This is a genomic window from Boseongicola sp. (assembly GCF_057460485.1).
This window is the reverse complement of the sequence record NZ_JBVCWP010000004.1, coordinates 1-57,671: the sequence shown is the minus strand read 5'-3', so window position 1 is coordinate 57,671 and position 57,671 is coordinate 1. Positions and strand designations below refer to the sequence as shown.

At 58.3% G+C, this 57,671-nt stretch carries 51 protein-coding genes (1 of these 51 running past the window's edge); 21 read left to right on the top strand and 30 right to left on the bottom strand.

Features of this window, described 5'->3' with window-relative positions; all coding sequences use genetic code 11:
• On the top strand, nt 1–1,300 hold the 3' portion of the coding sequence (locus AC221Y_RS01660; RefSeq protein WP_299749285.1) for a GH1 family beta-glucosidase. Its footprint begins 32 nt before the window's first position; the window shows 1,300 of its 1,332 coding nt (coding positions 33–1,332); its start codon lies off the left edge, out of view; the stop codon is at nt 1,298–1,300.
• Nucleotides 1,301–1,313: 13 nt separating this feature from the next.
• Here the strand turns inward: AC221Y_RS01660 and AC221Y_RS01655 are convergent, their stop codons facing one another.
• From AC221Y_RS01655 to AC221Y_RS01645, 3 genes are all read right to left on the bottom strand, one after another.
• Nucleotides 1,314–4,451 (bottom strand): error-prone DNA polymerase, encoded by a 3,138-nt coding sequence (locus tag AC221Y_RS01655; RefSeq protein WP_486706686.1) that lies wholly within the window; start codon nt 4,449–4,451, stop codon nt 1,314–1,316.
• Between the two features lie 371 nt (nt 4,452–4,822).
• Complete coding sequence (locus AC221Y_RS01650; protein WP_299749279.1) at nt 4,823–5,296, bottom strand: hypothetical protein; 474 nt, start codon at nt 5,294–5,296, stop codon at nt 4,823–4,825.
• On the bottom strand, nt 5,293–5,772 hold the full coding sequence (locus AC221Y_RS01645; RefSeq protein WP_299749276.1) for an RNA pyrophosphohydrolase: 480 nt from the start codon (nt 5,770–5,772) through the stop codon (nt 5,293–5,295). The genes AC221Y_RS01650 and AC221Y_RS01645 overlap by 4 nt, the downstream gene beginning before the upstream one ends.
• Nucleotides 5,773–5,949: 177 nt before the next feature.
• Here AC221Y_RS01645 and AC221Y_RS01640 point away from each other — a divergent pair, with 177 nt between their 5' ends.
• The 3 genes from AC221Y_RS01640 to AC221Y_RS01630 all read left to right on the top strand — a co-directional run bounded on the left by AC221Y_RS01640 (nt 5,950) and on the right by AC221Y_RS01630 (nt 7,822).
• Nucleotides 5,950–6,972 (top strand): aspartate-semialdehyde dehydrogenase, encoded by a 1,023-nt coding sequence (locus AC221Y_RS01640; RefSeq protein ID WP_299749309.1) that lies wholly within the window; start codon nt 5,950–5,952, stop codon nt 6,970–6,972.
• Nucleotides 6,973–7,305: 333 nt separating this feature from the next.
• Nucleotides 7,306–7,590, top strand: coding sequence for a hypothetical protein (locus AC221Y_RS01635; protein ID WP_299750717.1), 285 nt, complete (start codon nt 7,306–7,308; stop codon nt 7,588–7,590).
• 70 nt (nt 7,591–7,660) lie between these two features.
• The gene (locus AC221Y_RS01630; protein ID WP_299750714.1) at nt 7,661–7,822 is read left to right on the top strand and encodes a hypothetical protein; all 162 of its coding nucleotides are present in this window, start codon (nt 7,661–7,663) and stop codon (nt 7,820–7,822) included.
• Between the two features lie 9 nt (nt 7,823–7,831).
• On the opposite strand, the gene AC221Y_RS01625 is transcribed toward AC221Y_RS01630, so the two are convergent.
• From AC221Y_RS01625 to AC221Y_RS01615, 3 genes are read right to left on the bottom strand one after another with little or no spacing between them, the layout of a single operon-like run.
• Nucleotides 7,832–8,143 (bottom strand): P-II family nitrogen regulator, encoded by a 312-nt coding sequence (locus AC221Y_RS01625; protein ID WP_299750712.1) that lies wholly within the window; start codon nt 8,141–8,143, stop codon nt 7,832–7,834.
• A gap of 3 nt (nt 8,144–8,146) precedes the next feature.
• Nucleotides 8,147–9,124, bottom strand: a complete 978-nt coding sequence (locus AC221Y_RS01620) for a sodium-dependent bicarbonate transport family permease (RefSeq protein ID WP_299750709.1) — start codon at nt 9,122–9,124, stop codon at nt 8,147–8,149.
• A 46-nt stretch (nt 9,125–9,170) separates the two neighbouring features.
• On the bottom strand, nt 9,171–9,821 hold the full coding sequence (locus tag AC221Y_RS01615; protein ID WP_299750706.1) for a carbonic anhydrase: 651 nt from the start codon (nt 9,819–9,821) through the stop codon (nt 9,171–9,173).
• Between the two features lie 276 nt (nt 9,822–10,097).
• Between AC221Y_RS01615 and AC221Y_RS01610 the strand changes: the two genes are divergently transcribed.
• From AC221Y_RS01610 to AC221Y_RS01600, 3 genes are all read left to right on the top strand, one after another.
• Nucleotides 10,098–10,340 (top strand): hypothetical protein, encoded by a 243-nt coding sequence (locus tag AC221Y_RS01610; RefSeq protein ID WP_299750703.1) that lies wholly within the window; start codon nt 10,098–10,100, stop codon nt 10,338–10,340.
• Nucleotides 10,341–10,412: 72 nt separating this feature from the next.
• Nucleotides 10,413–11,798: a leucyl aminopeptidase family protein gene (locus tag AC221Y_RS01605; RefSeq protein ID WP_486706685.1), complete on the top strand. Its 1,386-nt coding sequence runs from the start codon at nt 10,413–10,415 to the stop codon at nt 11,796–11,798.
• Nucleotides 11,795–12,649, top strand: a complete 855-nt coding sequence (locus tag AC221Y_RS01600; RefSeq protein ID WP_299750699.1) for a C40 family peptidase — start codon at nt 11,795–11,797, stop codon at nt 12,647–12,649. Before AC221Y_RS01605 ends, AC221Y_RS01600 begins: the two co-directional genes overlap by 4 nt.
• Here AC221Y_RS01600 and AC221Y_RS01595 read toward each other — a convergent pair.
• Nucleotides 12,646–12,993, bottom strand: coding sequence for a DUF2794 domain-containing protein (locus AC221Y_RS01595; protein WP_299750696.1), 348 nt, complete (start codon nt 12,991–12,993; stop codon nt 12,646–12,648). The genes AC221Y_RS01600 and AC221Y_RS01595 overlap by 4 nt on opposite strands.
• Nucleotides 12,994–13,440: 447 nt before the next feature.
• On the opposite strand from AC221Y_RS01595, the gene AC221Y_RS01590 reads away from it, so the two are divergent.
• The gene (locus tag AC221Y_RS01590; RefSeq protein WP_299750693.1) at nt 13,441–14,319 is read left to right on the top strand and encodes an S-methyl-5'-thioadenosine phosphorylase; all 879 of its coding nucleotides are present in this window, start codon (nt 13,441–13,443) and stop codon (nt 14,317–14,319) included.
• On the opposite strand, the gene AC221Y_RS01585 is transcribed toward AC221Y_RS01590, so the two are convergent.
• Nucleotides 14,316–15,080, bottom strand: coding sequence for a DsbA family protein (locus AC221Y_RS01585; RefSeq protein ID WP_299750690.1), 765 nt, complete (start codon nt 15,078–15,080; stop codon nt 14,316–14,318). The genes AC221Y_RS01590 and AC221Y_RS01585 overlap by 4 nt on opposite strands.
• A gap of 64 nt (nt 15,081–15,144) precedes the next feature.
• On the opposite strand from AC221Y_RS01585, the gene AC221Y_RS01580 reads away from it, so the two are divergent.
• A complete protein-coding gene (locus tag AC221Y_RS01580) occupies nt 15,145–15,687 on the top strand; it encodes an adenine phosphoribosyltransferase (protein ID WP_299750687.1) in 543 nt (180 codons plus the stop codon).
• A 145-nt stretch (nt 15,688–15,832) separates the two neighbouring features.
• Here AC221Y_RS01580 and AC221Y_RS01575 read toward each other — a convergent pair whose 3' ends face one another.
• The 4 genes from AC221Y_RS01575 to AC221Y_RS01560 all read right to left on the bottom strand — a co-directional run bounded on the left by AC221Y_RS01575 (nt 15,833) and on the right by AC221Y_RS01560 (nt 18,648).
• Entirely contained in the window at nt 15,833–17,248 is a 1,416-nt protein-coding gene (locus tag AC221Y_RS01575; protein WP_299750720.1) for an FAD-binding oxidoreductase, read from the bottom strand.
• Between the two features lie 32 nt (nt 17,249–17,280).
• The gene (locus AC221Y_RS01570) at nt 17,281–18,114 is read right to left on the bottom strand and encodes an MBL fold metallo-hydrolase (protein WP_486706684.1); all 834 of its coding nucleotides are present in this window, start codon (nt 18,112–18,114) and stop codon (nt 17,281–17,283) included.
• A 43-nt stretch (nt 18,115–18,157) separates the two neighbouring features.
• Nucleotides 18,158–18,358 carry a hypothetical protein gene (locus AC221Y_RS01565; RefSeq protein WP_299750681.1) on the bottom strand — a complete coding sequence of 67 codons (201 nt, stop codon included), beginning with the start codon at nt 18,356–18,358 and terminating at the stop codon, nt 18,158–18,160.
• A 164-nt stretch (nt 18,359–18,522) separates the two neighbouring features.
• Nucleotides 18,523–18,648: a hypothetical protein gene (locus AC221Y_RS01560; protein ID WP_299750678.1), complete on the bottom strand. Its 126-nt coding sequence runs from the start codon at nt 18,646–18,648 to the stop codon at nt 18,523–18,525.
• 384 nt (nt 18,649–19,032) lie between these two features.
• Here AC221Y_RS01560 and glpD point away from each other — a divergent pair, with 384 nt between their 5' ends.
• The 8 genes from glpD (at nt 19,033) to AC221Y_RS01520 (ending at nt 33,326) form a co-directional block, all read left to right on the top strand.
• A complete protein-coding gene (glpD, locus tag AC221Y_RS01555) occupies nt 19,033–20,607 on the top strand; it encodes a glycerol-3-phosphate dehydrogenase (protein ID WP_299750675.1) in 1,575 nt (524 codons plus the stop codon).
• A gap of 37 nt (nt 20,608–20,644) precedes the next feature.
• Nucleotides 20,645–22,129: a glycerol kinase GlpK gene (gene glpK / locus AC221Y_RS01550; RefSeq protein ID WP_486706683.1), complete on the top strand. Its 1,485-nt coding sequence runs from the start codon at nt 20,645–20,647 to the stop codon at nt 22,127–22,129.
• A 102-nt stretch (nt 22,130–22,231) separates the two neighbouring features.
• On the top strand, nt 22,232–24,622 hold the full coding sequence (locus AC221Y_RS01545; protein ID WP_299750668.1) for a glycogen/starch/alpha-glucan phosphorylase: 2,391 nt from the start codon (nt 22,232–22,234) through the stop codon (nt 24,620–24,622).
• Nucleotides 24,623–24,662: 40 nt separating this feature from the next.
• On the top strand, nt 24,663–26,873 hold the full coding sequence (glgB, locus tag AC221Y_RS01540; protein ID WP_486706682.1) for a 1,4-alpha-glucan branching protein GlgB: 2,211 nt from the start codon (nt 24,663–24,665) through the stop codon (nt 26,871–26,873).
• Between the two features lie 37 nt (nt 26,874–26,910).
• Nucleotides 26,911–28,179, top strand: a complete 1,269-nt coding sequence (gene glgC / locus AC221Y_RS01535; protein WP_299750663.1) for a glucose-1-phosphate adenylyltransferase — start codon at nt 26,911–26,913, stop codon at nt 28,177–28,179.
• Nucleotides 28,176–29,603, top strand: a complete 1,428-nt coding sequence (gene glgA / locus AC221Y_RS01530; protein WP_299750660.1) for a glycogen synthase GlgA — start codon at nt 28,176–28,178, stop codon at nt 29,601–29,603. The genes glgC and glgA overlap by 4 nt, the downstream gene beginning before the upstream one ends.
• Nucleotides 29,600–31,678 (top strand): glycogen debranching protein GlgX, encoded by a 2,079-nt coding sequence (gene glgX, locus AC221Y_RS01525; protein ID WP_299750657.1) that lies wholly within the window; start codon nt 29,600–29,602, stop codon nt 31,676–31,678. The genes glgA and glgX overlap by 4 nt, the downstream gene beginning before the upstream one ends.
• A gap of 16 nt (nt 31,679–31,694) precedes the next feature.
• Entirely contained in the window at nt 31,695–33,326 is a 1,632-nt protein-coding gene (locus AC221Y_RS01520) for an alpha-D-glucose phosphate-specific phosphoglucomutase (protein WP_299750654.1), read from the top strand.
• 85 nt (nt 33,327–33,411) lie between these two features.
• Here AC221Y_RS01520 and rlmH read toward each other — a convergent pair whose 3' ends face one another.
• The 6 genes from rlmH to AC221Y_RS01490 form a co-directional block, all read right to left on the bottom strand.
• On the bottom strand, nt 33,412–33,879 hold the full coding sequence (gene rlmH, locus AC221Y_RS01515; protein WP_299750651.1) for a 23S rRNA (pseudouridine(1915)-N(3))-methyltransferase RlmH: 468 nt from the start codon (nt 33,877–33,879) through the stop codon (nt 33,412–33,414).
• Between the two features lie 11 nt (nt 33,880–33,890).
• Nucleotides 33,891–34,262 (bottom strand): ribosome silencing factor, encoded by a 372-nt coding sequence (rsfS, locus tag AC221Y_RS01510; protein WP_299750648.1) that lies wholly within the window; start codon nt 34,260–34,262, stop codon nt 33,891–33,893.
• A 158-nt stretch (nt 34,263–34,420) separates the two neighbouring features.
• On the bottom strand, nt 34,421–38,722 hold the full coding sequence (locus tag AC221Y_RS01505) for a translocation/assembly module TamB domain-containing protein (RefSeq protein ID WP_486706681.1): 4,302 nt from the start codon (nt 38,720–38,722) through the stop codon (nt 34,421–34,423).
• Complete coding sequence (locus tag AC221Y_RS01500) at nt 38,722–40,518, bottom strand: autotransporter assembly complex protein TamA (RefSeq protein ID WP_486706680.1); 1,797 nt, start codon at nt 40,516–40,518, stop codon at nt 38,722–38,724. Before AC221Y_RS01500 ends, AC221Y_RS01505 begins: the two co-directional genes overlap by 1 nt.
• A gap of 60 nt (nt 40,519–40,578) precedes the next feature.
• Nucleotides 40,579–41,898, bottom strand: a complete 1,320-nt coding sequence (locus tag AC221Y_RS01495) for a mechanosensitive ion channel family protein (RefSeq protein ID WP_299751911.1) — start codon at nt 41,896–41,898, stop codon at nt 40,579–40,581.
• Nucleotides 41,899–41,944: 46 nt separating this feature from the next.
• A complete protein-coding gene (locus tag AC221Y_RS01490; protein ID WP_299751914.1) occupies nt 41,945–42,421 on the bottom strand; it encodes a DM13 domain-containing protein in 477 nt (158 codons plus the stop codon).
• A 206-nt stretch (nt 42,422–42,627) separates the two neighbouring features.
• Here AC221Y_RS01490 and AC221Y_RS01485 point away from each other — a divergent pair, with 206 nt between their 5' ends.
• The gene (locus AC221Y_RS01485; RefSeq protein WP_486706679.1) at nt 42,628–45,126 is read left to right on the top strand and encodes a GcvT family protein; all 2,499 of its coding nucleotides are present in this window, start codon (nt 42,628–42,630) and stop codon (nt 45,124–45,126) included.
• A gap of 10 nt (nt 45,127–45,136) precedes the next feature.
• Here AC221Y_RS01485 and AC221Y_RS01480 read toward each other — a convergent pair whose 3' ends face one another.
• The 3 genes from AC221Y_RS01480 to mutY are packed head-to-tail and all read right to left on the bottom strand — an operon-like array spanning nt 45,137 to nt 46,529.
• Nucleotides 45,137–45,265: a hypothetical protein gene (locus tag AC221Y_RS01480; RefSeq protein WP_299751920.1), complete on the bottom strand. Its 129-nt coding sequence runs from the start codon at nt 45,263–45,265 to the stop codon at nt 45,137–45,139.
• A 22-nt stretch (nt 45,266–45,287) separates the two neighbouring features.
• Nucleotides 45,288–45,428, bottom strand: a complete 141-nt coding sequence (locus AC221Y_RS01475; protein WP_299751923.1) for a hypothetical protein — start codon at nt 45,426–45,428, stop codon at nt 45,288–45,290.
• Between the two features lie 39 nt (nt 45,429–45,467).
• Entirely contained in the window at nt 45,468–46,529 is a 1,062-nt protein-coding gene (gene mutY / locus AC221Y_RS01470) for an A/G-specific adenine glycosylase (protein WP_299751926.1), read from the bottom strand.
• 84 nt (nt 46,530–46,613) lie between these two features.
• Here mutY and AC221Y_RS01465 point away from each other — a divergent pair, with 84 nt between their 5' ends.
• The 3 genes from AC221Y_RS01465 to AC221Y_RS01455 are packed head-to-tail and all read left to right on the top strand — an operon-like array spanning nt 46,614 to nt 48,902.
• Nucleotides 46,614–47,111, top strand: coding sequence for a DUF721 domain-containing protein (locus AC221Y_RS01465; protein WP_299751928.1), 498 nt, complete (start codon nt 46,614–46,616; stop codon nt 47,109–47,111).
• A 13-nt stretch (nt 47,112–47,124) separates the two neighbouring features.
• The gene (locus tag AC221Y_RS01460) at nt 47,125–47,766 is read left to right on the top strand and encodes a DsbA family protein (protein WP_486706678.1); all 642 of its coding nucleotides are present in this window, start codon (nt 47,125–47,127) and stop codon (nt 47,764–47,766) included.
• Nucleotides 47,766–48,902 carry a CaiB/BaiF CoA transferase family protein gene (locus AC221Y_RS01455; protein WP_299751936.1) on the top strand — a complete coding sequence of 379 codons (1,137 nt, stop codon included), beginning with the start codon at nt 47,766–47,768 and terminating at the stop codon, nt 48,900–48,902. The genes AC221Y_RS01460 and AC221Y_RS01455 overlap by 1 nt, the downstream gene beginning before the upstream one ends.
• On the opposite strand, the gene lpxK is transcribed toward AC221Y_RS01455, so the two are convergent.
• From lpxK to AC221Y_RS01410, 9 genes are all read right to left on the bottom strand, one after another.
• On the bottom strand, nt 48,880–49,869 hold the full coding sequence (gene lpxK / locus AC221Y_RS01450) for a tetraacyldisaccharide 4'-kinase (RefSeq protein WP_486706677.1): 990 nt from the start codon (nt 49,867–49,869) through the stop codon (nt 48,880–48,882). The two genes, AC221Y_RS01455 and lpxK, sit on opposite strands and share 23 nt — an antisense overlap.
• The gene (locus tag AC221Y_RS01445; RefSeq protein ID WP_486706676.1) at nt 49,869–51,023 is read right to left on the bottom strand and encodes a 3-deoxy-D-manno-octulosonic acid transferase; all 1,155 of its coding nucleotides are present in this window, start codon (nt 51,021–51,023) and stop codon (nt 49,869–49,871) included. Before AC221Y_RS01445 ends, lpxK begins: the two co-directional genes overlap by 1 nt.
• Nucleotides 51,024–51,133: 110 nt before the next feature.
• On the bottom strand, nt 51,134–51,379 hold the full coding sequence (locus tag AC221Y_RS01440; RefSeq protein ID WP_299758389.1) for a DUF4170 domain-containing protein: 246 nt from the start codon (nt 51,377–51,379) through the stop codon (nt 51,134–51,136).
• A 209-nt stretch (nt 51,380–51,588) separates the two neighbouring features.
• Nucleotides 51,589–52,629, bottom strand: coding sequence for a succinylglutamate desuccinylase/aspartoacylase family protein (locus AC221Y_RS01435; RefSeq protein ID WP_299758390.1), 1,041 nt, complete (start codon nt 52,627–52,629; stop codon nt 51,589–51,591).
• Nucleotides 52,626–53,531 carry a 30S ribosomal protein S6--L-glutamate ligase gene (rimK, locus tag AC221Y_RS01430; RefSeq protein WP_299758391.1) on the bottom strand — a complete coding sequence of 302 codons (906 nt, stop codon included), beginning with the start codon at nt 53,529–53,531 and terminating at the stop codon, nt 52,626–52,628. The genes AC221Y_RS01435 and rimK overlap by 4 nt, the downstream gene beginning before the upstream one ends.
• Nucleotides 53,528–54,004: an ATP-dependent zinc protease family protein gene (locus AC221Y_RS01425; RefSeq protein WP_299758392.1), complete on the bottom strand. Its 477-nt coding sequence runs from the start codon at nt 54,002–54,004 to the stop codon at nt 53,528–53,530. Before AC221Y_RS01425 ends, rimK begins: the two co-directional genes overlap by 4 nt.
• 106 nt (nt 54,005–54,110) lie before the next feature.
• Nucleotides 54,111–54,881 (bottom strand): 3'(2'),5'-bisphosphate nucleotidase CysQ, encoded by a 771-nt coding sequence (locus AC221Y_RS01420; RefSeq protein WP_299758393.1) that lies wholly within the window; start codon nt 54,879–54,881, stop codon nt 54,111–54,113.
• Nucleotides 54,868–56,211: a TldD/PmbA family protein gene (locus AC221Y_RS01415; RefSeq protein WP_486706675.1), complete on the bottom strand. Its 1,344-nt coding sequence runs from the start codon at nt 56,209–56,211 to the stop codon at nt 54,868–54,870. The genes AC221Y_RS01420 and AC221Y_RS01415 overlap by 14 nt, the downstream gene beginning before the upstream one ends.
• Before the next feature lie 129 nt (nt 56,212–56,340).
• Nucleotides 56,341–57,671, bottom strand: a 1,331-nt coding sequence (locus AC221Y_RS01410; RefSeq protein ID WP_486706674.1) for a DUF2125 domain-containing protein, incomplete at its 5' end; no start/stop codon positions are given.

The window sequence follows — 57,671 nt, the reverse complement described above, 5'->3', positions numbered from 1 at the left end:
GTCGGATTTTCAGTTTGGCGCGGCGACTGCGGCCTACCAGATTGAGGGCACGTCGTTTGGCCGCGTCGGATCTTCGCATTGGGATACCTTTGCGGCGGTTCCGGGCAACGTTGTGAATGCAGAAGACGGACGGGTGGCCTGCGACCACTATCATCGCTGGGGCGCGGATCTTGATCTTGTTCGCGACGGGAATTTCGATGTGTACCGGTTCTCGACGATGTGGCCGCGGGTGATGCCGGACGGGCGGACCGTGAGCGCGGAGGGGTTGGATTTCTATGACCGGCTGGCGGACGGGATTGTGGCGCGGGGGCTGTCTCCCAGCCTGACGCTGTACCACTGGGATATGCCGTCGGCTTTGGCGGATAAGGGGGGCTGGACCAATTCGGATGTGGGCAAGTGGTTTGCCGACTACACCCAAGCGGTGATCGGACGCATCGGGGATCGGATGGACGCGGTCGCGACGATTAACGAGCCTTGGTGCGTTGCGTGGTTATCGCATTTTCTTGGCGGGCATGCGCCGGGATTGCGCGATGTCCGAGCTGCTGCGCGGGCGATGCACCACGTGCTGGTGGCCCATGCGCGGTCGATGGAAGTGATGCGGGCGGCAGGACAGAAGAATCTTGGCATAGTCTTGAACTTTGAGCATTCTCAAGCTGCAAGCGATGCGCCAGAGGATGCGGTGGCGGCGCGGGTTTATGATGGGATTTACAATCGCTGGTTCGCAGGTGCGCTCGCGCATGGGGCTTATCCTGAGGATATCTTAAGCGCATTGACCCCGCATATGCCTGAGGGTTTCGAGGACGACATGGCCGCGATTTCGGGGCCGATTGATTGGCTTGGAGTGAATTATTACACACGGTCTCTGCATCAGAATGTCCCGGGTATGGCTTGGCCGTCTGAGCGTGCGGTGCCGGGCGAGTTGCCGAAGACGGCGCAGGATTGGGAGATTTATCCTGAGGGGCTTTATGGGGTCTTGATGCGCTTGCAGCGGGACTTCACGGGGGACTTGCCGATTTATGTGACCGAGAACGGGATGGCGGGGGGTGATCCCGGAGACCGCGGCGCAGTCGATGATCCGGCCCGTGTGGCGTATTTTGATGCGCATGTGGGGGCTGTTCGCCGGGCGATTGCGGATGGCGCTCCGGTGAAGGGGTATTTTGCCTGGTCGCTTTTGGACAATTACGAATGGGCGTTTGGATATGACAAGCGGTTCGGGATTGTTCATGTGGATTATGAGACCCAGGCCCGGACGCCTAAGGGGTCCTATCGTGCGTTTCAGAAGGCTTTGGCGCGGTCTTGATTTTGCGGCGCGCTTAGCTGCGTGAGGCGGTGGGTGTTTTGGGGCTCTGCCCCGCTCGTGCCGGCGACTCCCCGACGTATTTTTGCAAGGGTGACGCGCTGTCGGGGCCGGTTTCGAGGGGCTTGTATCCGGGCGTGAGTTTGTGGCGCAGGAAGGCCATGGGGTGCGCACGCAAGGTGAGGCGCATCGAGACATAGTCTTCGACGACTTCTTCTCCCAGCGACATCTTGGGCAGGTTTGCCAGCGGCTCAAGGATGCTTTCGCCGTCCATGTCCCCCGAGAACAGCGGCAGAGGTTTTTCCGACGCGATGGCGGCGGCGGCCCAGAGCGCCTTGCGCCGCGTGATGTCGAGGGAGGCAAACGTGTCCGCTTCAGCGAGGACGCGAAGCTGTCGGGGTGGGATGCCTGCGCGGCGCCAGACGTCTTCGATCGAGAGGTAGCCGTTGCCGCGCGCGGCGGCGATCCATGTGGCTTCTTCTTCGCGCATGGATTTGATCTGGCGGAAGCCCAGACGGAGCGCGAGGCCTCCGGTGCCGTCATTTTCCATGATATTGTCCCAGGTCGAGGCGTTGATATCGACGGGGAGGATTTGGACGCCGTGTTCATGTGCGTCTCGGACGATCTGAGCAGGTGCGTAAAAGCCCATGGGTTGGGAGTTTAAAAGCGCACAGGCGAAGATGCCGGGGTGATGGCATTTCAGCCATGAGGAGGCGTAGACGAGAAGGGCAAAGGAGGCGGCGTGGCTTTCGGGGAAGCCGTAGGAGCCAAAGCCTTCGATCTGGGAAAAGCATCGCTCCGCGAAGTCTTCGTCATAGCCGTTCTTGTGCATACCCTTCATGAAGAGGGTGCGGAATTCGCTGACGTTGCCGTGTTTTTTGAAGGTCGCGAGGGAGCGGCGGAGGCGGTCGGCCTGCTCTGGGGTGAAGCCTGCGCCGACGATGGCGATCTGCATGGCCTGTTCCTGAAACAGCGGTACGCCGAGTGTCTTTCCAAGCACTTTTCCAAGCTCATCTGAGGGGAATTCGACTGCCTCTTCGCCGTTGCGGCGTCGAAGGTAGGGGTGGACCATATCGCCCTGGATCGGTCCCGGGCGGATGATCGCGGTCTCAATCACGAGGTCATAGAAGGTGCGCGGCTTCATGCGCGGCAGGAAGTTCATCTGCGCGCGGCTTTCGACCTGAAAGACGCCAAGGCTATCGGCTTTGCAGAGCATGTCGTAGGTGGCAGGGTCTTCGGGCGGCAGGGTCGCCAGCGTGTAATCGGTTTGGTGGTGTCGGGTGATCAGGCCGAAGGCTTTGCGGATGCACGACAGCATGCCGAGGGCGAGGATGTCGACCTTGAGGATGCCCAAGCTGTCGATGTCGTCCTTATCCCAACAGATGACGGTGCGGTCCTCCATCGTAGCGTTCTCAACGGGCACCAGTTCGTCGAGGCGGCCTTCGGTGATGATGAAGCCGCCGACGTGTTGAGACAGGTGGCGCGGGAAGCCTTGGATCTCGAAGATCAGCTCGAGCGTCTGTGCAAGGCGGCGGTCGGTGGGGTCGAGGCCGATTTCCTTTAGTTGCTGGTCGGCCATGCCGGAGGTATCGAAGAAGCCCCAAAGTTGCGAGGAAATCGCGGAGATCGTGTCTTCGGTCAGACCCATCGCACGACCCACTTCGCGGATCGCGCGTTTGCCGCGGTAATGGACGACGGTGGCGCAAAGCCCGGCGCGGTGGCGGCCGTAGCGTTCGTAGATGTGTTGTATAACCTCTTCGCGGCGTTCGTGTTCGAAGTCGACGTCGATGTCGGGGGGCTCGTCGCGGGCCTCACTGACGAAGCGTTCAAAGACCATGGTGCCGATTTCCGGCGAGACCGAGGTGACGCCTAGGCAGTAGCAGACGACGGAATTGGCGGCGGATCCCCGACCCTGGCAAAGAATGCCGCGGGAGCGGGCAAAGGCGACGATGTCGCGCACGGTGAGGAAGTAGGGCTCGTACTCAAGTTTCGAGATCAGGGTGAGTTCATGGGCAAGGAGGGTTTTGACGTGGTCGGAGGCGCCGGCGGGATAGCGCCATTTGAGGCCCTCGTGGGCGAGGCGTGAAAGGCGTTGCGGGGCAGTTTCACCGTTGGTGACCTCGGAGGGATATTCGTAGCGGAGTTCATCGAGCGAGAAGGCGAGACTTCCGGCAAGCTTGGCGGCGCGGGTAACTGCCCCGGCGTGGGGGCCGAGAAGGCGGCAAAGGTCAGTTTCAGAGCGCAGGCGCTGTTCGGCGTTTGCAAGCGCGGCGCGCCCAAGTTCGTCGACTTTGCGGCTGGTGCGCACAGCCGTCAGCACGTCGGCAAGCTTGCGGCGCGATCCGTGGTGCATGAGGGGGGAGGCGCTGGCGACGGTGGGCAGTTTGAGGTCGTCGGCGAGGCACGCCAGGCGGTCGAAGCGTTCGGGGTCCTGACCGTCGTAACGAGGGGCGATAAGCAGGTGGCAATCGGGGCCAAAGTGGCGCGTCAGGCGTGTCGCTTCTTGTCGCCATCCGCTTGCGCCGCGCTTTGCCGTGCGCGGGTTTGGTGGGTGGATCAGAAGGGCAAGATTTGCGCCGAATTCGACCAGATCGTCGGTGCGCAGGTGACAACTGCCTTTTTCGGCCCGGAGGCGCCCGCGCGAGATCAGACGGCACAGGTTTGCCCAGCCTTGCCGGTCTTTGGGGATCGTCGTGACAGTGAAGCCGGTGTCGAGAACGATGCGTGCTGCCGGGATCAGGCGCGGCACATTCAGGATCGCAGCGGAGGCATCTAATGGGAGCGATGGGTGCACGCGGGTTTCGAACGCGGCCTTGGGGCCATCGAGGAAGTCCTCGATTTCTTCCGGCGCGAGGGTGCCATTTTTGCGCCGTTCCGATCCGCCGGGGTAGCTTTCGAGGATCTGCGGTTTCTTGGCCCAAAGCCCGACTGGTACAGGCGGGCCGATCAAGTCGCTGCTTTCACGTTCCTTCACTTGCCGGGCGATTTCGCGCACGCGGGTGTGGGCGCGCACGATGCCCGCGACCGAGTTTTCATCGGCAATTGCGAGCGCCTTTAGGCCCAAAAGGGCGGCGCGGTCGACATATTCCTCCGGGTGCGATGCGCCGGTGAGGAAGGTGAAATTCGAGGTGATATTCAACTCGGCGAAGGCCACGGGTCTGCTTTATCCTTTTAAAAATACCTCGGGGGTCCGGGGGTGGCACCCCCGGTGGGTCGTCCGGCGCGAAGCGCGGGCGTAACCAACGACTCGAGATCATAGTGTAAGATATTCACGTTTTGTTCTCATTGCCAGCATTCTTTAGCGCATGAATTCTACGCGATCCGACCGGATTTCACGCGGCCTCGGCAACTTCCACGGAGGGCGGGTGGAGGATCATTGATTGGAATGACGTCTTTTGGCATGGTTTTGGCAGATACAGGTCTTCCTGAGTGTGTTGCGAGTAAACAGTTCTGTGCCGGCTCTGCCCAATTTGCATATCAGATACAGGGTCGGCACGTTCCCCGCCAAAATGATCGCAACGTCGATTACTCTGCGGTCAGGCAGGTACCAGTCCGGTGGCAGGCAAGGAGACGTTGTTCACCGTCTTTCGACCAAGCCATCGCGGCGCCCCCGCAAGGGTCTGCGGCGAGTGTGTAGGCGGTGTCGTCACCCACTTTCAGCATAGCAAGTTGCTCGCCCTCGAACCCTTCGGCACTGCCGCACCAAGGGCCAAAACACGTGGCTTCGATTTGTATCGGGCGATTGAAGACTGCTCCGAAACCATGGCTGGTCAGGGCATAACCACTCATGACGGCATGGGTTGTGGCGGGAGTTTCCGTGTCCGGATCTGGGGCTCGGGCGGGTTCGCTCAGATCGATGCGGCCACGCACGGCGACAAAGGTGTCTTCGCTGTCGCGGGCTTGTTCGTAAAGGCGAACCGCGTCGGGGGCCATACAGGACAGCGCGAGGGCGGGGCTTGCAATGGCAAGGGATAGAAGGGCGAGGATGACGGTTTTCATACAACGGGCTCCAATCGATCGCGGAAGGCGGCGATGACCTTGGCGTAAACGTCGCGTTTGAACGGGACGATGTCGGCCAGCACCTCGTCGACTGTGGACCAGCGCCACCGGGCGAACTCAACATCGTGCGCTGTGAGATCTATATCGCTGTCGTGTCCTTGGAACCTGAGCAGGGCCCATTTCTGCTTTTGCCCGCGGTAGCGGCCTTTCCACATCTTGCCGAGCAGGTGTTCGGGCAAATCATAAGTCACCCAGTCCGGCATGATCGCTTCGACTGTTACGCACTTTGCGGGCAGGCCAGTTTCTTCGTGAAGTTCGCGCAAGGCGGCGTCTTCAAAGCTTTCACCGTCGTCGATCCCGCCTTGTGGCATTTGCCAGGCACCAGGGGTGTCGACGCGTTCGCCGGTGAAGATCAGGCCATCTTTGTTCACAAGGACGACGCCTGCGCAGGGGCGGTAGGGGAGGTCTTTTGTCATGGCTCCACAGTTTTCAGAGACAGGGGCGATATTCAATAGCGGTGCCGGGTTTGGGCGATTGATGGCGCATATCAGCAAGTTTCATAGCCGAATAAGGCCCTGTGACCCCTTTGCCCCTTTCGCATGGCCCCCAACGGGTCTATAGCCCGCGCGTTCAATGACATGATGGAGGTTACTGTGGGTTATCGGGTCGCCGTTGTCGGCGCCACGGGCAACGTGGGTCGCGAAATGCTGAATATCCTGGCCGAGCGCCAGTTCCCTGCCGATGAAGTTGTGGCTCTTGCGAGCCGCAAATCGATTGGCACTCAGGTCAGCTATGGGGACAAGACGCTTAAAACGAGAGACCTTGAAACGTTCGATTTCACCGGGTTCGACATGGCATTGTTTGCCATCGGATCGGATGCGACGAAGATTTATGCGCCGAAGGCTGCGAAAGTGGGCTGTGTCGTAATCGATAACTCATCGCTCTACCGCTATGATCCGGCTGTTCCGTTGATCGTTCCCGAGGTTAACCCAGACGCGATTGAGGGATATTCAAAGAAGAATATCATCGCCAATCCGAATTGCTCGACCGCGCAGATGGTTGTCGCTCTGAAGCCTTTGCATGATCGCGCGACGATCAAGCGGGTCGTTGTCAGCACATATCAATCTGTGTCCGGCGCCGGCAAAGGAGGGACTGATGAGCTTTGGGATCAGACCAAGAGCATCTACAATCCGACCGACGACAAGCCGCCAAAGACCTTTACTAAGCAGATCGCGTTTAACGTGATCCCGCATATTGATGTTTTCATGGATGATGGTTCCACCAAAGAAGAGTGGAAGATGGTCGCTGAGACGAAGAAGATCATCGACAAGTCCATCAAGGTCACGGCGACCTGCGTACGGGTACCGGTGTTTGTCGGTCATTCGGAATCGATTAATATCGAGACCGAAGAGTTTCTCGATGAGGACGAGGCACGGGATATCCTGCGCGAAAGTCCGGGTATCATGGTTATCGATAAGCGCGAAGACGGTGGCTATGTCACACCGATTGAATGTGTCGGTGAGTTTGCGACGTTCGTCAGCCGTATCCGTCAGGACAGCACGATCGACAACGGGCTGAACTTCTGGTGCGTCAGTGACAATCTGCGCAAGGGCGCGGCTTTGAACGCAGTGCAGATCGCTGAGCTTTTGGGGAATCGCGTTCTAAAGAAGGGCTAGGGCTGACAGAATCGGCAGTCAATTCGAGGGCGTTCCGAAAGGGGCGCCCTTTTTATTGTTTACGCTATCGGATCAGTGGTTCGTCGATACATTCACTGTCCCAAAGGGGGCAAATTGGCTATGGAAAGTTGCGTTGCTGACCGATGGGTGCCGCCTTTCCAGTTCAGGCCATATCCACAAGGTACTTTGCACGTTTTGGACGGGTCCGTTGTGCGGCTTGCAGCCTGTGGTTGCGGGTTTGCCACGATCCCACCACATTTTGGCACAAGTCCGGCCACATTCCGGGGGAAGTTGTCGTTGACTTGAAGACGCAAGGCAGCGGGGATGTGCGCCATGACGCCAATTACAGATGATCAGGTTTTGTCATTGATGACGGGACTTGAGGCGCGCGAAAAGCGGGCGATGAAACGCCTGGCTGCGGCCACTTCTGATCTGCCAGCGCAACCGGGAGATGCAACCGCGCGGGTGCTTATTTTTCACGGCGGGCCAGTGGCGCAACGCAGACGTCGATTGGTGCCTGCAGACGTGATCCCCCTAGCGGCAGAGCGCACGGCGCAGGCTGCACGAAAGACCGTCCACGGGCGCTTCATTTCAATTGTGCCAATACCGGTGGCTTAAGGTTGCATTCACCGAGAATTCAATTGCCCGCGCGATGCGATGATCTGAGGAACACAAGATGCCCCCGAATATGGATAAACCTACCGAAGCGCACGAGACGCCAGACGGACTGTCGTCCAAAGCGCGCGAAACCCTGCAAGCTCTACGGAGATTTCGGATGTCCCATGCACCGGATCCGGTGTTTCGTTCGGTTCGCAGCAGGCCCCTCGAAAGCCAGATCGTCGCTGACTAGCGTGACGGATTAGAACCGTTCGGCCCGCAAAACCTTTGCATCGGTGATCGATACGACGCCGATATGAGTTTCCACCACAGAAAATGCCGCATCCAACAATGTGTCGAGCCGGTCCGGTCGGATCAGGCAGACCACCGAGACCATGCCGGATGCGCGCGAGACCTGACCTTCACGGCTCCATGCGCCGGAGCTTCCAGACCCGCCGAGCACTGGCAAGACTGTGTACCCGGTGACGTTGGCGGCGCGAAGAGCGTCCGTCAATCGGCGCTCTAGCGGTGCTTCGATGATGATTTCCACGCGCTTGGCATCATGTGTTTCCATGGGTCAGCCTCCGACGATTTGAGTGGCGATGGCGGTATAAAACGGGATGCCGATCACCAGATTGAACGGGAATGTCACGCCAAGCGAAAGGGTGAGATAGATCGAGGGTTTTGCCTCCGGAAGGGCCACACGCATCGCAGCAGGCACGGCAATATAAGAGGCTGAGGCGGAAAGGACCATCATGAGCGCGGCACCGCCAGAAGAAAGCCCGATAAGAAGCGCAAGGAGCAGGCCGCAGGCAGCGCCGATGGGCGGCATGATCACGCCAAACGCAACAGCGCCAAGGCCAAGGTCGCCTCGGCTTTCGCGCAGGCCGCGCCCGGCGACAAGGCCCATGTCGAGCAAGAACAGGCAGAGCACGCCCTGGAAGGGGGCGACGATGAACGACGAGATGGTTGCGAGGCCGTCTTCCCCGGTGATGCCACCGATGAGGAACGCGCCGACGAGCAAGACAATCGAGCCATTGGTCAGGATCTCCCGATAGAGAGCGCTGTCGGCCTGGCCCTGCCCGCCGGCGCGCGACAAAAGCCAGAGCGCAGAGATGATGGCGGGGGCCTCCATCGCAGCGGCGACAGCGACCATATAGCCCTCGGATTCGATGCCGCGTCCGTCGAGGACAGAGGTGGCTGCGACAAAGGTCACGATAGAGATCGAGCCGTAGTGTGCGGCGACTGCTGCGCGGTTGATGGTGTCGAAATTGGTCAGGAAGCGCAAAAGTCCGAATGCAATGATCGGAAGGCCAAACGACAGGACAATGCCCGCAATCAGCGACAGGATTAGCGTTTGATCAACACCATGCGCGGCCACGCCTGCGCCGCCTTTGAAACCAATGGCGAACAGGAGGTAGATCGACATGCCCTTGGCAACAGCCTCGGGGACGGACAGATCGGACCGCACAAAGGCTGCTGCAAGTCCAAGCGCGAAGCTGAGAATGATCGGCGAGACCAGGTTGTCCGCTGCCAGCGACAGTATTTCGTTCACAAGGTCGGTGCCTTTATCGGGAATATTGGTGGTTTGGGGCCTTCGGTCAAACCGGAACAAATCCGTTCGCACGTGTGTCGTAGTTCAGGAGGCTGCCGTTGGTGATGTCCTTCCAAAGACCGTGCAAAGTGAGGTCTCCGCGCTCGACCGCATCAGCGACAAACGGGAAGGTCATAAGGTTTTCGAGCGAGATCAGGACGGCTTCCTGTTCGAGGTCGTGCAGGGCGGTCGCATCATCGGCACGCGGTTGAAGGCGTTCATATCCGGGTCGCAGGATATCCATCCATCTGCCAACAAAGCTGGTGCTGGCCTCAAGTTCAGGTGCGTTGCCCGAGCACATGCGATGACATTCCGCGACGCCTCCGCAATTTGAGTGGCCCAGGATGATAATGTGGGCGACCTTGAGACCGGTGACGGCATATTCGACAGCCGCAGATGTGCCGTGGTGGTCGCCGTCGGGCTCGCAAGGCGGAACGAGGCTTGCGATGTTGCGGTGGATGAAGAACTCGCCAGAGTCTGCGCCGAAGATTGACGTGACATGGACCCGGCTGTCGCAGCACGAGATGATCATCGCGCGCGGATGCTGGCCATCGGCGGCAAGGTGGCGATACCACGCCTGGTTGTCGTCGTAAGTCGTTGCCTTCCAGCCCTTATAGCGGCTGACAAGATATCCGGGAAGCGGACGAGCTTGGTTCATGCGAATGGTCCCCGAGGCCGTGATCTGGAAAATTCAAACAAAAGACACGGCATTTTGCAATCTATATCAATCAATTCTTTGCCGAGCGCAATTAGACCAAGCCCCAAGAGTGGTGAGAAATTGTGCGGTTGAAGAAAGATGGACAACGTAGTGCATTTTTGTCCGGTCGAGATGATTTTCGTCGATGCCGGGCATCCGGTTGATCTGGCGCGGAATTAGGGTGTTTCGCGCGCAGAATTCATAGCTTTTACGGCGCTGGAGGAAATAGACGAACGTTTGAACGCGGCAAATGCTACATGGCGCGTGGGCGCGTTTCATCGGCTGGCAAAGGGTGCACGGTCAGTGGTCGGCATGTTCGGGCAATTCGCTATGCAGACTGCTGCCGCGGTGGCTGGAAAGGTCGCGGTGATTGTCGGAGTGAGTGATCATGCGGCGATGGCGGCCTTGGTTGTGCAACTTGTCAGGGTTGGAGAACGCTCATTGGCAGCGTTTGGGGACATCGCACATTTGCAAAGGTAAGGCTTTGCTGGGACTTGTGGCGCGGATCAAAGCGGATAGGCTGGCCTTGAACAGACAAAAGGCGCCTATCAAATGACATCTCTGATTTTTGCCCCGGCTGATGCCGCGACGCGTCCGCTTCATTTGGTGTCCAAAGACGTGCTCGAGGACTGGCGTGAAGGGCTTGATGCCAGAGCACGCGCCTTCGTTGAAGCCTCGGGGTTCGCCGCCACTGCTGGGGAAGTCGCGCTTTTACCGGACGAAACGGGTGCGGTTGTTGCGGCTGCGGGCGGATTGGGAGACGCGACCACGCGGGCGCGCAAGCGGTTTGTCGTGGCGGAGTTGCGGGGGAAATTGCCAGAAGGAAGCTGGGCGTTTCGCTCGGAGCTTACCGGGGCGGACTTGAACGAGGCAGCCCTTGGATGGCTCTTGGCCGGATACGTGTTTGGTCGATATGCCACGGTGAGCGCGCTCAAAGCGATGTTGGTTGCCCCTGAGGGGGTCGACGCCGAAAGGCTGGAACGGATCGCTGCTGGCGAGGCTTTAACCCGCGATCTGATCAATACGCCCGCAAACGATATGGGGCCGGACGAGCTTGAAGTCGCTGCGCGGGTTTTGGCGGAAGCTTATGGTGCCGAGTTATCGGTGACGACTGATGCTGCTTTGAAGGCGAATTTTCCAATGATCCATGCTGTGGGGCGCGCGTCACCACGTGCGCCGCGCCTGATTGAGATGACATGGGGCAGCACGGGACCGCATCTGACCTTGGTCGGAAAGGGCGTTTGCTTTGATACGGGCGGGCTTAATTTAAAGCCGGGCGCGTCAATGGGCTTGATGAAAAAGGATATGGGCGGCGCGGCGAACGTGCTGGGCCTGGCACATATGTTGATGGCGGGCGATACGCCCATTCGATTGCGCGTGCTGATCCCGGCTGTTGAGAATTCGGTTGCTGGGAACGCGTTTCGCCCTGGCGATATATTGATATCCCGAAAGGGTCTGACGGTTGAGATCAACAATACCGACGCAGAAGGGCGTTTGGTTTTGGCGGATGCTTTGGCGCTTGCGGACGAAAGTCCGACCGATCTGATTATCTCGATGGCCACGTTGACGGGCGCGGCGCGGGTGGCGGTTGGTCCCGATCTTGCGCCATTTTACGCGAGTTTTGGCGATGACGCCGCGGCCCTTGCAGCGGCCGCCGACGCGGTTCGTGATCCTGTTTGGCGAATGCCGTTTTGGGACCCGTATGAAGCGATGATCGAGCCAGGCATTGCTGATCTGGACAATGCGCCCAAGGGTGGGTTTGCAGGGTCGGTCACCGCCGCGTTGTTCCTGCGTCGCTTCGTCACCGAGACGTCAAGGTACATGCATTTCGATGTGTTCGGATGGAATCCGTCTGCAGAGCCGGGCCGCCCAAAAGGCGGTGTTGGGCAGGGGATACGCGCGCTTTATGAGGCTCTGCCAGGGATGCTTAAGCCGTGAGCGATCGGCGATTTCTTGCATCAAACGGCCGGGTTGCACTGGCTGGTTTGGAGGCGGATGTTACGGCGCAGCGATATGTCCAGGGCGAAACTATGTCGCTTGCGGAATGTGCATTTCTAAGGCCAAAGCCTGATGGCGCCCGCGAGAGGCAGCTTTTGTTTGGGGACACGTTCCTTGTGTTGGAGACCGTTGGTGACCACGTCTTTGGCGTGTCTTCCAAGGACGGCTATGTCGGGTATTTGCCGCGTGCTGCGCTGAATTCTTATCGGGAGGCGACGCACTGGGTCTCAGCTTTGCTGACCCATGCATGGCCCTCGCCATCCATCAAAAGCGAGCCGATTTTGTTCCTGCCCATGACAGCACAGGTGCACGTCTTGGGAAGAGATGGCGATTGGCTTGAGATTGAGATCGCGGGCGGATCGGGGTTTGTCCCGAAAAGCCACTTGAACCCGATAGAAGATTGGGCGGAAAGCGTTGTGGCCGCGGCGCGAGCGTTCCTCGGTTCGCCTTATGTTTGGGCTGGGAATGAGCCAAGCGGTATTGATTGTTCGGGGCTTGTTCAGGTGGCATTTCATGCGGGTGGATTTTTATGCCCTCCGGACTGTGACGTTCAGGAAGGGATGCCGGGCCAGCAACTTGGTCCCGATGAGGTCCTTGCCGCGGGAGATTTGGTTTTCTGGAAGGGTCATACGGCCCTAGCAACCGGGTCGGGTACGATTGTTCATGCGAATGCTCATCACATGGCGGTGGTTGAAGAGCTGGTTTCCGAGGCTGTGGCGCGCATTTTGGCGACAGAAACGGGGCCGGTCACATCGCGGTTGAGGCCGGATTGGACGTTGCTTCGGCGTTAGTCGATGGCCCGGATTAATTTGCGTTCAAGCACGCGCAAAACGGCCTTCAGGTCATGGCCGCGTTTGAGAATCTGTCCGTCCATAGCGATCACCGAATACATGCCTTGTTTGCTACGAAGTTTGGGGCGTTTTTCGATACGATAGATCGGATGTTCGGCGGTCCGACGGAAAACTGAGAAAATTGCCACGTCTCTCAGGAAGGACATTCCGTAATCACGCCATTCTCCTGCGGCGACCATACGTCCGTAAACCCCGAGAATCACTGAGAGTTCTCTGCGATCAAAGGCGATTTGCTCGGCGGGCTTGCCGTTATTCGGGAAGGGCGATGTGTTTTGGATGTTCATCACACGAACCTGCCCGCGGGAAGCAGTCAAATCAAGCCTCGCCGCAACTTCGCCACAAAATTACCTCTGCGGCGGCGTGTTCGCCCCCTCATCTTGCCCCACTTCATGGGCAAACAGAAAGGGTAGCGAACTAACGCTATCCCCGATGCCGCGGATTAACAGCCCCCACCCAGCCCGCGGCATCGGGGACCTTATACTACCGGGATGACAAGCCGCTCGCCAGTTTTGGCGGGCGTTCTTCGTTTTGGGATTGGATCAGGGGCTCGCTCACACATTGTGACGCAAGGTGTTGCCGGTAGGCGATTAAGATAATTGCCGTAAGGCCCCTCCGCCCGTTCCGGGTGTCACCCCGAGGTATTTTGAAAGGGTGAATTCGGACTTTGCCTTCGAGTTGCATCTGAAGCTGTCGCGGCTAGTGTTTCCGTCAAATAGAACTGGAGGCATTTGATGAGCGGGCAGACAATGATCGGGGTGATTGGCGGCAGCGGCGTCTACGAGATTGATGGGTTGGAGGGGGCCACTTGGGTGGATGTCGACAGCCCCTGGGGCGCGCCGTCGGATCAGGTTTTGACCGGCACGCTTGGTGGGGTGGCGATGGCGTTCTTGCCGCGTCACGGTCGAGGGCATGTGCATGCGCCGTCAACGGTGCCTTATCGCGCAAATATTGATGCCTTGAAGCGCCTGGGCGTGACAGATGTGATTTCAGTATCGGCCTGTGGGTCGTTCCGCGAGGCGATGGCGCCGGGCGACTTTGTCATCGTTGATCAGTTCATTGATCGCACGATCGCGCGTGAGAAGTCATTCTTTGGGACCGGCTGTGTGGCGCATGTGAGTGTCGCGCATCCGACTTGTCCTCGGTTGCGTGATGCGTGCGAAGAGGCGGCGCGCGCGTCTGGTGTGACGGTGCATCGGGGTGGGACATATCTTGCGATGGAGGGGCCGCAGTTCTCAACCCTCGCGGAATCAAAGCTGTATCGTGAGGTTTGGGGCTGCGATGTGATTGGTATGACGAACATGCCGGAAGCGAAATTGGCGCGAGAGGCGGAGCTTTGTTACGCCTCGGTTGCGATGATTACGGACTACGATTCCTGGCATCCTGATCATGGTGAAGTGGATGTGACGCAAATCATAGCGACGTTGATGGGGAATGCGGGTAAGGCGCGGACAATGGTGGCGGGTTTGCCCGCACGTTTGGGTCCGGTGCGGAAGGCCTGCCCGCATGGATGCGACCGCGCGCTGGAGTATGCGATTTTGACCGCTCCGGAAAAACGTGACCCGGCGCTGGTGGCGAAGTTGGATGCGGTGGCGGGCCGGATGTTCGGCTAGCACGTAGCGGGCGCACCGGCTTCCAGTTCAAGCAGCTCGTCGAGGTGTTTTTCGCTGATTTCGCCTATGACGAGAGTGCGCCCGACGACCATGGCAGGCGTGCCGTAGATACCCAAAGTGCGCGCGGCACCTCGGCTGCGCGCGAGGCGGCTGGCGACGATCTGGCCTTCAATGTCGGAAACGAACTTGGCCGGGTCGAGGTTAACGGAGACGGCTGTATCGATCAGGAACCCCGGTGTGGGACGGAATGGCGAACCCATGAGGCGTGCCTGAAATTCCGGGTAGGCCGACTGCATGTCCGCGGCAATTGCGGCACGGGCCGCGATCACAGAGGAGGGGCCGAGAAGAGGCAGTTCGTGCCAGTTAATGGTTATGTTTGACCCATTCTCGGCGGCACGCTCTGCGAGGCGTTCGGTCAAGGTCCGGCAATAGGGGCAGAAAAAGTCTGAAAAGACTGCGACGGGGACAGTGTCAGGATCAGATTTTCTGAAGAGCGTACGGCACAGTTGGGCCGGCGCAATCGACTGGGCCGTGGGTTCGCCGCTTCCAATTCCCAAGAAGGCGGTCCCGCTGGAGAGACCTCCGCTTGGGGCGGTCACCCCTTCAAACACTGTCTTGCGCCATCCGGGCAGACTTGCGATGGGCTCGAATGTCATGGCGCGGGGGCGGTGAACCCAGGCCTGCCAACCGCCGCCGACGGCGGCGACGCCGGCGAGACCAAGGAGCAGATCGCGTCTGGATGTATTTGTTTTTTCACTCATTCTACTTGCCAATTCTAGGTGTGCGGGATGTGATGCCGGTTGAAGCGACCAGATAGGGCCGGACATGGATCACCGCAAAAAGACCGTCAAAGACTACATCCGCACGATTGTGGACTTCCCGCATGAAGGCATTCTGTTTCGAGATGTCACCACACTTTTTGCTGATCCACGCGGATTTCGCATGTGTATCGACCAATTGCTACACCCCTATGCGGGCGAAGAGATAGATACAGTCGTGGGTCTGGAGGCGCGCGGGTTCATAATCGGGGGTGCAATTGCGCACCAGTTGTCGGTGGGTTTCGTGCCGATCCGCAAGAAGGGCAAGTTGCCGGGAAAGACGCTGAGCCAAGAGTATCAGTTGGAGTACGGCGAGGCGATCATGGAGGTCCATGACGATGCAGTTCAGCCCGGGGAAAAGGTTCTGGTGGTGGACGATTTGTTGGCGACCGGAGGCACTGCTGAGGCCGGGATCAAGCTTTTGGAGCAGATGGGCGCGGATATTGTGGGATGCGCCTTCATCATTGATTTGCCGGAGCTTGGCGGGCGCAAGAAGTTGGAAGCGCTGGGCATGGAGGTGGAAGTGCTCTGCGAATTTGAGGGGCTTTAAGGAGTGGTGGTCTTTCCACGGCGTTCATTCAGTATAATTTAAGGCCTGCATTCTAAACCGAACGAGCAAGCCTGTATGAAACGAATAACAACCCCGCCGATCAGATCGGCGGGGTTTTGTATTGGCAGAGTGGGTTTTTTCGCGATCAGTTTGCTGCGATAACCGCGCCCGGGTTCATGATGCCATTTGGATCAAAAGCGGCCTTGATCGTGCGCATTGTCGCGAGCTTTGTGGGATCAGCATATCGTGCAAGATCAGCGGTCTTGAGGCGGCCAATGCCGTGTTCGGCGCTGAAGCTGCCGCCGCGGGCGACAACGTTGTCGTGGACCAGGTGTGAGATCTTTGCCGCGATATCAGCGTAGACTTTACGGTCTTTTCCCGCGGGTGGGTAAACGTTGTAGTGAAGGTTGCCGTCGCCAAGGTGGCCGAAGCAATTGATGCGGATGGGGGCAATCTCGTGGAGTTGTTTGTGCGTCGTGTCGATGAATTCGGCGAGGTGGGATAGCGGCAGCGAGATATCGTGGCTTGCAATCGCACCGACAATGCGATTGGCGAGTGGTATCGTTTCGCGCACCGCCCAGAAGTCGTCAGCCTGTTGGCCGCTGGACGCGATGAGACCATCTGTCACCAAGCCATTCTCGAAGGCATCGGCAAAGACGGATTCCAGAATGGCTTGGGGGTCGGTTCCCGCAGAGGTCGCGATCTCGACAAGGACGGACCAGTCGGGCGGAGTTGCAAAGGGCTGGCGCATGTCGGGAAAGACGTCTTTCAGAAACTGAAAGCCGGTACCGGAGAGGATCTCGAAGGCCGAAATGACTTCTCCGGCGGCGTCCCACGTGCGGGCCAGAAGCTCGAGCGCGGCTGTGGGGCTTGGGACTACAAGAAAGGCCGTCGCGGTGTGTGCCGGGCGCGGTGACAGTTTCAAAGCGGCCGCCGTGATGATGCCAAGCGTACCCTCTGAACCGATAAGAAGGTGACGCAGGTCGTAGCCTGTGTTGTCTTTCTTCAGCCGTTTTAGGCCGTGCAGGATATCGCCGTTGGGCAGAACGGCTTCGATGCCGAGGCAGAGGTCGCGCGCCATACCGTAGCGCAGGACGTTCAACCCGCCGGAATTAACTGCAAGGCCTGCCCCGATTTGCGCCGTGCCTTTACTGCCGTAGGTCAGAGGAAACAGGCGATTGATATCGGCGGCGGCCGCGTGAATGGTTTCAAGCGTTACGCCGGCTTCGGCGATAAGCGTGTTTTCCTGTGGGTGAATGGCGCGGATCGCCTTCATGTTTTCCAACGACAGGATCAGCGGTTCCGGACCTTTGGTGGTGAGCTGCCCGCCGACGAGGCCTGTGCCGCCGCCAAAGGGTTGAAGGCCGAAGCGATGCGTATTGGCAAAGCGCACAATGGTCGCGACATCCTCAGTATTGCGGGGGGCCGCAACGTAGGTCGGAAGACCGGTCCACTTACCACGTGGTTCCTCAAGGTAACGTGGTTCCGCCTGCTTCAGGGGCAGGTCAGGCAGCGCGCTTTGAAGGGTTGTGGCAGTGTCATGAGTGAAGGCGTTCAGCATGTTCGGACGTTGGTCTTTCAGGGGTGGCGCTGTCAATTGTCCATCGTCAGGAAGCGAGGTTCAAGAACCACGACGGTCGGGCGAACTGGCAGGGTGCGCAAGGAAACTTCGAGCGAGGTTTCTTTGGTCCTGTCAATCGCGAAGTCATCTGAGACACCGGCGAGGAACACCTCGAGGGATCCACGCGAGAACCAGTGCATTGGCAGGACGATCGATGATTTCAGGCGCTTTACGATGCGGATCATCGTCGGGGTGTCGACCGTGAGCCCGCCGTCAATTGCGGCCATAACCACGTCGAGACGGCCCAATGCTGCATATTGTTGGTCGTTTGGTTCGTGGTGGAGATGGCCGAGGTGACCAATGCAAAGACCGCCGGCCTCAAAGACGAAGATCGAGTTGCCGTCTTTCACGCGGGTGATAGCGTCGAAACGGTCCCGGATGTCCGTGGTTACGTTGCGCACGAGCATTTCACCGAGGTCCAGATTGTGGTCGGCGGGCAGTCCTTCTTGACGCCAACCTTCAAGCACATGGGGAATGTTCGTGTTGGGGACGGCGGTCCAGTGCGTGCCATGGGCGTTGTTCATCGTGACGATGTCGGGGACTTTGGTCACGGCGCCGATGAAGCCGTTGTAGTCGGTGATGGCATTGAGACCACCTGACGTTTGGAGAAGAAACATCGAATGATCAATGTAGGTCAGGCGAACGGTGAATTCGTCGGGGAGGGGGGCTTTCCAGCTTGCTCTTTGGATGAATTCGATGCCGGGGTCGGCATTCGCGATGGCGATGCAATGGCTGATGCGACGGTCCTGGGCCGACGCCGTGGTGGCGGCAAGCGTGAGCAGGCAGGCAAGGGCGAGGCGAAGCATGAGGGACTTTCCTTCGGCTATGGCTTATAAATAAGATAGCGCGCTAGGCGCGCCGGGCAAAGGGGTACGGAATTGAAAAGGGCCGCCCAATTGGACGGCCCATGCCTGCGCAAAGAAGCCGCAAGCTTGCCGGAAGCGAAATCCCTGTCAGATTTCCATCGACGTTCAGAACCGATGGATCACCGTCGCTGCGTGGCTGGCTGAGTTGCGGGCCGCCGAAGACGTCGACGAGACCTGAGATCATCCCGCCGCCGGTCTTAAGCCAGGCGAGGATCGTTGTTCCGCCTTGCGGGTGTATGGGTCGAAATCAAGCTCGCCGGTATACGCGAATTCGTTGCGCGGGTTGACCTATTCACCATCCACCTTTGCACTGTAAGCGATCTCGTCATTATCAGGCGTCGCGCGTGGTTACTCCGCCGCTAAACCCTGCGCGTTAATTGCAGTGATTTCGATCGTACCGCAGAGCGTCGCTGCGTTAACAGCGCCTGCCAGAGTGGCTGTGGCAAATGCCACCACGAGAATAGATTTGAGCATGATTACCCCCATACAAATTTAAAATCTTAACAATTTTCGAAATTTTCTCTGGGGTCAGGCAATGCAGTAAAAGTGCCATTTTGCTGTTACATGAGCACATTGTGGAAAATCTTCAGTATTAATCGGCAGATCAGCTTCAATTTGATGGCCTTGGCGCGGGGATGGAGGGCGGCGAATGCATCTCGGAGGCTTTTTCGTATCTGTACTTGCGGCGTGCTTTGATGGCGTTGTGGGATTGCTGCCGTTCTTTGGAATCATTCAAATTACGGTTTTAAGATCGTGAGAAGTACCGCGAAAATCCGCGTTGTGAGGACCTTCGGATTCTGATTGAATAAGCCTTCAAAAGATAAACCCGAGCAAAAGACAACACGAAGGATATGCGTCATGGCCGATCGCGCAGTGGATCTGTTCGTAATTGGCGGCGGCATCAATGGGACCGGCATTGCGCGGGATGCGCAGGGGCGCGGTCTTGAGGTGAAGCTGGCCGAGATGAATGACCTTGCCTCGGGGACGTCTTCGGCGTCGACGAAGCTGTTTCACGGCGGTTTGCGGTATCTGGAGTACTTCGAGGTGGAGCTTGTGAAAAAGGCTTTGATCGAACGCGAAACGCTCCTGAAGGCGATGCCGCATATTTCGTGGCCGATGCGATTTGTGCTGCCGTATCACAAGGACATGCGCTTCGAGAACACGACGCCGGTCTCGAAATTGTTGAAGCTTTTCATGCCGTGGATGCGCGGGCGACGGCCTGGATGGATGATCCGGCTTGGGTTGTTCGCCTACGACAATCTTGGCGGACGCGAGATCTTGCCGGGGACCAAGACGGTTAATCTCAAGAAGGATCCAGTGGGCGCGGCTTTGGACGACAAGTTTGAGAAGGCCTATGAGTATTCCGATTGTTGGGTCGAGGATGCGCGGTTGGTTGCGTTGAATGCGCGCGACGCTGCAGAGCGGGGCGCGACTATTTTGGTGCGCACCAAAGTGCTGACCGCCGAGCGCGACGGAGACCTTTGGCGGATTGAAACGCTTGATCTGATGACGGGCGGGCGGCACACCCATCTGGCGCATGCCATTGTGAATGCGGGGGGCCCCTGGGTTGAAGAAATTGTGCGCGGGGTTGCTCGGCTGAACACAAGCGAAGGGATCCGGCTTGTTCAGGGCTCGCATATCGTGACGAAGCGGCTTTTCGATCACGACAAGTGCTATTTCTTTCAAGGCGAAGATGGCCGGATAATTTTTGCGATCCCCTATGAGACGGATTTTACACTGATCGGAACGACGGATCAGGAATATCACGGCGATCCGTCCAAGGCTGTCTGTACCGACGCCGAGGCAGATTATCTGGTGGCGTTCGTCAACCAGTATCTGAAGGACGATATAAGCCGGGACGACATCGTGTGGACGTTTTCCGGAGTGCGGCCTTTGTACGATGACGGGGCAAAATCGGCGACGGCTGCGACACGGGACTACGTCTTGTCGCTGGATGACAATGGCCCACCGATTCTGAGTATTTTCGGCGGCAAGATCACAACCTATCGCAAGCTGGCCGAGCAAGCGATGGCGAAGCTTGAGCCGCATTTTGAAATGACGAAGGGCGATTGGACGGCGGGAGTGCCGCTGCCGGGCGGAGATTTTCCGGTTGGCGATTTCGCCGCGATGGTTGAGCGGCTGAAATCGGACTACCCCTTTTTGTCTCCGTTCTGGGCGCAGCGTTTGATGCGGGCCTATGGCACGGATGCGTGGATTCTGCTTGGGGCAGCGACGTCAGCGGCTGATCTGGGGGAGGATTTTGGCGCGACGTTAACGGATGTCGAAGTAAAGTGGCTTGTCTCTAAAGAATATGCCCGTTCAGCCGCAGACATTGTGTGGCGGCGATCCAAGCTTGGTTTGCGGATGACGACTGCTCAGATAGCGCGGCTGGATGAAACCATGCCGCAACCACTGGTGGCGGCACTTCAGTAGGACTAAAACCAATCCCGACAGCAGGGAGGACGATCTAATGCGCTATGTGATGGCAATCGACCAGGGCACGACTTCAAGTCGGGCCATTTTGTTTGATGAGTCCATGGCGATCAAGACGATCGCACAGGAGGAATTTCCTCAACATTATCCGGCGAGCGGTTGGGTCGAACATGACCCGTCAGATATTTGGTCCACCGTTGTGGCGACTTGCCGAGCGGCCATCGAAAAGGCCGGGATCAACGCGACGGACATTGCAGCCATTGGCATCACGAACCAGCGTGAGACCACGCTGATCTGGGACAAGGTTACCGGCGAGCCACTTCATAATGCGATTGTCTGGCAAGACCGACGGACAGCGGATTATTGCGCCGAAATGGTTGCGGCCGGGCACGAAGAGACGATCACGCGGAAAACCGGACTGCTGTTTGATCCCTACTTTTCGTCGACCAAGCTGAAGTGGATTTTGGACAAGGTTTCGGGTTCGCGGGAGCGTGCGGCGAGGGGCGAATTGCTGTTCGGGACTGTGGATACGTATATCATCTGGCGTCTTACCGGCGGTGTGGTTCACGCGACGGATGCGACAAACGCGTGTCGCACTATGCTGTACGATATCGAAAAGGGCGCGTGGTCGAGCACGATCTGCGATCTGTTCGATATCCCGATGGAGATGCTTCCCGACGTCCGCAACAGCGCCGACGATTTCGGCGTGACGCGCCCCGATCTTTTTGGGTGCGAAATCCCGATCCTTGGGGTTGCGGGGGACCAGCAGGCGGCGACGGTCGGGCAGGCGTGTTTCCTGCCGGGCATGATGAAGTCGACCTATGGCACCGGGTGTTTCGCGCTTTTGAATACGGGCGACACACCGATCAGATCGAACAACCGATTGCTGACGACAGTTGCTTATCAATTGGATGGTAAGCGAACCTATGCACTGGAAGGATCGATCTTTATTGCCGGGGCGGTTGTTCAATGGCTGCGTGATGGATTGAAGATCATCCGCGAGGCGCCGGAAACACAAGCGCTTGCCGAGGCGGCGGATCCAACGCAATCGGTCGTGATGGTTCCTGCATTCACTGGGTTGGGTGCGCCGTATTGGAAGCCTGACTGCCGTGGTGCGATTTTTGGTTTGACCCGAAATTCCGGTCCGGCGGAGTTGGCGCGTGCGGCTTTGGAAAGTGTTGGCTTCCAAACGCGCGATCTTTTGGAAGCCATGCGGGCGGATTCTCCTGGTGAATTGAAGGGCGTTCTGCGGGTTGATGGGGGCATGTCGGCCAGTGATTGGACGATGCAATTTCTGTCCGACATCATTGGGGCGCCGGTGGATCGTCCCGAGGTTAAGGAAACCACGGCTTTGGGCGCGGCCTGGTTGGCGGGAATGAAGGCCGGGATTTACCCCGATCAGCAAGAGTTCGCAAAGAACTGGGCACTGGACGCACGGTTTGAGCCCAATATGAGCGAAGAGGATCGCGCGCAGAAATACGCGCTTTGGCACAGGGCCGTGCAGGCAACTATGGCCGTTTAGCCGCATGCGCTCTGTTTGCGGTTGCATGGCGGATGAATCCTCGAAATAAGAGTTGTTGTTAACGCTAACGACACTTGAAATGTTGGTTTTGGGAGCGGTGCGATGAGTGATCAGACCTTAAGGGATGCGATCCTGTCGCACCTGAAATACAGTCTTGGCAAAGATGCCGACCACGCCACGATTTACGACTGGCGTGTGGCGCTTTCGCTCGCAACGCGGGACAAGATTGTCGATCCTTGGTTTGAATCCACACGGGCCACATATCGCGCAGGCGCGAAACGGGTCTACTATTTATCAATGGAGTTCTTGATCGGGCGTCTTTTGGAAGACGCGATGGTCAACACGGGCATTCTGGACGAAGCCAAAGCGGCGTTCGACAGCCTGGGATTGCCCTTCGATCAGATCATCCACGACGAGCCAGATGCGGCCCTTGGCAACGGTGGCCTCGGGCGGCTTGCTGCGTGTTTTCTGGAAAGTCTGTCGACGCTTGGTATCCCGGCCTACGGATACGGGATCCGCTATGAGCACGGCTTGTTTCGGCAGCGGTTCAATCATGGCCGCCAGATCGAGGAGCCTGAAGATTGGCTGACGCAAGAGCATGTGTGGGAGTTTGAACGCCCGGAAGCATCGTTTGAAATTGGATTTGCGGGCGAGATATTTGAGAACGGCGGGCGAACTGTTTGGCGGCCAGATGAGTCGGTTGTGGCGCGGGCGTTTGATACACCGGTCATTGGCTGGAAAGGCCAATGGGCGAACACCCTGCGGCTTTGGGAGGCAATGCCCACATCAGTCTTGGATCTTGGCCGGTTTAATCGCGGCGACTATGCCGGGGCGGCGGAAACAGAAGCCTTGGCGCGGACGATCAGCCGGGTTTTGTATCCCGATGACACCACGGATGAAGGCAAAGCGCTGCGTCTGAAGCAGGAATACTTTTTCACGGCGGCCTCACTGCGCGACCTCCTGCGGCGGTTTGAAAGCGAGCATTCTGATCTGCGCGATCTGCCAAAGAAGGTCGCTATTCAGATGAATGACACGCATCCGGCAATAGCAGGCCCCGAACTTGTGAGGCTTTTGCACGACGAGCGCGGAATGCCGTTTGCGGAGGCAATGATGGTTGCGCGCGGCTGTCTGAATTACACGAACCACACGCTTTTGCCCGAGGCGTTGGAACGGTGGTCGGAAGGCTTGATGGGGCATCTGTTGCCGCGCCACATGCGGTTGATCGAAATGATCAACGAGTCGCACGCGCAGCAATATCCCGGCGTGACCATTATTGAGCACGGACAAGTCAAGATGGGCGAGTTGAGCTTTGTTATGGCGTCGAAAGTGAACGGCGTTTCGGCGCTTCACACGAGCCTGATGAAAGAGACTGTGTTTAAGGACCTGAACGATCTGCATCCCGAGCGGATCGTGAACCAAACCAATGGTGTGACGCCGCGCCGCTGGTTGAAGACCTGTAATCCGCAGCTGGCGAATGTAATCACCGACGTGATTGGTGACGGCTGGATTGGCGACGCTGAAAAGCTGGGCGACCTTGAACCTCACATTGGAGAATCCGGTTTTCTTGAGCGGTATACGAAGGCGAAACGTGCGAACAAGGAAACGTTATCGAACTGGATCGGCACTGAACTTGGCGTGAAAGTTGATCCAAGCGGGATGTTTGATGTGCAGATCAAACGCATCCACGAGTATAAACGCCAGCATTTGAACATTCTTGAGACGATCGCGCTTTGGCAGGAGATGCGGGACAATCCGAGTGCAGACTGGACACCGCGCGTCGTGATTTTTGGCGGCAAGGCGGCACCTGGATATCATTTTGCGAAAGACATCATTTATCTGATCAATTCCGTGGCGCTGGCCGTGAACGATGATCCGGTTACATCGAAATGGCTGAAAATCATCTATCCGCCGAACTATAACGTGACGTTGGCCGAGCGTTTGATCCCGGCGGCTGACCTTTCCGAGCAGATCTCGACAGCTGGCAAAGAGGCTTCGGGCACGGGCAATATGAAATTTGCTTTGAACGGCGCGATGACGATCGGCACGCTGGACGGGGCAAATGTGGAAATCCGCGAACATGTTGGTGCGGACAACTTCTTTTTGTTTGGAATGACCGCGCAGGAAGTTTTGGCGCGTCGGGAAGTCGAGGGCCATGCAGGCAAGGCGATCAGTGCGGATCCAAAGCTTGCCCGCGCGCTTGATGCGTTGCGCAATGGCACTTTCGCGGATGGAGATCACGACCGGTTCCGCGGCATTGCGGACAATGTGTCTGGACCCGACTATTTTCTCGTTGCCTCAGATTTCACCGACTATTGGCGGGCGTCCCGCGAGGCGGATACGGCGTTCCGCGACCCGGCCCGCTGGGCGCGAATGACGGCGCTGAACACGGCGCGATCCGGTTGGTTCTCGTCAGATCGCACAATTCGTGGTTATGCTTCAGAGATCTGGGACGCTGTGCCGTCAAAGCCGCTTCGAAGGATCGCCGCTGCATAGGCGCTCGATTTCTCGGAGCCTTAAACCACTGGGGGGATCTATGCCGTCGAAATCGACTGATCTTAAGACCGCGATTTCACACGAGGATGCGCGACGGATTGTCGTTGGACAGCATGACGACCCCTTTGCCGTTCTTGGACCTCACACCGTGGACGGTGCGCGTTTTGTGAATGCGTTTGACCCTGGCGCAGCGCGTATTTTTGCGGTTGTTTCGGGGAAGAAGCACGCGCTGGGGGCTGTTCGAGACGCGCCGGGCGTGTTTTCCGGCGAAGTGCCAGGAACGGAACCCTACCTTCTGTGCGGCGAGGACGATGCTGGCGGCAGTTGGGAGATGGAGGACGCGTTCCGGTTCGGTCCCGTTATGGGCGAGATGGACGAGTACCTTCTGGCCGAGGGTACGCATGAGCGGATTTGGAAAGTTCTTGGCGCGCATGTGATCGAGCACGAAGGCGCGCTTGGCACGCATTTTGCAGTCTGGGCCCCCAACGCGCGGCGGGTTTCGGTTGTTGGGGATTTCAATGCCTGGGACGGTCGCCGGCATCCGATGCGGCGGCGCGGTGCAACGGGTGTTTGGGAAACGTTTGTGCCCGGTGCCGGGGATGGCACGGTCTATAAGTTTGAGATCCTTGGAATAGACGGGACGACAATGCCTTTGAAGGCCGATCCTGTTGGATTTGGCAGTCAGCACGCACCGGAAAACGCCAGCGTTGTGCGCGACATTTCCGGCTTTGGCTGGGATGACGCGCAGTGGATGTCGCAGCGGGGTGCGCGAAACGCGCGAACAGCGCCAATCAGTATCTACGAAGTACATTTGGGATCGTGGCGGCGGAAGGTCGAGAACGACAACCGCATGCTCAGTTACCGCGAGTTGACGACGGAACTGGTCGACTACGTTGCCGATATGGGGTTCACACATATCGAGTTGTTGCCGATCAGCGAGTTTCCGTTTGATGGGTCCTGGGGCTATCAACCGGTGGGTATGTTTGCGCCGACCATCCGGTTTGGTCCGCCGCATGAATTCCGCGATCTGATTGAGGCGGCGCATCAAAAAGGCGTCGGTGTAGTGCTCGACTGGGTGCCGGGGCATTTCCCTACGGACGCCCACGGGCTTGGCCGGTTCGACGGGACAGCTTTGTACGAGCACGCCGACCCGCGCGAAGGGTTCCATCAGGATTGGAACACTTACATCTACAATTATGGGCGTCGTGAGGTGTCTAATTACCTCATATCGAACGCTTTGTATTGGCTTGAAGAATACCACATTGACGGTCTGCGTGTGGATGCGGTCGCCTCGATGCTATATCGCGACTATTCGCGGAAAGACGGGGAATGGGTGCCAAATAAGGACGGTGGTCGCGAGAATTACGAGACGATCGATATGCTTCAGCGGATGAACGTAACGGTCTATGGCAAGGTTGATGGCATCATGACCGCGGCCGAGGAATCCACCAGTTTTCCGGGGGTTTCGCGCCCTGTTGACGACGGCGGGCTTGGGTTCGGCTACAAGTGGAACATGGGCTGGATGAATGACACGCTGGAGTACATGAAAAAGGATCCGATCCATCGCAAACACCATCATCACCAGATGACTTTCGGGCTACACTATGCGTTTTCGGAGAATTTCATCCTTCCGATCAGCCATGATGAAGTGGTGCACGGCAAGGGGTCCATGCTGACCAAAATGCCGGGTAACGAGTGGGAAAAATTTGCGAACCTTCGGGCCTATTACGGGTTCATGTGGGGCCATCCGGGCAAAAAGCTTTTGTTTATGGGACAAGAGTTTGCGCAAAGAACTGAGTGGAACCATAACATTTCGCTTGATTGGGCGTGCCTTGATGATGAGCGCCACGCAGGCATGCAGCGGTTGGTGCGTGATCTGAATACACTCTACCGCGCGGAGCCTGCGCTTCACGTAAAGGATTGCGAGCCGGACGGATTTCAGTGGATCGAGTCCACCGACGCCGAGGCCAGCACATACGCCTGGATCCGGCGCGGGGGCGAGGATGACACCCCAGTGGTGATTATTTCTAACTTTACGCCTGTGGAACGCAGTGGATGGCAATGCGGTTTGCCGCATGAGGGCCGCTGGCGCGAGGCGTTGAATACGGATGCCAGCACTTACGGCGGAGGAGATCGCGGGAACATGGGAGAGGTGATTGCGCAAGGCGCCGGTTGGCATGGCCAGCCTGCATCCGCGCGCGTGACCCTGCCACCCCTTAGTACGGTCATTTTGACCTTTGAGGGAAGTTGAACGTTAACAATACGATAAGAAGAATGGGGAGGACCATATGACACCGAACGTAAATGGACGTCTATCGGCGAAATCGATGGCTTTTGTGCTTGCGGGAGGGCGCGGATCACGGCTGAGAGAGCTAACCGATAACCGTGTGAAGCCGGCAGTTTTCTTTGGTGGCAAGGTTCGAATTATTGACTTTGCACTCTCGAATGCGCTGAATTCTGGCATTAGAAAAATGTCGGTTGCCACGCAGTATAAAGCGCACAGTTTGATCCGACATTGTCAGCGCGGCTGGAATTTCTTCCGGGCCGAGCGAAACGAGTATCTCGATATATTGCCGGCATCCCAGAGGGTCGAAGAGAACAAGTGGTACGTCGGGACCGCCGATGCGGTGACGCAGAACATCGACATCGTGGACAGCTATGGCATTGAATATATTCTGATTTTGGCTGGCGACCATATCTATAAGATGGATTACGAAATCATGCTGCGCCAGCATGTGGACACCAATGCAGACGTGACGGTCGGCTGCCTGACCGTGCCGCGTGAAGAAGCCAGCGCCTTTGGCGTGATGCATGTTGATAAAACAGACCAAATCACGGAATTCCTTGAAAAGCCGGCTGATCCACCGGCCATTCCGGGTGATCCAAAGCACGCATTGGCGTCCATGGGGATCTATGTGTTCAAGTGGTCGTTCTTGCGCGAGCTGCTGTTGGAGGATGCTTCAGATCCCAATTCGAGCCACGATTTCGGCGGTGATATCATCCCGGAGATTGTGAAAAACGGGAAGGCACAGGCCCACCGGTTTTCGACGTCCTGTGTGCGTCAGGGGCCGAAAGCTCCGGCCTATTGGCGTGACGTGGGAACGGTGGATGCGTTCTGGAGGGCCAATATTGACCTGACCGATTTTGCGCCGGATTTGGATTTATGGGATAAGAACTGGCCGATCTGGACGTATTCGGAAAGTGTGCCGCCCGCGAAGTTTATCCACGATCAGGACGAGCGGCGCGGTTCGGCGGTTTCGTCGCTGGTGTCGGGAGGCTGTATCGTTTCGGGTACCGAGATCAAAAAGTCGCTGCTGTTCACGCAGGTGCATACCAACAGTTATGCCTCACTCGATCAGGTGGTGGCCTTGCCTTACGTGAACGTTGCGCGCTCGGCGCGCCTTCGCAATTGTGTGATTGATCGTGGTGTTCACATTCCGGAGGGCCTTGTCGTGGGCGAAGATCCGGTCGAGGACGAGAACTGGTTCCGGGTCACCGAAGGGGGTGTCACGCTTATTACGCAGTCGATGCTTGATGTGAGGGCTGCCAAGAAATGACTCGTATTCTGTCCGTTACATCGGAGTGTGTCCCGCTGGTGAAAACCGGCGGGCTCGCCGATGTGGCGGGTGCTTTGCCGGCGGCATTAAAGCCACTTGGACACGAGATGCGGACGCTTTTGCCTGGGTATCCGACTGTCATGAAGGCGTTGAAGAAAACAAGGACGGTGCTGACAGAGGACGATCTTTTTGGCGGTCCGGCGCGGGTGTTGGAAGCAAGGGTTGCAGGACTGTCTTTGTATGTTCTGGACGCCGCGCATCTCTTTAAGCGCGAGGGCTCGCCCTACCTTGATGTGGATGGAAACGACTTTCCGGATAATCCCGAACGGTTTGCGGCGCTGTCGTGGATGGCGATGCGGATTGCCCAGGATGGCGCGGGTGGTTGGACGCCCCAGCTGGTGCATGCGCATGACTGGCAAGGTGCGTTGGCGCCTTATTACTTGAAGACGAACGGTGTTGATGTCCCGTCTGTTTTGACAATCCACAACATAGCGTTTCATGGGCTGGCTCCGGCTAATCGGCTTGCAGGCCTACGACTTGATCCGTCAGATTTTACCGAGGACGGCTTTGAATTCTGGGGGCAGATTGGTGCGCTGAAAGCGGGGCTGCAATTTGCAACGGCGCTGACAACTGTCAGTCCTACCTATGCGCGTGAGTTGACCACGCCTGAATTTGGGATGGGTCTTGATGGGGTGTTGCGCGCCCGTTCCGGTGATTTGACGGGCATTTTGAACGGCATTGATCTTGAGGTTTGGGATCCAAAAACTGACCCGAATATCGCAACTTACAAAACGGCTCGTGGAAAAGGCAGGGCCAAGGCGCGGCTTCGCAAGGAGTTTGGCCTGCCTGATGCTGATGGACCGCTGGCGGTTGTTGTGTCGCGATTGAGCCACCAAAAGGGACTAGATCTGCTGCTTGAAGCTTTGCCGGCATTTATTGATCGCGGCGGGCAATTGGCGCTTTTGGGATCAGGTGACAAGGAGTTGGAAGCTGCTTTCGTGAAGACAGCGGCGGCGCAAGCGAACGTTGCTGTGCGGATCGGTTACGACGAGGCTTTGAGCCATCGGATGATGGCGGGAGCGGATGCGATATTGGTGCCTTCGCGGTTCGAGCCCTGTGGTTTGACGCAGCTTTATGGGTTGCGCTACGGGGCGATCCCAGTGGTCGCGGCGACAGGCGGATTGGTGGACACGGTTATTCATGCAAGCCCGATGGCGATGCGATCTGGTGTGGCAACTGGCTTGCAGGTTTCGCCTTTGACGGCGCATGCGCTTGCCGCAACGATGGTGCAGTTGGTAGATTTATTCCAAGACGTCGACGCATGGGCGATGCTGCAGTCAAACGCGATGCGTCAAAGCGTTGGCTGGGAGGCCTCGGCCGCTGAATATGCGGGCCTTTATGATCGTCTGACGGACAGCGCATGAACCACGCTATGGGTCCCGGAAAAAGCGCGCCGCTTGGCGCGACGCTGACCGAAGGTGGGGTGAACTTTGCTGTTTTTTCAGACCACGCAAGGCAGATCTATGTCTGTCTTTTTGACGCTGAGGGGCGCGAGACGCAGATTGCCCTTCCAGAACGCGAAGGCGGTATTTTTCACGGGCATATTGATGGGCTGAAGGCGGGGCAACTCTATGGGCTTAGAGCCCAGGGGCCGTACCGGCCGGATAAGGGACATCGATTTAATATCAATAAGTTACTGGTTGATCCCTATGCCCGGAAGCTGACCGGTCATCCGACCTGGGACGATCGGATTTTTGGATATAACCGCGCGGCGGAGGCGCTTGATCTTAGCTTTGATCCCCGCGACAGCGCGTCGAAAATGCCGCGATGTGTCGTGACCGAGACCTTTGATTTCCCGCCCCCACAACGTCCGGGGACGGCTGTTGCAGATACTGTGATTTACGAAGGGCACGTGCGTGGCCTCACGCAGATGCATCCGGGTATTCAGGCGAAAGGCACGTTCGACGGGCTGGCCGAACCGGCAATGCTGGACCACCTCACGAAACTTGGGGTCACGGCCGTTGAGCTGTTGCCCGTGCATGCATTCCTCAGCGAGCAATTCCTCGTTGAGAAGGGGTTGACCAATTACTGGGGCTATCAGTCGTTTGGATTTTTCGCGCCCGATCCGAAGTATCTTGGACCAAGTGATGTCGCCGGATTTCGCGCGATGGTCGACCGGTTCCACGAAGCGGGGATCGAGGTGCTTTTGGATGTTGTTTACAATCACACGCCGGAAGGCGACGAGATGGGCCCGACGATCTCGTTCCGGGGATTGGACAACGCAAGCTACTACATGCTTGCCGATGATCGGCGCCACTATGTGAACCACGCCGGCACCGGAAACACAGTGAATGTAGATCACCCGATGGTCTTGCGGATGGTCATGGACAGCTTGCGCTATTGGGTCGGTGTGATGGGCGTTGATGGTTTCCGCTTCGATCTGGCGAGCGTTCTGGGCCGGACGCAGGGCGGATTTGACCGCGGCTCGGGCTTTTTTGATGCGATCCGGCAGGACCCTTCAATGAAAGGGATCAAGCTGATTGCGGAACCTTGGGACATCGGTCCGGGTGGATACCAACTTGGGGCTTTTCCGCCGCCGTTCCTTGAGTGGAATGACAAGTATCGCGATGGCGTTCGTCGGTTCTGGCGGAGCGATCCGGGCCGGGTTGCCGATCTGGGTGCGCGGCTAACGGGTTCGGCGACGCAGTTTGACCACTCGCGGCGCAATGCAACGGCTTCGGTGAATTTCCTGACCGCGCATGATGGGATGACGCTGGACGATCTGGTGAGCTATTCGACAAAGCACAACGCGGCGAATGGGGAAGGGGGCAAAGACGGCCATTCTCAAGATTACTCGGCGAACCTGGGTGTCGAAGGGCCGAGCAATGATGCGGATATCCTTGAGGCCCGCGCGCGGCGTAAACGCGCAATGATGGCGACTTTGCTGATGTCGCAAGGCACACCGATGATCCTGGCGGGCGACGAGCTTGGACATTCGCAAGGTGGCAACAACAACGCATATGCCCAAGACAACGAGACGGCCTGGATTGACTGGTCTGACATTGATGCCGATTTTCTGGCGTTTACGCGTCGTCTGATCGCGTTCCGAAAGGCGCATCCCGTGCTGCGCCAAAAGCTGTTTCTGCATTCGCGGGAGCGGATGATCGATGGGGTGGAAGATCTGTTTTGGTGGCGGGAAGACGGCGAGGCGATGGGGACGACCGACTGGCACGACCCTGCCCGCAAGGTATTGGCTGTCGAAATGCGAACTGCGGCGGGCACGCCTGCCTATGCCGCGTCGGAATATGCTGTCTTAACAGTTTTTAACGCTGGACCAGCGGTCGTTTTCCAGCTGCCTCCGGCACCGGAAGGGCAGCTTTGGCGGCACGAGGTTGATAGCGCTAGTCCCGGGCTTGTTCCGGTGGAAATTATGGATGAAAGCATTGAAATTGAAGAGCAAAGTGTATCGGCTTTGGTGCTGGTAAGTGCCGAAGCCTGAGAGAGAGGACGTCGAGATGGAAATGATCACAGTTCAGACGCAACCGATCGAGGGCCAGAAGCCGGGCACCTCGGGCCTCCGTAAGAAGACAAAGGTTTTCATGGGCGCGCATTACCTGGAGAATTTCGTGCAAGCGATCTGGCAGGGTATTGATGGTGCCGTTGGTAAGTCCTTCGTTCTGGGGGGGGATGGTCGCTATTTCAATGAACAGGCTGCTCAGGTGATATTGCGCATGGCAGCGGCAAGCGGAGCGACCAAAGTGATTGTTGGGCAGAATGCGCTTTTGTCAACGCCCGCTGCTTCTCACCTGATCCGCAAACGCAAGACCGATGGTGGGATCATCATGTCGGCAAGTCACAATCCCGGCGGGATCGATGAGGATTTCGGCGTCAAGTTCAATATGGCGAATGGGGGGCCAGCCCCCGAAGATGTCACAAACCGCATGTTCGAGGCGACCAAAACGCTGACGTCTTATGACATTCTTCAAGCGCAGGACGTGGACTTGTCGACAGTCGGGTCCTCTAAGCTTGGTGGCATGGAGGTCGAGGTTGTGGATCCGGTTGTCGACTATGCCGAGTTGATGGAGACCTTGTTTGATTTTGGCAAAATCAGGCATCTGTTTGCGGGCGGGTTCACAATGAAATTTGATGCCATGCATGCCGTCACCGGTCCTTATGCCACCGAGATATTGGAACGCCATCTGGGCGCACCCGTTGGAACTGTCTTGAACGGCGACCCAAAGCCGGATTTCGGTGGCGGGCATCCAGACCCAAATCCCATTTGGGCGAAGCCTTTGGTGGATTTGGTAATGGGGCCAGACGCGCCGGATTTTGCAGCCGCGTCGGACGGGGATGGCGATCGCAATATGATTCTTGGACGGGGCGTTTATGTGACGCCCTCTGACAGCCTCGCTGTTTTGGCAGCACGGGCGCATCTTGCACCGGGGTATGCGGCAGGACTTGCCGGTGTCGCGCGATCAATGCCCACGTCGCGTGCCGTGGACCGTGTCGCAGATGCGAAGGGTATTGCGTGCTTTGAGACACCGACAGGGTGGAAGTTTTTCGGCAACTTGCTGGATGCGGGCCGCGTTACGCTGTGCGGCGAAGAAAGTGCGGGCACTGGCAGCGACCACGTGCGTGAAAAAGACGGGCTTTGGGCGGTGCTGCTTTGGCTCAATATCTTGGCGGAGACGGGCCTGTCGGTGAAGGATCTTTTGAGTGATCACTGGGCGACGTATGGGCGAAATTACTACTCGCGCCATGATTATGAAGCAGTGGACGCAAATCGCGCTGAAGCCATGATGGAGGCGCTTCGTGCCAAGTTGGTTGATCTGCCAGGCCAAACCTTTGGCGCCGGCATGGTCGAAAGCGCGGATGAGTTTGCCTACGACGATCCAGTCGATAACTCGCGTTCGGAAGGCCAGGGCATTCGCATTGTCTTCGCCGGCGGGAGCCGGATTGTGTTCCGCCTTTCTGGAACCGGTACGGTTGGGGCGACGCTTCGCGTTTATCTTGAAGCCTACGAAAGCGATCCAACCAAGCTGCAGATGGAAGCTGAGACTGCCCTGTCAGACATCATTGCTACCGCAGATAAGATCGCAGGGATCCGCGCCTCGACCGGGCGGGACGCGCCTGATGTTAAGACTTGAATTGTCGGCAGGGTTTTCGCGAATTTTATGGTGACTAAGGGGCGGTGCCCTGGTCGGTTTTTACACCGAGCAACCGGGTGTCCGCTCAGCTGCGATGGTAGGGATTGCCTGCAAGGATTGATGCTGCGCGGTAGAGTTGTTCGGCCAGCATTACCCGGACAAGCATATGCGGCCAGACCATTTTGCCGAAACTGAGACTGATGTTGGCACGGGCGCGCAAATTTGGGTCTATCCCGTCGGCACCGCCGATCATGAACACAGGCTCTGCGGCCCCCTGATCGCGCCAGGTGCCAAGCAGTTTTGCAAAATCTGGGGAAGACATCACCTTGCCGCGTTCGTCCAATGCGCAAACGGGAGCAGAGAGGCCGATGGCTTTTTCAAGCAGATGTGCTTCCGCCGCCATGCCGCCCTTTTTTGCCTCAACCTCGTGCAGTGAAACGGGTCCGAGCCCGAGGTTGCGGCCGGTTTTGTCGAACCGCGCCATATAGTCCCGGACAAGGTCAGCTTCGGGGCCAGCACGTAGCCGGCCCACCGCCGCTATTTTCAGTTTCATCCCAGCCCGCTTTAGGCTGGCATAGAACCGGGTCCGCCGGGCGTCAGCCACATTTTCTCAAGCTGATAGAACTCGCGGACTTCCGGACGAAACACATGGACGATAACGTCGCCGACATCGACGAGAACCCAGTCGCCGGTTTCCTTGCCCTCGATTTTGGACAAGCGGCCGTGGTTCTGCTTCAGCGAGTCGACCAGATGGTTGGCGATTGCTGACACCTGTCGTGAGGAACGACCGGATGCGACAACCATATAGTCTGCCATCTCGGATTTGCCGTGCAGGTCGATTTTGACGATGTCTTCCGCCTTGTCGTCTTCCAGCGATGTGATAATTTCGTCGAGCAAAGCCTTGCTCGTCAGTGGGGCGGTGTTCGCGGTCGTCATGCGACCGCTTCCGCTTGCGGCCGGTTCACGGACCGCATCGTGGACGTGTGACAGGACATTGTCCTCCTTGAGAAGCACCAAAGCTTGGGCTGAAAGCATGCCCATACGTCAAACATAACACTGCGGAAAGCCATTTCCAAGAATGATGACAAAAACAGTTAGTAGTCGCGCTCGAAGAACACGCCGACGCTGGTATCTCCGTCTGTTGCGGTGGACCCTTTTAGGGTGAGGGAATTGCTGAGATCGAGGTTCAGGTTCAGTTCGGTTTCTCCCGTCGCGTTGACGGTTACGTCCGTATAGATGTTTTCTCCAAGATAGGCGCCTGCGCGGACCGAAGCGTTGCCATCTGCGTCACTGGTGACATCGAAATCAGCCAAACCAAGGCCTTTGCGGACGTTGGATATGATCCCCTCGCCGCCCTGGCCGGCGAGCCTGCGCACCGCAAGCGCAAGACGCCCGGCCTGAATGGGCGACAGGCTTTGCAGTTCGCGACCGAACAAAAGCCGCGCGAGGACCTCTTCTTGTGGCAGGTCCGGCTCCGACGTGAAGGTGATCTCGGGATTGTTGGCAGGTCCGGCGACGATGACCGCGACACTGACGTCTTCGGCATCGGTCGTCGCTCGAATGCGCAGAACAGGAATGAAAGAGCCCTGAATTGTTACGGTTGCCTCCTCGAGCGCCAGTCTCTGCCCAAGAATATCAAGCCGTCCGCGGATCAGATTGAACGCCCCCTGTGGGATAACGTTTGCGGTTGTGCCCGTAATTTGCAGACTTCCGCCAAATTCGCTGTCGAGACCCCGGCCGCGAACGAAAATACGGTTTGGTGCAGCGATGTTGATGTTCAGCGGGAAGACCGGGCCGGCTCCGGCGCGGGCATCGGCGTCGCGCTCAAGCATCCCTGCACGATCACGCGTTTTGCGGACCGGTGGCGGTTCGTTGATGTGGATAATCTCTGGAATTGCGCCAGCTCCGCCGAAGCCTGAGGATGGGATGCGGACGTTTGTTTCGCCAAGGCCGAGATTTCCGGCGATACGCGCACCTCCGGCGAGTGGGCCATCAATAGTGATGGTGCCGCTGATTTCAGTCTCGTAAAGCTGCGGATCGCTCAGGACGACTTCGATCAGACGGATGTCGAGATCGGCGTCGCGCTGCCCAGTGAGTGATATCTGGCCTTCGACACCCAGGCGCCCACCTGTCGAGACATTGGTTGCCGCGGAGATCGTGGCACGGGCGTTTGCGAGTGTCAGGTTCAGATTGGTGTCGTCCAAAGTGATCCCGATGGTCGGTGCGACAAGTCGGGCATTGGCGCTTGTGATGCGACCCGAAAGGCTTTCAAGGGCTGGTGCGCCATCAATACGGAGATTGAAAGCGACGTCGCCCGAGAGTGAGCGGGGCTCGAGGAAGCGATTAAGCAGGCCAAGAGGCGCGCCGCCGCTGACGCTGAGTGCAAGGTTCGACGCATCGCTGGCGACACTTCCGGCGATCGTGGCCCGCGCGCCACCGGGGCCTGTGGCGTCAAGATCAAGTTCAAGGCGTTGTTGGTCGGCTTGTGTGACTGTGCCGGTGACGCTTGCGGCCCCAGCGAAGCCGGGGACGAAGGGAGCCACATTGGCCAGACGGGCGTCGATCTCGATAGCGCTTCCGACTGGACCGAGCGCGCCTTGGGCGGTTGCCGAAACGAGGTTGCTTGAAAAGCGCGCCGTTTCGATGCTGATCGCGTCTCCGTCGCGCGCGGCTTTGATGTCGGCGGACAAAGCCCCGGCCAAGGCGGTGTCAAGTTCCCCGATACCGGTCGTCACGTTGTTACCGCTTGCGGTGGCGGTGATGTCGAAGCTTGACAAATCGGCGGTGGCCCGGCCCGAGGCGTCGACCGTGAGGGATCCGGTTAATCGTCGTTGCGCAAGGTCAGAAAAGATTGAAAGATCGGAAAGAGCGGTGTTAACTGCTCCCTCAATCGCGGGGGCCGGGCCGGTTGGATCAATCACGACCCCGTTGGATGCAAGACTGATCGCGGGGCCATCCGTCTTGACGTCGAACCGCCAATTGTCACCTTCGCGGACCGTTTCAGTTTCAAACGTAAGGGGACCTGACGGAGCACCCGCCAAGACCGTCGAAATATCTGTAAGGCGGCCCGAGACCTCAAGTGCGCCGGACGTGCTTGATAGGATGCCATCCGCCAAAAGGCTTGCGGCGGGACCGTCTATTGTCGATTGCCGCAGCGTGAAGACCTGATCGGCCATTGCGACATCGATCACAAGTGCGAGGTCGCCCGAGAGCAAAGCATCGGCCTGCTCGTGACCAATTTTCAAGTCAGAGGCTGTGCCATCAAGGTTCAGGGTCGCTCGGCTAAGGTCGGCCACGATCTCGGTTGTGAAGGCTGTGTCGATAGAGCCAGAAAGCGGTCGGCCCGCCAATTCGGAAAAATCGTCAAGGTCGTCTGCGGCCAAGCGGCCGTTTGCGGCAATAACTGGTCTGTCAAAAATGTCGACCGCCGTACCGGTTGCGGTCAGGATTGTACGCTCAAAGCCGCTGTCGAGGGTCCATTCCCACCGTCCGTCGACTTCATTTGCATCGGCCGCGACGCGCACTGGTCCCGTAACTTGCGGCACGATCAAGGACGCGTCGGAGAGACGGGCGTCCAGCTCGATCTGTGAGGCCCCAGAGCGCAATGTGGCGCGGCCGGTGATTTCGGCGTTGGGGGAATTTAGCCGCTCGATATTAAGGAAGGTGCCGTTCGTATTTCGACGTGCGCTGATGGAAAGATCGACTTCGCCTTCCAAAATACCATCGGCCTGCGGCTGGCTGACTACGAGGTCTCGCGTCGCGCCTTCGGCGGCGATATCAAAGAACCCGGCGAGCGGCTCAGCTTCAAAATTGACCGTAAGTTCGGCGGCGCCACCTAAAGCGCGTTGAGCAATGCCTGAAAACGCGGACAAACGCGTCGCGCTGGCAACCGCTTTGCCAGTAATCTGGGGCCCGTTGTCATTGAAGGCCACGTCGGCGTTGCCGGTAAGGCCGTAGCTTTCGCCTTTGATCGCAAAGTCGCTCAGGTGCAGAGCCTCGCCGTTCGTCCAGTCGATATCAAGCTGGCCGGTGACGCGTTCGCCGAGGGCCTGCTCGGCTTCGGGGTTGCCAAGATCAAGCGCGGTCGCAGCAAAGCGCAATTGTGCCGTGACCGTTTGTGGCGTTGTGGCGTCAATCTGACCACTGCCGTCTAGGGACACGGATTGTGCCGAAAACCCAGGGCGGTTCAGTCCCGCGATCTCGAAACGTCCGGTCCACAGATCGTCTTGTGCGGCATCGAAGGACACGTCCAGATCAACGCGATCGACGCGGGTTTCAGGGCCGGACAGCGGCAAAAGCACGGCGCCACCCGCCGGATTGCTAATTTGTCCGGTCACAGCAATTTCCCGGGGGAGGCCACCAGGTGCAAGCGAAATCCGACCGTCGAGAGCGAGGCTCTCGGCGGATAGGGAAAGGTCGCTGATATCGGTTCGGCCATCTGCAAATGTTGTGACGTTGGCAACCAGTGCCGTATCGCGGCCAAAGAACGGCTGATAGGCGGTGTTGAAAAGCGGCGCGATATCACCGCGGATGTCAGCCCGAATGATCCGCGTGGCGTCGGTGCCATCTGTCGGAGCTACGGTGATGATCCGGCCTGTCAGGCGGTCTTCGCCGTCGGTTGCAAGCTGGATGTCTGCGGCGTAATCCGAAAGCGGCGCTTCGCCTTGAATTGAAAAGGCCAGTGGCGGTCTGTCCGGCAAATTTATGAGATTGGCGACGATCCCGTCTGCGGCTTCGGTCAGCGACAGATCAAGCGCGAGGTTCTCGGTCTCGTTGCTGTAACTTGCATCAAGGGTTAACTGGCCGTCTCCGTTCAGGCGGGATACGTCAAGTTGTGCTGACCCCTCCCCACCTTCCAGGCGGAAACCGCCCTGAAGAGAGGCGATGGTCTCGACGCCGAACACGGGTGCACCAATTTCGAGCCGTCCCGCGCTTAGGCCTTCGATTGACACGGAAACGGGCAGTTCCGGGAGCCGAAAACCTGAGGCTTCGGGCGCGGGGGGCGCAGCTTCGGGCGCAACGGGAAGCCGCGGCAGGGAGATATTTTCAGCGGACAGCTCGGCAACCTCGATGCGGCCCCGCAAAAGCGCGCCGCGGTTCCAGTCAAGCACCACATTGGAAAGCGAAAGCCAGACGCCATCTGTGTCTGAGATCGTGAAGGTTTTGATCGTGGCGCGGCCGCCAAGCACGCCTGAAAATCCAGAAATTTCAACGTCGCGGCCATCTCCGGAAAGGTTATCTTCGATCAGACGTTCCAGAAAGCCGCCAGGGTCTTCGGTTGCGTCTTCTGCTTGTGATCCACCAAACAGGCGGTCAAACAGGCCTGGCCTTTCCTGCGCCGAGACAGAGGCCGCAAGCAGTATCAGAGCCATCGCGGAGGTAATCGTTTTTCGCATCAGAATGCCTGCCCGATGCCGACGTAGATATAGAAATCGGACGCATCCGCGGCGCCGCTGACAGGGGTTGCAAGATCAAGGCGTATCGGGCCGATCCCGGTATTGTACCGCAAGCCAAGGCCCGCTCCGGAGTGGCTATCGCCGCCACCGTCGACAAAGCTTTCGGCTGCGACAAATCCCCAGTCGTAAAATCCCACGACCGTTATGGTTTCGCTAAAGCGCATGCGCGCCTCGGCGGAAATTCCCACAAAGCTGCGCCCCCCCGTGCGATCTCCTCCCACATCAACGGCAAGCGATTGATAGTCTTGCCCCCGCACGGTTCCTCCACCGCCCGAGTAGAACCGGTAAAACGGTGGGCTTTCGGTCAGGGATGGCCCGATCAACGAGCCGAATTGAAGTCTGAGGGCTGCGGTCACTGGGACAGTATCGCCAAAGGTGCGGAAACCACGCGTGTCCAGCTTCAGATGCGCGCCACTTTCCGTGCTTCCAAGGCCGTAATACGGGATCGCGTCGGCTTTGATGAAGATGCCTTTTGTAGGGTCGAGCGCGTCGTCGCGACGGTCCAACGTCAGGCCAAGTGGCAGATTGATCAGAGAGTATGTTTCGTTACCAAAGTCGTCGTCGACTTCGGAATAGAGATACCCCACGCCGAATGTGACCACGAGTTCATCCGTGGCATAACGGGTAAAACCAAGCGTGGATTCACCGGTTTTGGATCTGAAATCGGGTTCATTAAGTTGCTCGAAGCCCAGCTCGGCAAAAAGATCGACGTCGGCGCGCGGGGTCGCGGGGCGTTCGTAGCGCAAGTCAACTCCGTAATCAACGCCGCCTGTTTCGCCGCCAATCCCGGCGATTTCACTGTCGACGCGGAAACGTTCCGCACCGCCAAGGAAGTTGCGATGAAGCCAGAAACCGGTCAGTCGCATGCCGTCGATCGTGCTGTATTCTGCCCCAAAACCAAAGCGCCGCGGGGTTTGTTCGGCGACCTCAATCGTCAGGGGAAGCGTGCCGTCCGCTGTGGCGGTATCGCCTTCTGTAATGACAACCGAGCGGAAGCTACCTGTCCGGCGAAGGCGCCGCTCGGCGCGGATGATTTCGGCAGGGTCAAATCGCTCTCCGGCCTCAAGGCCTGCAATTGAATTGATGCGCCGCGTGCGCACGTCAGTATTGCCGACGATTCCAATGTCGCCGAAAGCAAGCACCGGGCCGGGTTCAACGCTGATATTTGCGGCGATGCGGTTTTCGTCGTGGCGCGCTATGATCTGTTGCTGACCGATGTCGGCCAGCGCATTCCCATTGTCACGCCACCCGGCAATGGCGGACCGCGCCGCATCGCGGATAGCACCTGTGCCAGCGACTGCGCCGCGGCGGAAGTCTTCGGAGATTTCCGTTTGCGACGTAAGCGGGCCGACATTGGCTTCGGAGAACCGATAAATCGGCCCCACGTTTATCCTGAGCGCGATGGCGTCGATTTGATCCGGCGCATTCAGCGGTGGGATATTGGCGGCTTCGCGACCGTCAATAATAATCGAGATCACGCCGCCGAAATGGCCGGCGTCATAGAGCACGGCAAGCAGCCGTTCGTAGTCCGCGCGGGCGGCTGCGAGCAATTCCTGGGTGTCGGTTGTGCCGTCGCGTTCGGCCTGCAGGATCAGCGAGGCAGCGATCAAGTCATCGCGGAGATCTTCGGTTGACGGAGAGAAAACAGCGCTAATGTCGGTTTCCGCGACCGCTATGCTTGTCGACGCCAAAAGGCCCGCGACCGCAAACGTTTTTATCCGGCCCCAAAATCGCACACCAACCCCCAAGCACTTAACGGCTTGGAGATATAGCTTTCGCAAACCAAAGAAAAGGGGTCAGTCGGCGCTCGCGGGAACTTGATGGTGATCCAACATGCGGACTTCTCGCTGCGGGAATGGAATGGAAATTCCGTTGGCTTTGAAAGTATCCCACAGCGCAAGGTAGACGTTGCCACGGATGTTCGTGAGGCCGTCGGTCGGGTCGGTAATCCAAAAGCGCAGGATGTAGTCGACAGAACTGTCCCCAAAACCTGTGATGTGGCAGACGGGCGGCTTTGCCGACAGGACACGGCCGACGCTTGCGGCAGCTTCATTCGCCAGTTTGCGCACCAGGTGAGGATCGTCGCCATAGGCCGTGCCGAAATGGATGTCGAGCCGGACAAAATCATTTGAATGCGACCAGTTGACGACCTGACCGGTGATGAGGTCTTCGTTTGGGATCAGGTATTCACGGCCGTCACGCGTTGTGATCGAGACGTACCGCGCACCCAAAGCATTGATCCAGCCAAAGGTGTCTCCGATGGAAATCACGTCGCCTGGTTTGATTGATTTATCGAGAAGGATGATAATGCCGGACACAAGGTTCGAGACGACCTTTTGCAAGCCAAAACCAAGCCCGACACCGATTGCGCCTGAAAGGACGGCGAGACCGGTCAGATCGACTCCGACGATCTTCAGGCCAAGGAAAAACGCCGCACCAAAGAGAAAGACCTGGATGAATTTAACCGCCAGAACCTTCATCGACGGCGATATTTCGCCGTTTGCGTGAATGCGGGCCGCTGCTGTTGATGTCGTGATCCGGGCGAGCGTAAACAGGACCCCAATGGCGATAAGGGCTTGTAGGACCGTCAGTAGTGAAAGCCGCATGTCCCCGAAAGAAAGTGCCAGACTGTCGAGGAAATTCGAAATCTCATCGATGATGCCCAGGTAGTAGAGCGTCACATAAATCCACAAAAACCACGTTACGATCTGGCGCAGAAAGTTATTTTGAACGAGCCGCACGGCAAAACCGACAAGCAGAATCGCGACGGTGATTGTACCGACAAGTTCAAGCAGAAATCTGCGTGAAACAAACGGCGTTACTTCGGCCATGATCGCTGCTGCGATCCAGATCAGGATCGAAAAAAGGATCAGCCCTAACCGCCTGTGCAGGACAACAAGCGCACGAAGCTGCCATTTTGGCCGTCCGGCAAGTGTGCGGATCCACTCGTGAAAAGTTGGCCTTATCCAGCGCGTCAAAACCCATGCGACAACGATGCAAAGAACAAGAATTCCAAGTTGCCAAAGCCTTGATGGCAAAAGCAAAAGTGTACCTTGCGCCGTGGCCTGTTGCCAAAGGTCGGTAATTTGTCCTGTCAGGCTGTCGACTTGCTCCATCCCGGAAGGATGCAACGCGATGACCTGCGCGGCAAGGTCGCTTGTTTTAGGAAGGTGGGGACAGGGCTGCGGGCGAGAACAAGACACCGAACTGTTCGCACCAGATTACCACCGATTGGAATGAGGAAACGTCCACATCTGTCGGAACCGAGTAGGCTTGATCTCCGATATTACCCTTCAACTGGCCAAGTCCAACCCATTGATTGTCCGCCACATCAGACGACGCGGCAGGGTCCGGGTGCGCCGACAGCCAGACCTCAAGGTCGGGACCGTTTGTCACCTGAAACTCGGATAGCTGAATTTCATGTCCGCCGCCGGGGAGGGCAACTAGCGTGGCCATTCCCGAGCCTTGATGCGCGCTGTCCGCGTTCCGGAAGGTGCCGGTGGCGACGATTTCGGCTTCCGCCAGGGTCTCGACGACGACTTCGTCGAAAAAGAGCGGTGAAAACGCGTACCACAGGAACGCTCCGGCAGGTGCGCCGACGACGGCGCCAGCCAAGAATATAGCAAGAGTTTTCAGCACAGTTGTGTCCCCCGTTTGGGCGGCAGCTTGGTGCATTTGCGTAGCTGGTGTCGATCCCTATCTTTGGTCCCGGCGTCCGCAAGTGTTTCGGGGCCACGGCGGAGATTGGAGCGCTTGTCGGTTTTATGCGCTGCTATGTCGGATGAATCTGACGTCTCGAGCCGATATGCGCTTAAATCCGTGAAAATGCAGGAGGGATTCGCCCCATGAAGACCCATGTCAAAGCGCTTGTCGTTGGCGGCGGCGCAGTTGGAACGTCAATCGCCTATCATTTGGCGAAGGCCGGGTGGGATGATGTGGTGCTTCTTGAGCGTGATGAGCTGACGTCAGGGTCCACCTGGCACGCTGCCGGGTTGTTGCCGCTTTTCAACATGTCCTACGCGACGACCCACATCCACAAATACTCGGTCGATTTCTACAAGAAGCTTGAGGCTGAGACCGGGTTGAATGCCGGCTTTTCTGTCGTCGGCAACTTGCGGATGGCGCAAACACAGGATCGTATGGACGAATATATGCTCTATGCGGCAACGGCCGAGACATGCGACGTGCCCTACGAACATTTGTTGGCCGATGATATCAAGGCGCGATGGCCGTTGATCCGCACGAATGATCTCAAGGGCGCGATTTATCACCCGACGGATGGCTACATAAACCCGGCGGATGTCACCATGGCGATGGCCAAGGGCGCGCGACAGCGTGGTGTTGTGATCGAGCGGAAATGGCAGGTCGATGGGTATCACTGGACTGGTGATCATTGGGATGTGACTTGCACAAAGATGGCCGAAAAAGGGGGCAACCTGGTGGCGACGGACGAGCAAATCGTCGTCCACGCCGAACATGTTGTGACGGCTACCGGCAACCATGCGCAACGCACTGCCAACCTGTTGGGCATCAAGATCCCGGCTATTCCCGTCGAACATCAGTTTATCGTCATGGACCAGGACCCTGCTTTGGTTGAATGGCGTAAAAATAACCCCGAACACCCGGTAATCCGGGACGCAGACGCGCAATCCTATGTGCGCGAAGAGCGTGGTGGTTGGATTTTGGGAGTCTATGAGCAGAATGCGCCGGCTCGCTTTGAATACGGTGTCCCCGATAGTTTCCGGGCTGACTTGTTCCAGCTCAATCTTGAGCGGATCGAGGAGCAATACGCCGCGATGATCCATCGCGTGCCATCCTGTGAAGATTGCGGGTTGAAGGACGATTTCAACGGCCCGATTTGTTATACGCCTGACGGCAATCCTTTGGTTGGACCGGCGCCGGGTCGACGCAATATGTGGTTGGCTGAGGGCTTTAGCTTTGGCATCACCGCTGCAGGCGGTACAGGATATTACCTTGCGCAGATGATGGTTGAAGGCGAGGCCGAGATCGACATGGCGAGCCTTGACCCCAAGCGCTACGGGGCGTGGATGACGACCGAATATGCGGCTCGCAAGAACGAGGAATGCTATTCGCACGTCTATGTTCTTCACTACCCTGACGAGGAGCGTGAAGCTTGCCGTCCGCTGAAGACGGCTCCGTCTTATGATCGGATGAAAGCACGGGGCGCGCAGTTCGGTCAGGTGAACGGATGGGAGCGTCCGAATTACTTCGGCCCATTGGACGCGCCCTCGTCGTTCGACCACGATACACGGTCCTTTCGCCGCGGCGGATGGTGGCAATACGCGCATGATGAAGCGAAAGCGGTCCGCGAGGGTGTTGGCATGGTCGACGCCACGGCGTTTACCAAGCACAAGCTGCGTGGACCGGGGGCGACGGCGTTTCTTGACTGGTTTACTTGCAATAAGTTGCCGCGCGTTGGGCGGATCAATCTGACGTACGCGTTGACCAGCCACGGCACGACACGGACGGAATACACGATCGTCCGCCTTGCCGAGGATACGTATTACCTTGTCAGCGCTGGCGCCTGGCAGGCTTATGACAGCGATTATCTGGCGCAGGCAATGAACGACAATGTGGGGCGTTTTGGTCCGATGTGGTTGGACGATTGCACAGGGCAGCACGGCGTTTTCGCGCTTGCCGGACCGAAGTCACGGGATGTCCTGAAATCGCTGGTGAGTGACGCCGACCCCGAGACCGCTTTATCTAACAAGCGCTTTCCATGGCTGAGCGGCAAGCGCCTTGAGCTTGGAATGTGCCCGACGAACGCGATCCGTGTAGCTTATACCGGAGAGCTTGGTTGGGAATTGCATCACCCGATGGAGATGCAGAACTATCTGTTCGACCAACTGATGGAAGCGGGCGAGCCGCAGGGGCTGAAGTTGGTTGGCGCGCGGGCGCAGAACTGGCTTCGCCAGGAGAAATCCTATCGTGCGTTCGGAACAGAACTTGGTCGCGACGCGACGCCGCTTGAAGCAGGCCTGAACCGCTTTGTTGATCTTCAGAAGGATTTCTACGGCAAGGACCGTATGGTTGAAACCGGCGTCCGCTCGATGTGCGTGACGCTTTTGATCGACGGTCCCGACGATGCAGATCCATGGGGCCGCGAGGCGCTTTATGATCGAGAAACGCGCGTTGGGCGTCTGACATCCGGCGGCTATTCCGTGGCCTTCGGAAAGTCGATCGGGATGGGATATGTTTCGCCGGATCGGGCAAGCCCCGGAACAAAGCTTCAGGTGAAGATGCAGAACAAGCTTTGGGATGCGGTGGTCACCGAAGACAGCCCTTACGATCCGAAAAACGAGACGATCCGCGAAGACGGCTAACCTCGGCGGCTCACGGATTGCGCGCTTCGCTGTAGGCGCCCCCGTCGGTGATGCCGGGATAAAACTGTCGTCTCCATGCGCGCGCAGGTTCTTGTGGTGCATCCAGATCGCGCGGGTCGACCCCGGTCAACTTGGTCAAGGACCAAGACTGCAACCCAGGTTTAAAGCGGCAACACAGCGAGCGTCCAACCGCCATTGACTGCGCTGATCCACGCGTGTGGCGTCAGCGTCAGAGACAGCCAGTTTGAAAGCGCGGGCGGAACGCGATTTGTCTCGTCGGGTTTGGCCGTCTGTCCGGTCATAGTGGGTCGCGGGCGAGTATACTCGCCACACCTATTGGCTCAATCCATTGCGAAAGCACCCGACGCAAGGTCAAACGCTTTGCGCATGACTGTCGGCAGGTCGGAGGGGCGAAAGTCGGATGTCAGGATGAATTGCCCACGTTCTGGCACTTCGGTTTCTGATACCACCGCGACGCGAAGCGACAGTTTCAGGTGGAAATGGGTGAAGGTATGGCGCACCTCGCCTCCGGGATCACTCCAACTGGCGCGGCAAGGCGGCGCTTCAGCTTGTGCATCGACGCTCCATTCGGTGCCGGGCCATCCCAGCATTCCGCCGAGGAGCCCCTTGTCGGGCCGCGTCTCCAATAGCCATGCGCCGTCTTGGCGGCGCGCAAGATAGGCAATGCCAAGGCGGGTTGGTTTGGCTTTTTTGGGCAATTTCCGGGGAAGGTCAGCGGCGATGCCCGTCGCGCGCGCTTGGCAGGCATTGATCCAAGGACAAATGCCACAAGTCGGGTTTCGCGGCGTACAAATTGTGGCACCAAGATCCATCACGGCCTGAGCATAGTCTCCGGGGCGTTCATTGGGCGTAAGGTCTGCGGCAAGCGCGGTGAGTTCGGGTTTTGCGGTCGGAAGGGGCGTGTGAACTGCAAAGAGCCGGCTTATGACCCGTTCGACGTTGCCATCGACCACTGTTTCGGGGCGATCAAAGGCAATCGAGGCGATTGCAGAGGCGGTATAAGGGCCGATGCCCGGAAGTTTCAGAAGCGCTCCGTGTGTATCGGGGAATGTTCCGCCGTAGTCGGTCGCAACCACGCGGGCGCATTTCAACAGATTTCGCGCGCGCGCATAGTAGCCAAGGCCGGCCCATTCGCCCATGACGGCTGCGTCATCGGCATTTGCAAGGTCAGTGACCGTCGGCCAAAGCTCGGTGAAGCGAAGAAAGTAGCTGCGCACAGCGGCAACGGTGGTTTGTTGCAGCATCACTTCGGACATCCAGACGCGGTATGGATCGGGCAAATGACCTGCTTTTCGACCGACAGGACTTGTTCGCCAGGGCAAAACGCGCGCGTTGGCGTCGTACCATAAGAGAAGATCGGCACTCTGCGGTGTCTCACGCAATGTTTATGTCCTCGTTATTGGCTTTAGAGTGGCACTGGCGCCCTGCTGCTTTAAGATGCGCGCAACGTCACGGAAGGCAAGGCATTGAAGGACTTTCGCCGCAAGCGCGGTTTCGAGCGCGCATCCGATCTTGTTGCAAACCGTGTTCGCACGGCGAGCGAGACGCGTGGCTTTGCGGTATCTCGGCTTTTGACCCATTGGGACGAGATCATCGGTGCCGATTTATGCGGCATGGCACGGCCGATCGATATTATTTACGGCAAAAGCTTTGGGGCGACGCTGACCCTGTTGGTGAAGGGCGCCGAGGCTCCCATGGTCGAAATGCAAAAAGAGACGATCCGCGAGCGGGTTAATGCATGCTACGGCTATGCGGCGATCCAAAAAGTCCGTCTGACCCAGACCACACCGCGCGGGTTTGCCGAAGAGCAGTCGCCGTTCGCGGCCGGACCCCAAAAGCCCCAAGTGACGCCCGCTGCCCGACAAAAGGCAGCGCAAACAGTTGAAATCGTGGACGATACGTCGCTGCGAGACGCCCTTGAACGTTTGGGCGCGAATGTCATATCTCAGTCTAAACAGAAATAAAGGTATTCTTGTTATGAACCGAACAAAGTCGGCTTTTGCAGCCACATTCCTTGCAGTGCTTGCGGCACTTTTCCTGTCGACACAATCAGCCGTGGCGCAGGAAGCCAGCGACATCGACACGTCGGATATCGTCGAGATGGTCCTCGGTAACCCGGACGCTGAGGTAACGGTCGTTGAGTACGCCTCGTTTACTTGTCCCCACTGCGCCTCGTTTCACGCAGGGTCTTTCAAGGACCTCAAGAAAGATTTCATCGACACCGGAAAGATTAAGTTCGTCTATCGCGAGGTCTATTTCGACCGGCAGGGACTTTGGGCCGCGATCGTCGCGCGCTGCGGTGCGGGCGCCGAGAATCGTTATTTCGGAATCGCCGAGATGATCTACGAAAATCAGCGCGTCTGGGCTCGTCAGGAAGACCCGGCTGCAATCGTCGATAGCCTGCGTCGGTTTGGAAAGACTGCTGGTCTGACAGATACACAACTTGATCAGTGCTTTTCTGATGCCGATACCGCCCAAAAGCTGTACGCACGGTATTTGCAGCTGGCCGAGGAAGATAGCGTGAAGTCGACGCCGACGTTCATCATCAATGGCGAGCTGTATTCGAATATGCCCTATGCCGAGATGGCGGATATCATCAACGCGGCACTTGGCGAGTAATGCCGCCTCTTCAGGGCCTCAAGGTCATTGAACTTGCACGCGTTTTGGCTGGTCCCTGGGCCGGCCAGACGCTGGCGGATCTGGGCGCTGATGTCGTAAAAGTAGAAAGCCCCGACGGCGACGAAACCCGCCGTTGGGGCCCGCCATTTATTGACCACGACGGAGAGCGTTCGGCCGCTTATTTCCATTCGTGCAATCGTGGAAAATCCTCGGTCACGGCAGATTTCCGAACCCAGGAGGGCCGGGACCTTGTGCTGGAACTGGTCAAAGACGCCGATGTTTTGATTGAGAACTTCAAGGTTGGTGGCCTTGCCAAATATGGGTTGGACTATGAAAGCCTGAAGGCGGTCAATCCAGGATTGGTCTATTGCTCAATCACCGGTTTCGGGCAGGATGGGCCATACGCGCATCGGGCAGGCTATGATTACATCATTCAGGGTATGTCCGGGCTGATGTCGTTCACCGGCGCCCCTGACGGGCAGCCGATGAAGGCAGGCGTAGCCATCACGGACCTGTTTACTGGGCTTTATGCGGTGATCGCGGTGCAGGCGGCCTTGCGGCAGCGTGAAACGACGGGGCTTGGTCAGCACGTCGATCTTTCTTTGCTGGATACAGCGGTTGCGATGACATCCAATCAAGCGATGAACTATCTGGCGACGGGCGTTTCTCCGACGCGGCTAGGGAACGCGCATCCGAACCTCATGCCCTATCAGGTGTTTGATTGCTCGGACGGCTGGATTATCGTGGCAATTGGGAATGATGGCCAGTTTCACCGGCTTTGCAGTGTCCTGAAGACGGATGGATTGGCGGATGCGCCAGACTATAATACCAACGCCAATCGGATCGCCAATCGGCAGGCTTTGACGGATATTCTGACGGCAATTACGCGGGGCTGGACGAAAGCGGATTTGCTCGCGGCCTGTGAGAAAGCGGGTGTTCCGGCCGGGCCGATAAACGATATGGCCGAGGTGTTTCGTGACCCTCAGGTCGTTGCGCGCGGCATGCAGGTCAGTGATGAGGGCGTGCCCGGCGTGCGGACCCCGATTGTGTTCTCGGATGCCGAATTGGCGCCCAATCGGGCATCGCCTAAGTTGAACGCAGATGCCGGGCGGATCAGGCTAAAGTCAGGCGATTAAGCACCTCTGACAAATGCGCTTTGTCATCGAACTCTAGTCTTACAGGCAGTGTTAAGACTTTCTGGCGGAAGCTTGGTGGCAACCGCACTGCATCCTTTTCTGTTGTGACCAATTGCGCAGAGAGCGCCATGGCTTCGATTTCCAGCCGCTTCATCAAGCCGTCGGACAAAGGCTGATGGTCGGAAAGCGCCTCGGTGCGGATCAGGTCCGCCCCAAGTCCGCGCAGGGTGGTGAAGAACTTTTCGGGATGAGCGATGCCCGCAAACGCCATGACACGCTGACCTTGCCAATCCATGCCGGTTTCCAACGTCTTGAGATGCGCGGTAGCGTGCGGCACAGACACGCGTGGTCCCCACTTTTTAAGGAAATGGCCTTGGGCATTCTCGTCACCGATACTAAGCAGCAGATCGGCGCGTTTCAGGCCCTGTTCTACGGGTTCACGCAAAGGCCCCGCCGGCAGAATGCGTCCATTTCCAAACCCCAGCGCGGCATCAACCACCACAATACTGAACGATTTGGCGACTGACGGGTTTTGAAATCCGTCATCAAGAAGGATGATCTCCGCTCCGTCGTTTTCTGCAGCTCGAACCCCTTCGGCACGGTCCTGAGCGATCCACGTCGGCGCGAACGCCGCGATAAGCAAGGGTTCGTCCCCAACATCTGCGGCTTTGTGTCTGCGTTCGCTCACACGGGTCGGACCCGTTTCGGCGCCGCCGTAGCCACGAGACACAACATGGACGTTTCGGGGTCGCAGATGTTCTATAAGGGCGATTACCGTGGGCGTTTTCCCGGTGCCACCTGCGCTCAGATTGCCCACGCAGATCACCGGGCAATTCGGCGTGATATCTGGTGATTTGCGAACGCGGCGGGCTGTGGCGAAGCCGTAAAGCGACGACAATGGCTTAAGGAGATGCGCCTGCCATCCCGGTTGCTCGGGTGGGTTTTGCCAGAACAAGGGTGTGCGCATCACGCCGGCTCCTCGCCATCCAATGTAAGATTGATCATGGTCACAAGCGCTTCGACCGCGAGCGCGCCTTCGGATGTGGTCGCCCACCCGGCATGGGCCAATCTGGCGGCCTTGTCAGGAGACAACAGCTCAAAAACGGCGGCGCCGAGGCCTGCGGGGTCCTTGATCAACATGGTTGCTTCTGCGGCTCGTAGGCGCTGGATCCGGGGAACGGCGCCGCTGACTTCGGGTCCATGCAGCAGAGCTGAGCCAAGGGAGGCAGGACCATAGGGATCTGACGTGGGAAGCTCGGGATCGAACGAACCGCCGAGGTAGGTGATTGGCGAAAGACGATACCACAGGCCCATTCCTTCGTCGGTATCGGCGATATAGACTTGGACGTTTTCGTCGGGTCGCCCGCCCGAAGAGCGGAGCGCGGTTCTCCAGCCGTGTGTTTCCAAGGATCCCGCGATTGCAGGTCCGTCTGATAGAACCTTCGGTACAATGATGAGCAAAAGCCGGTGCGCGGCCCGGACCGTGCGCCGTTGCGCCGCATCAAGAGCCGGAATTTCTGAAGCTGACACCTCCGCGGCAAGCCACACCGGTCGTCCGCCAAGAATTTCCGACAAGGCAGTGATGTCGGCGTCGTTACAAGCAGGCGCGAGTGCTGTGTCGCGCAAGGGGCCTGTGACAGCAATGCGTGCATCGGGAACGCCAAGGCGGACAAGCGCTTTTAGATCGGCGGAATTGGACACCAATACGCCGCGGAAAATCTCCGGGATTGAGAGCGACGAATTGCTCAGCCCCCCCCCAAAGGCAGAGGCGCTTTGGGTGTTTGTTGCAAGAAACAGTGGAATTCCTGCCGCATGCGCTTCGGTAAGCAAAACGGTTCGGTCTGGCGCGCCGACGATCACTGCCACGTCGGGTTTCCAGTGTTCGAGGAAGCGATTGACTGAGCCTTTGGTGTCGCCGGGGACCAGTTGATGGATGGCCGTTTCGTCAATTGCACTGAATGGCGCTGCGTTCTCGGACGAGGTGACGAGCCCAAAGATCGGTTCACCGCGCATCGACGAAAGCTCGGCTGTGAGCGCGGAGATGCTGCCTGCGTCTGACGGGTCGCTGACGTGAAGCCAGAGCAAACATCCCTTTGGACGCTCTGCCGTCGTATGCCCCAATCGCTCGGGACCGCGTTCGGGGGGGGCGGGGTTATCGCGGCGGAGGGTGCGGTCGGCGAGACGCGTGGCGTTGTAAAAGAGCCGAGAGATAAGGCGGGGTTTGGGCGTCGTCAGCTGCCCAGCTCCTCAGTCGACGACGCAGGCGCCTCTTCGTCGCGCAAACGGTGTAAATGGGCGATGAAATAGCGCATGTGGGCATTGTCCACCGTGCGCTGGGCTTCGGATTTCCAGGCGTTGTAAGCCGTCGCGTAATCGGGATAAATCCCGACGATATGGATATCATCCACGTCGCGGAAAATGTTGGTAGAGGGGTCTGTCAACTCTCCGCCGAAGACGAGATGTAGGCGCTGGGTCATTGGGGTCTCCCGTTGTTGAGGTGCAGGGTAAACGCCTGCTGCGTGGGGTCAAGCCGCGGCTGAATTGGCCGTTTTGGCGTTTCCGGTACCTGCGTTGGTGCATGCGTTCGCAGGATTAGGGGTGGGTCATTGGTTCGAACTGGCGCGCATCGCCTCTTAGAACGCAATGCTGGCTTGCCTTAAGAGATGCTCGGACCCTTTGGCGAACATCAGATTATCTCGTCTTCATCAAACAAAGGGGCCTCTTCCAGCTGCGTTGCCAGATCATCAACAGCAGCTTCTGCGTCGTCGCCTGATTTAACAGCCGCAATGTGGAAAAGCGCGTCGCCTTCGTGGGCGATTGGCATGACGGCGCGTCCCACGATAATGCCTGCGTATCGAGTTTTGACCTCGACCTCGCCTTCCCCGAAGGGGTCCGAAATCGCGGCAACGATGTCGCCTTCTCCAACGACGTCCCCTTCCGCTTTGAACATGCGTAAAAGCCCGCCCGCCGGTGCGCGAAGCCAGTTGCTGTCCGAGCACAACAACGAGTCTGCCTTTGGCTTGGCGATCCCTGCCTTGGGCAACATTTTTATCTCTTTCAAAATGCGTAAAATTCCGGCCACCCCTGCGCGGACGGACATTTCATCAAACCGCATGCCTTCGCCGGCCTCGTAGAGCAGGACATCGACGCCGATCTTTTTGGCTTCTTGCCGTAAGCTTCCGTCGCGCAATGCACTTGTCAGAATGACCGGCGCACCAAAAACTTTTGCGAGCCGCAATGTCTCGCGGTTGTTGGCCGAAACGCGCACCTGCGGCAGGTTCATGCGATTGATGGCCGCCGAATGCAGATCAATGCCAAGCGAACAGCGCCCGACGATTTCATGGAGGAAAATATGCGCAAGCCGCGAGCCCAGAGACCCGTTCGGTGATCCAGGAAAGCAGCGATTAAGATCGCGGCGGTCCGGCAAGTAGCGCGAATGGTTGAGAAAACCGAAGGTGTTCACAATCGGCACGACAATCAGGGTGCCTTGCAAGGATTTCAGATTGGATCGCAGCAATCGGCGCACGATTTCGACACCGATCACCTCGTCCCCGTGGATACCCGCACTGACAAAAACTGTGGGGCCATCGCTGCGCCCGTGGATGACATGGGCGGACAGGGTGACGGGTGTGTGGTCTGACAGCATGCTGACAGGGATTTCGATGGTTTTGCGGGTGCCCGATTCAACGACTGCGCCGGCGATCTCGAAACCAGAACGTTTTTTCATCCCTTGCCTTTGGTCTTGGTTGCGTTGGGTTTCGCATGTTTTTCGATGTATTCGATGATCTTGCCTGCGATGTCGAGGCCGGTTGCTTTCTCGACCCCTTCCAAACCGGGAGAGGAGTTAACTTCCATCACAACCGGACCATGATTGGCCCGCAACATGTCCACTCCGCAGACATTAAGGCCCATCGCTTTGGCGGATCGAATTGCCGTCGAGCGTTCTTCTGGTGACAGTTTGATCAGTTCAGCGGATCCGCCACGGTGCAGGTTCGATCGAAAGTCGCCTTCTACGCCGGTGCGTTTCATTGCGGCCACGACCCTGCCACCGACGACGATCGCACGGATGTCAGTGCCGCCGGCTTCTTTGATGAACTCTTGGAGCAGGATGTTCACACCCGCACCGCGAAAAGCCTCGACGACCGATTTCGCGGACCGCTTTGTATCGGCCAAAACAACACCGATCCCTTGCGTGCCTTCCAACAGCTTGATCACCACAGGCGCGCCACCTGCAAGCTCGAGAACCTCTTCGGTCTGTTTTGGGTCATGGGCGAAAGTGGTCACCGGCAGACCAATGCCATCGCGCGCCAAAAGTTGCATCGAGCGCAATTTGTCTCGCGAGCGGCCGATGGCAACGCTTTCATTCAAGGGGTAGACGCCCTGCATTTCAAACTGCCGCAAAACAGCCATGCCGTAGAAGGTGATCGACGCACCAATGCGAGGGATCACGGCGTCATACCCAACCAGCTTTTCGCCGTTGTAATAGACCTCGGGCCTGCGCGACGCGATGTTCATATAACACCTCAGAGTGTTAATAATATCGAGCTGATGGCCGCGCTCCTCTGCCGCTTCTTTCAGGCGCCTGTGTGAGTAAAGTTCGGCATTGCGTGCGAGCATGGCAATTTTCATGTCTTTGGTCCTTTAAGATTGGGCTGGGCGCTTACCAAGTAGGATTTTCCCGCATGCACGGCGATGTTGTGGCGGCGCAAGGCGCGGCGTCCTAAAATAAGCGGAAACACCATGCTTCCCCGGTCCGTCAGCGAGACGTCGATCTTCCAACGACGCCCGGCAAGAATCATCGGTGTCCGGATCACGAGGCGGCTTTCGGGCGAGCCGCTGGTGTTGGTGATGTCGCGTTTGGTGAAGACCGGGAATTCACAGGTTTGTCCCGGCGTCCCCACAATGGAAGGCGCCGTAAAGCGCACCCATTTCTGGTCATCGCGTCTGAACAATTCGATGTTCTCGGCATGAAGGGCGGTTGTTTTCGCGCCCGTGTCAACCTTCACGGCAAAATCAAAAAGGCCTAATTCGGGCAGGCTGATACATTCGTGCCAGCCGATCACCAAAAGGGGCCGCTCCACTTGGCTTGCATCGTTCGTCATATTTGTCGTTTCCGTGAGAACGCGGGGAAGACCCACACTGCGGTATCTAAGCGGGAGTTACCAGTAAACCATGATATGGCGGGCGAAAGATCTGGAAGCAATGGCCTCAGACGAGTTGGTCGATCAGGGCCGCGTGCACGCCGTTTCCCGCGGCCACGACGCCCGCTGATTGGCGACTTGGGGTGTTGAAAGTTAGCGTTTTGCCGCGTCGATCCGTGGCTTGTCCGCGCGCTTCGGTGACAAGAAGCGCACCCGCGGCGATGTCCCACTCCCAGCTTGGTCGCAGTGTCAGCATGCCGTCAAAACGGCCTTCCGCGACAAGCGCGAGGCGGTAGGCGATGGACGGGCGGAAGTGACGGTCGAAGGTTGGGGGGGCCGCTTTCCAAAAGTCGGGTTTAAGCGTGACTTTTGGGGTAAGAAGCGTGGTCTCGTCGCCGAATTGGTTCGCGGCAGCGTTGATTGGTGCGTCGTTCAGTGTGGCGCCGCCACCCTTGGTGGCAAGGTAGAGTTTATCGCGCACGGGCAAGTAGACGCAGGCCACGATGGGTTTGCCGTTTTCCACGATGGCCAGCGAGTGCGCCCAGGTTTTTTCGCCAGCGACAAACGCGCGGGTGCCGTCGATGGGGTCGATGACAAAGGCGCGCGTCGTCGCAAAGCGGGCCGGATCGTCTTCGGTTTCTTCACTGACCCAACCGTAGTCGGGGCGCGCGGCGAGGAGGCTTGTTTTCAGATGGGTGTCGACGGCGAAGTCGGCCTCGGACACGGGGTCGTCGCCACCTTTGTCCCAGACTTGTGGGTCCTCGCGCCAGTATTTTCGGGCGATCTCGCCAGCCTCAAGCGCGGCGGTTTTGAGGAGCTCGAGATCAGGCGCCAGCAATCGTGAGACTTTCGACAAGGAGCGATGGAACAACGCGCGAAAGGTGCGCGCGGGCGTCGTTTGCGGGAATGAGTGAGGCGAGCATTTCGTGGAGGTTTCCCGCGATGGTGCATTCGGTAACCGGGTAGGTGATCTCGCCGTTTTCAACCCAAAAGCCGCTGGCACCTCGGGAGTAATCGCCCGTTGTTGGATTGATCGACGAGCCGATCAGTGACGTGACGAGGAGGCCGGTGCCCATATCGCGGATCAGATCTGCGTGGGTTTGGTTGCCTTGGGTCATTGAGACGTTGCCGGTGCCGGGGGTCGGTGGGCCTCCCGTGCCGCGGGCGGCGGAGGCGGTGCTTTGCATGCCCAGTTTGCGGGCGGTCGCAAGGTCGAGCGTCCAGCCCATAAGCACGCCGTCTTCGACGATGTTGCGGGCTTGGGTGGCGAGACCCTCAGCGTCGAAGGGTTTGGAGCCACGGATGCGGGCGCGGTGCGGGTCTTCGGTCAAAGTGATGCCTTTGGGCAGGACCTGCTCGCCCAAACGCTCACGAAGCCACGAGCTTCCGCGTGCGATGGACGCCCCATTGGCGGCTTGCAGCAGGTGACCGATGAGGCCGGACGAGATGCGTTCGTCGTACAGGACGGGGAAAGCGCCGGTCGGCGGCTTGGTCGCGCCTGCGCGTTCCAATGTGCGTTTCGCGGCAATGTGGCCAATTTCTTCAGGCGTCATCATGTCGCCGGCGTGGGAGCGGCTGTCGCCGAAATAGTCGCGCTCCATGTCTGCGCCGGTCCCGGTGATCGCAACGCAGGAGAGGCCGTGCGAGGTGCGCGCGTAGCCGCCGGAAAAACCGTTTGATGCGGCCAGGTGGATGGCGTTGTGGCTATAGCCTGCGGCGACGCTGTCGGCTTGGGTAATGCCCTTGTGGGACAGGGCGGCGGCTTCGGCCGCCAGGGCGGCGTTTTGGAAGTATTTGGCGTCGGGTTCGGGTGCGTCTTCGGCCAGATCGAGGGCCGCGACATCCCAGTTTTTGGCGATCTGGTCGGGGTCAGCGAGACCGATATACGGATCTTCGGGCGCAAGGCGGGCCATTGTAACAGCGCGTTCCGCCATGGTTGCAATGGTGTCGCGCGAGGTGTCAGAGGCGGATACGCAGGCCTGACGTTTGCCGATGAGAACACGTAGACCGATGTCGGTCCCTTCGGCGCGTTCTGCCTGTTCAAGCGCTCCGTTCAAAACGTTGATTGTGACCGATGTGCCAGAGGTTGCAATGGCGTCCGCGGCGTCCGCGCCCGCATTTTTGGCGGCGGACAGAAGGGCGTCGGTCAGCTTGGCAAGGTCAGTCATGCAGTGTCCTTTGGCGGGGTTCGTTTTGAGGTAGTCCGGACAGGCGGGTGCCGCAAGGTCTGGGCAAGCTATAAAACGACAGCGGCGCCCCGATGGGACGCCGCGAATTGCTGGTTTATTGAACTCGGATCAGCGGATGCGCTGACCGTTGGCAAGGACTGAGCCGTCCTCTTTCAGTTCGATGGTGGACTGCAATGTGTCTTCTCCGCCGCCCGGACGGGCAAAGAGGCCGATCATCATACGCGCGCCCATTGCCTGTTCTTCCTGAACGAGGCCCATGCCGACCAGCTTGTCGAGCAAGCCGTTGCCGCCGGAAAGCATCAGGTTCGCAACGCCTGCAGGCGTCGGGATGCCCGTCGAATTGTCGAAGGTGAATGCGCCGTCGCCCGTCAGTTCAGCGCCCGCGATGGTCAGCTGCAGGGCGTTGACGTTCAGGTCCTCGATCGAGCCGGGGATGCCTGGGGTGCCGCTTTCGGCGAATTCGGGTGCGGTGAAATCCTGGCTGACGATGACGTTGCCGCCCGTGTCGACAAGAAGCGTGATCGGGTCGCGCGGCAGGGCGCCTGCGGGATCGATCATGCCCCAAAGCATATCGTCAATTTCCAGGCCGACCATAGTGAATGAAAGCGCGAAAGGTTGCGGATCATCGCCCGGGACGAGGGGCACCGAGAATGCGCCGCCGCTTTGGGCCATGCGAAAAGTCATCGGCGGAAGCGGGATGGTCGAGCCGCCGATGGAGACGGTGACGTCGTTTGTCGTCCCACCGTAGGAGATGCCATTTTTGTCCATTGCTCCGCTGATTTCACCCGAAAGGGCGGCGGCGGCCATCTGGAAGTTGCCATCTGAGGTGTCGACTATGATGTCGTATGTGACCTCGCCGTGCGTGCCGCTGCCGATCTGGGTCGTTCCGGCTTCGATCAGTTGTGCAAGAGACATGTTCGGCGCGATATTGCCGACGGAGCCGCGCGTGGTTTGTGTCAGGTCTTTCATCGTCAGACTGAACGCACCGGACCCTTCCTCGGGCGTTTCGCCCCGGAAGTTCATGACCAGCGACAGAAGGTCCAGCGCCGTCTCGCTGTCGTAGGAGCGCGCGTCTGCTCCGGTGAATTCGACGAAGCCGGTCAGCGCGGAGAGGGTGAAATCGAAGTCTACGGGGACATCATCCGGGACCTCCGGGCCTTCCATGATGAAATCGGTCATCTCGACGGTTGGGTAGTCGAAGTCATACCGCAAGTTGTCTGGTGTCCCGGAGGCAATTAGCTTGGCGTCGGGCTGACGGATGGTGAAGCCGACAATGCCGTCTTCGCCGTCCGGGCCGGTGACGTTGAGTGTGAAGGGAAGTTCGTCGTCCATTTCGACCGTGACTGTGCCGTAGCCGTTGTCAGCAAAGGTCAAGGTGCCAAGCTCCCAGACGGAGGCGCCGTCTGCGACGGGAATGGCGGCGGAAAGACCGATGATGG

Coding starts and splice junctions, on each gene's coding strand:
- AC221Y_RS01495 (WP_299751911.1), bottom strand. CDS start 41,898: ATGGAGCAAGTCGACAGCCTGACAGGACAAATTACCGACCTTTGGCAA.
- AC221Y_RS01615 (WP_299750706.1), bottom strand. CDS start 9,821: ATGAACCAAGCTCGTCCGCTTCCCGGATATCTTGTCAGCCGCTATAAG.
- glgX (WP_299750657.1), top strand. CDS start 29,600: ATGAACCACGCTATGGGTCCCGGAAAAAGCGCGCCGCTTGGCGCGACG.
- AC221Y_RS01590 (WP_299750693.1), top strand. CDS start 13,441: ATGAGCGGGCAGACAATGATCGGGGTGATTGGCGGCAGCGGCGTCTAC.
- rimK (WP_299758391.1), bottom strand. CDS start 53,531: ATGAAAATTGCCATGCTCGCACGCAATGCCGAACTTTACTCACACAGG.
- AC221Y_RS01625 (WP_299750712.1), bottom strand. CDS start 8,143: ATGGAAACACATGATGCCAAGCGCGTGGAAATCATCATCGAAGCACCG.
- rsfS (WP_299750648.1), bottom strand. CDS start 34,262: ATGACGACCGCGAACACCGCCCCACTGACGAGCAAGGCTTTGCTCGAC.
- AC221Y_RS01475 (WP_299751923.1), bottom strand. CDS start 45,428: ATGACCGGACAGACGGCCAAACCCGACGAGACAAATCGCGTTCCGCCC.
- AC221Y_RS01425 (WP_299758392.1), bottom strand. CDS start 54,004: ATGACGAACGATGCAAGCCAAGTGGAGCGGCCCCTTTTGGTGATCGGC.
- AC221Y_RS01485 (WP_486706679.1), top strand. CDS start 42,628: ATGAAGACCCATGTCAAAGCGCTTGTCGTTGGCGGCGGCGCAGTTGGA.
- AC221Y_RS01435 (WP_299758390.1), bottom strand. CDS start 52,629: ATGAAAAAACGTTCTGGTTTCGAGATCGCCGGCGCAGTCGTTGAATCG.
- glpK (WP_486706683.1), top strand. CDS start 20,645: ATGCGCTATGTGATGGCAATCGACCAGGGCACGACTTCAAGTCGGGCC.
- AC221Y_RS01520 (WP_299750654.1), top strand. CDS start 31,695: ATGGAAATGATCACAGTTCAGACGCAACCGATCGAGGGCCAGAAGCCG.
- AC221Y_RS01635 (WP_299750717.1), top strand. CDS start 7,306: ATGACGCCAATTACAGATGATCAGGTTTTGTCATTGATGACGGGACTT.
- AC221Y_RS01570 (WP_486706684.1), bottom strand. CDS start 18,114: ATGCTTCGCCTCGCCCTTGCCTGCCTGCTCACGCTTGCCGCCACCACG.
- AC221Y_RS01630 (WP_299750714.1), top strand. CDS start 7,661: ATGGATAAACCTACCGAAGCGCACGAGACGCCAGACGGACTGTCGTCC.
- AC221Y_RS01650 (WP_299749279.1), bottom strand. CDS start 5,296: ATGAAAACCGTCATCCTCGCCCTTCTATCCCTTGCCATTGCAAGCCCC.
- AC221Y_RS01605 (WP_486706685.1), top strand. CDS start 10,413: ATGACATCTCTGATTTTTGCCCCGGCTGATGCCGCGACGCGTCCGCTT.
- glpD (WP_299750675.1), top strand. CDS start 19,033: ATGGCCGATCGCGCAGTGGATCTGTTCGTAATTGGCGGCGGCATCAAT.
- AC221Y_RS01565 (WP_299750681.1), bottom strand. CDS start 18,358: ATGATCTCAGGTCTCGTCGACGTCTTCGGCGGCCCGCAACTCAGCCAG.
- AC221Y_RS01585 (WP_299750690.1), bottom strand. CDS start 15,080: ATGAGTGAAAAAACAAATACATCCAGACGCGATCTGCTCCTTGGTCTC.
- AC221Y_RS01455 (WP_299751936.1), top strand. CDS start 47,766: ATGCCGCCTCTTCAGGGCCTCAAGGTCATTGAACTTGCACGCGTTTTG.
- AC221Y_RS01545 (WP_299750668.1), top strand. CDS start 22,232: ATGAGTGATCAGACCTTAAGGGATGCGATCCTGTCGCACCTGAAATAC.
- glgC (WP_299750663.1), top strand. CDS start 26,911: ATGACACCGAACGTAAATGGACGTCTATCGGCGAAATCGATGGCTTTT.
- lpxK (WP_486706677.1), bottom strand. CDS start 49,869: ATGCGCACACCCTTGTTCTGGCAAAACCCACCCGAGCAACCGGGATGG.
- AC221Y_RS01560 (WP_299750678.1), bottom strand. CDS start 18,648: ATGCTCAAATCTATTCTCGTGGTGGCATTTGCCACAGCCACTCTGGCA.
- AC221Y_RS01460 (WP_486706678.1), top strand. CDS start 47,125: ATGAACCGAACAAAGTCGGCTTTTGCAGCCACATTCCTTGCAGTGCTT.
- AC221Y_RS01580 (WP_299750687.1), top strand. CDS start 15,145: ATGGATCACCGCAAAAAGACCGTCAAAGACTACATCCGCACGATTGTG.
- AC221Y_RS01595 (WP_299750696.1), bottom strand. CDS start 12,993: ATGAACATCCAAAACACATCGCCCTTCCCGAATAACGGCAAGCCCGCC.
- AC221Y_RS01575 (WP_299750720.1), bottom strand. CDS start 17,248: ATGCTGAACGCCTTCACTCATGACACTGCCACAACCCTTCAAAGCGCG.
- glgB (WP_486706682.1), top strand. CDS start 24,663: ATGCCGTCGAAATCGACTGATCTTAAGACCGCGATTTCACACGAGGAT.
- AC221Y_RS01440 (WP_299758389.1), bottom strand. CDS start 51,379: ATGACCCAGCGCCTACATCTCGTCTTCGGCGGAGAGTTGACAGACCCC.
- glgA (WP_299750660.1), top strand. CDS start 28,176: ATGACTCGTATTCTGTCCGTTACATCGGAGTGTGTCCCGCTGGTGAAA.
- AC221Y_RS01645 (WP_299749276.1), bottom strand. CDS start 5,772: ATGACAAAAGACCTCCCCTACCGCCCCTGCGCAGGCGTCGTCCTTGTG.
- AC221Y_RS01505 (WP_486706681.1), bottom strand. CDS start 38,722: ATGCGAAAAACGATTACCTCCGCGATGGCTCTGATACTGCTTGCGGCC.
- AC221Y_RS01415 (WP_486706675.1), bottom strand. CDS start 56,211: ATGACTGACCTTGCCAAGCTGACCGACGCCCTTCTGTCCGCCGCCAAA.
- rlmH (WP_299750651.1), bottom strand. CDS start 33,879: ATGAAACTGAAAATAGCGGCGGTGGGCCGGCTACGTGCTGGCCCCGAA.